The organism is Sphingomonas sp. CFBP 8760, assembly GCF_014841615.1.
Taxonomy (GTDB): Bacteria; Pseudomonadota; Alphaproteobacteria; order Sphingomonadales; family Sphingomonadaceae; genus Sphingomonas.
Window position 1 is genome coordinate 337,825 of sequence record NZ_JACYUG010000002.1, and the last position, 56,821, is coordinate 394,645.

Genomic DNA, 56,821 nt, shown 5'->3' on the forward strand with positions numbered 1-56,821 from the left:
CTTCGGTGGTGGTCGGCTGGCCCTGCTGCGCCGCCTGCTGGAGGTAAAGCTGGCCGAAGTCGATCGGCTCCAGCAACAGCGGCGGGAAGCCGCCGTCGCGAACCGCATCGGCCAGCACGCGGCGGGCGAACGGGAACAGCAGGCGCGGTGCCTCGCCCAGCATGAACGGCTGGATCTGGTCGACGGGGACGTTGCGGAAGCCGAACAGGCCGGCGAACGACAGGTCGACGATGAACGCGGTCTGGCCGTCGACATCGGCGCGCACGTCGATCTTCAGGACCACCTCGTGCACCTCGTCGGCCACCTGGGTGGCGCCGATGTTGAACTGCACGTCGATCGCCGGCGGCGTCTGCGACTGGAAGATCGCGGGTGCGTTCGGGTTCTCGAACGACAGGTCCTTCACATATTGCGAGATCATGCCGGCAGCGGGTGCCGTGTCGGTGCCGTTGGCAATCGGCTGGCCGGACGCGCCGTTGTCCTGATCGTCCATGTCGTTTTCCTTATGCGGTGAGCGTGGCGGTGGAGCGAAGCGGGCAGGCCGCGCGTTCGATCCGGTGTTCGTCGCGTAGCAGCGCCAACCCCCCGTTTCAACGGCGGGGTTGCCTGCTTCTCCCCGATGCAGGCCACGGATTTGAATCACCGGCGGATAACGCCTATGTCATTGTCGAAGATCGGAGGCCCGGTGCTCTACGTAATTGTGTTCGCGATGATAGCCGCTTTCCTGGCGCTGCGTCTGTATGGCGTCTTGGGCAAGCGGACGGGGCATGAACAACAGCCCCTGCCGCGCGCCGCCGAGGAACGGGGCGCGCTGCCCGCCGCCCCACGCGCGGTCGACGTCGCGGCCGAACCGCGCGAGATCGCCAACCGTCATATCGAACCGAAGGCGGAGGCGGGCCTGCGGGCGATCGTCGCTGGCGAGCCAGGCTTCGATGTCGGCCAGTTCCTGCAAGGGGCGAAGGGCGCGTACCGCATGGTACTGGAAGCGTTCTGGCAGGGTGACGAGGCGGCGCTGGCCGATCTGGCCGGACCCGATGTCCGTGCCGCGTTCGTCGACGCGATCGCGCAGCGCCGCGAAGCGGGCGAAACGCTCGACAACCGGCTGGTCACGATCGAGCGCGGGGTGATCGCCGATGCGCAGCTGGCCGGGCGCGAGGCGCGGATCACGGTGCGCTTCGATGCTGATATCGCCGCCATCACCCGGAATGCCGAGGGTCAGGTGATCGCCGGATCGCTGACCGACGCGGTCGAGACGCATGACGTGTGGACGTTCATGCGCACGCTGAAAAGCGGCGACCCGAACTGGAAGCTTGTCGATACCGATGAAGCATAAGGCTGCGGCGTGAGCAGACGATTCGGTGCGGTCGCACTCACGCTGATGCTGGGGGCGTGCAGCGGCGCCATCGTGCCGCCCGCTCCGTCATCGATACCGGCAGCCCGTCCGCCCGGCGGGGCGGGGGGCAAAACCACCCATCATCCGGTTCGCGACACGGCACCGGTCAATATACGGCAGGCGGATGGCCGGATCGTCGCCGCCCTGCCGATCGCACCGCAGCCGGTGGTGGTCCCAGCGGGTGCCGCGACCGCGCAGCAGGCCGGCATCGTCGCCGGCCCCCCGGTCGCCGCGCTGCCGATCACCGATGCGCAGGCCGTGGCGGCACGGACCGCGTTCGCCTTGTCCTGCCCCGGCCTGATGCGTCGGACCGACGGCTCGGGATTGACGCGGGGGACGGACTGGCAGGGCGCCTGCGCCGCCGCGCGCCAGCCGGGGGATGCCCGCACTTTCTTCGCCACCTGGTTCGAAGCGGTGCAGATCGGCGACGGCAAGGCATTCGCCACCGGCTATTACGAACCTGAAATCCGCGGTTCGCTCGATCAGCGACCGGGCTATGCGGTGCCGGTCTACGGACGGCCGACCGATCTGGTCGATGTCGATCTCGGACAATTCTCGACCGACCTGAAGGGCAAGCGCGCCCGTGGCCGCGTGGAGGGCAAGGCACTCGTCCCCTATTTCGATCGGACCCAGATCGAACAGGGCGCGCTGGCCGGGCGGGCGCCAATCATCGCCTGGGCCGCCGATCCGGTCGAGATCTTCTTCCTCCAGATCCAGGGTTCGGGCCGGCTGAGGCTGCCCGACGGATCGGCGCTGCGCATCGGCTACGATACCCAGAACGGCCGTGACTATACCGGGATCGGCAGTTTGATGCGCCAGCGCAACCTGCTCCAGCCGGGACAGGCATCGATGCAGGGCATCGTCGCCTGGCTCCATGCCAATCCCGAACAGGGCGCGGCGTTGATGCGCGAGAACAAGAGCTTCGTCTTCTTCCGCGAACTCGATGGGCCGCCGCAGGGGGCGATGGGCTATGCCGTGACCGGCCAGGTCAGCGCGGCCGCCGATCCGAAATTCGTGCCGCTGGGCGCGCCGCTGTTCCTGTCGGTCGATCGCGCCGACGCGACGGGGCTGTGGGTTGCGCAGGATACCGGCGGGGCGATCAAGGGCGCGAATCGGATCGACACCTTCTGGGGTGCGGGCGCGGGAGCGGAGGCGACGGCGGGGGGCATGGCGGCGCGGGGTACTGCGTTCCTGCTGTTGCCGATCGGCACGCTGGCGCGGCTGACACCCGTGGCGCCTGTGGCAGCACCGCCGGTATCGATCGCGGGGGCGGCAGGTGCGTCACCTCGACCCTGAGGAGGCGGCGGCGTGGCACCGGGTGATGGCAACGGTGAAGCCGTTGCGCGTCGCCGCCCCGGTGCCGCGACCCTCGACAGCGGTCGTGACCGGCAAGCCATCGGCGGCCCTGGCCAAATCGCTGGCGGCACGACGCGCCGTGCCGGTCGCGCCTGCTGTGCCGCCGCGTCCGGTACCCAAACCCGCCGTCCGCACCGCACAGAATACGCTGGATGCATCATGGGATCGAAAGCTGGGGCGGGGCGCGGTGATCCCGGACAGTTCGCTCGATCTGCACGGGCATACGCTGGCGTCCGCCCATGCGCTGCTCGATCAGGGGCTGGACCGGGCCATCCGGCGCGGCGACCGGGTCTTGCTGCTCGTCACCGGCAAACCACCCCGACCCGAAAGCGAGCGGCCCCATGCCCGCGGCGCGATCCGGGCGGCGGTGTCCGACTGGCTGGCCGGTTCGCGCCATGCCGATGCGATCGCGGCGGTACGCGGCGCGCATCCGCGCCATGGCGGGCAGGGGGCGCTCTATCTGGTGTTTAGGCGGCCGCGCGTCGGATGATGCCCGCATAGATATCGGTCAGCCGGTACAGGTCGTCGACCGCCACCGCTTCGTCCACCTTGTGCATCGTCGCGTTGAGCAGCCCGAACTCCACGGTCGGGCACAGTCGCGACAGGAAACGCGCGTCGGACGTGCCACCGGTGGTGGACAGTTCCGGCGCGATCCCCGTCACGTCGCCGATCGCCGCCGCCACCATATCCGACAGCGGGCCGGGCGGGGTCAGGAACGCCTCGCCGGAGATGCGGGCGGTGGCGGTGCCGCCATGCCGCGCCGCGATGGCGGTGATCCGGTCGGCCAGTTCCCCGCCGCTGTGCAGGTCGTTGAACCGGATCGACAGGCGGGCGGTGGCCAGCGCCGGGATCACGTTGGTCGCGCCGTTGCCGACGTGCAGATCGGTGATCTCGATGTTGGACGGCTGGAACCAGCGATTGCCATCGTCCAGCCGAACCGCCTCGATCTCCGCCAGCATCGCGACCAGCCGGGGGATCGGATTGTCGGCGAGATGGGGATAGGCGACATGCCCCTGCCGCCCGGCGACCTCGATCCAGATGTTCACCGATCCGCGCCGCCCGACCTTGATCGTATCGCCCAGCCGCGCGGCGGAGGTGGGTTCGCCGACGAGGCACCAGTCGGGGCGCATCCCCCGCGCGGCCATCCGCTCGATCAACGCGACGGTGCCGTAGGTGGCCGGCCCTTCCTCGTCGCCGGTCACGATCAGGCTCACCGTGTCGCCCGCCTCGCGCGCGGCCGCCGCGACGAACGCCGCCACCGCCCCCTTCATGTCCACCGCGCCGCGCCCGTACAGCATGCCGCCGCGCACCGTGCCCGACCAGGGCGAGCCGCTCCAGCCGTTGCCCGGCGGCACGACATCGACATGCCCGGCAAAGGCGAGGTGCCGGCCCCGGTCGCCGCGTACCGCGAGCAGGTTCTCGACCGGGCCGTCCGGGGCGTCGCCGACGACGAAGCGGTCGACCTCGAACCCGGTCGCCGCCAACGCCGCCGCCAGTATGTCGAACACCGCGCCGCGCGCGGGCGTGACGCTGTCGGCCCGGATCAGCTCCGCCGCCAGTTCGACCGGATCGATCGTCACCGGCAAGGGCTCACCGGGCGCCGGCCGCGGGCTGTTCATATTGCTGGAGGACCCAGTCCTCCTCCTGCGCGCCGGCGATCCAGTCCTGCATCCAGCGGTGGTTCAGCACCGCCTCCATATAGCCGGTGGCGAACCGCGCGACGGGCAGCTGATAGGTCACGATCCGCGTCACCACGGGTGCGAACATGATGTCGACCGCACCGAACGCCCCGAACAGGAACGCGCCGTCCGATCCGAACCGGGCGCGTGCCTGCGCCCACAACTCCATGATCCGCGCCAGTTCGAGGATGACGTCGTCGTCGGGCCGTTGCGCGGGGAATATCTGCCGGATGTTCATGGGGTGTTTGCGGCGCAGATGCTGGAACGAGGAATGCATCTCCGCCGCCATCGACCGCGCCATCGCCCGCGCGGTATCGTCGACCGGCCAGAACCGGTCGCGGCCGACCTTGTCCGCCAGATATTCGATGATCGCCAGGCTGTCCCACACCACCGCCTCGCCGTCCCACAGGATCGGCACCTTGCCCGACGAGGGCGCGAACTCGTCGCCCTGCCGCCGCCGGTCCCATTCCGCGTCGTAGAGGGGCACGACGACCTCCTCGAACGCCAGCCCCGCCTGCTTGGCGGCGAGCCAGCCGCGCAGCGACCACGAGGAATAGGCCTTGTTGCCGATGATGAGTTTCATACCGACCGACTAGGCGAGGTCCCCGGCGGGGGCAACCACCGGTGTCGGGGGTTTACGATCGATCGCCGGCGGCCCTAGCATCGCCGGCGAAGGAAAGCGGCGCATGGCGGTGGTGATCGGATATGGAGGCGACGGCGTGACGCGACGGCGCGGTGGCGCGGTGGTCGCGACCTTGTCCGTCCACGTCCTGCTGTTGCTCCTGATCCTGTCGGGGCGGGGTCCATCGCCTGATCCGGTATCCCCGTCCGCCGGCCTCCGTGTCTTCGACGTCGTGCCGCCACCGATACCGCCCGACGTCGCGCCGACCCCGCCGCCGCCGATGCCGCCCCGGCCGGTGCGATCCACCCCGCGTGACGGTGGATCACCCGATCGGGCGCGGCCGGCTCCCGCGGTCTCGTTCGACGCACCGGCCCGTATCGCCGCCCTGATGGCGGAGCCTTTGCCGGCACAGGCCCCGCAGGGACAGATTCCTTTGCCGGGACTGGCGGCGGCGGCACCGTCATCGACGGGTGCGGGTACCGGATCGGGGGACGGCGAGGGCGGTCGTGGTCGCGGCGATGGCACCGGATCGGGGGACGGTCGCGCCGGGCTGGCGAAGGCATTGTGGATCAGCATACCGTCGCCACGGCAGTTCGAGGCCCATTGGCCGGAGCGCGCATGGCGGAACCGGGTGTCGGGTCGGGTGATGTTGTCGTGCATCGTCCCGCGCCCCGGCCCGCCACGCCGCTGCCGGGTGGTGTCCGAATATCCCAGGAACCTCGGCTTCGGCGCCGCAGCGATGCGATTGTCCAGATTGTTCAGGATTCAGCCGGTGACCCGTGGGGCGGAGGTCCAGAACCTGCCGGTGATCGTCCCCATCACCTTCGACGTGCCGATCGATATCAGGCTGCCCACGCCCGCGAACTGACCGGCGATCAGCCGGTCACCGCCTCCATCACCGCGGCGCGCAGTTCGGCGATGCCCATGCCGCCCTCGCTGGAGGTGGCGATGATCTCCGGATGCGCGGCGGGGCGCTTGCGGGCCTCCTCCACCGTCTGCTCGGTCACCGCGGCGAGGTCGGTCGCCTTCACCTTGTCCGCCTTGGTCAGGACGATGCGATAGCTGACCGCCGCCTTGTCGAGCATGCCCAGGATGTCGCGGTCGACCTCCTTGATGCCGTGGCGCGAATCGATCAGCACCAGCGCGCGCTTCAGCACGTCGCGGCCGCGCAGGAAGTCGTTGACCAGATACCGCCACTGGCGAACCATGTCCTTCGGCGCCTTGGCGAAGCCATATCCCGGCATGTCGACCAGCCGGAACGACAGCGGGTCGCCCACGTCGAAGAAGTTCAGTTCCTGCGTCCGCCCCGGCGTGTTCGACGTGCGGGCCAGCGCGTTGCGATTGGCCAGCGCGTTGAGCAGCGACGACTTGCCGACATTGGAACGGCCCGCGAACGCCACCTCCGGCACCACCGGTGCCGGCAGATGCTCCAGCTTGGGCGCCGATTTCAGGAAGGCGATCGGCCCGGCGAAGGTGCGCCGGGCGATCTCGATATCCTCGTCGGTGAAGCTCACTTGACGGGCGCCTGCTTGAGGCCGGGATGGCGGGCATAGAGCAGCTTCTGCTGCAGGATCGATACGCAGTTGGTCGTGATCCAGTACACCTGCAACCCGACCGCGAACGGCGCCATCACGAACATCAGGACCCAGGGCAGGAAGGCGAAGACCTGCTTCTGCGTCTCGTCCATCGCCTGCGGGTTCAGCTTGAACTGGAAGTACATCGAGATGCCGAGCAGGATCGGCACCACGCCGATGCCCAGCCAGTGCGGCGGCGTAAAGGCGAGCAGGCCGAACAGGTTGACCGGGGTCAGCGGATCGGGCGCGGACAGATCCTTGATCCACAGCACGAACGGCTGGTGACGCATCTCGATCGTCAGCAGCAGCACCTTGTACAGCGCATAGAAGATCGGAATCTGGATCAGCGTCGGCAGGCAACCCGCCAGCGGATTAACCTTCTCCTGCTTGTAGAGGGCCATCACCTCCTGTTGCAGGCGCTGCTTGTCGTCCTTGTGGCGTTCCTGCAGCGCCTTCATCTTGGGCTGGATCGCCCGCACCGCCGCCATCGACGCAAACTGGCGTTGTGCGATCGGGAACAGGACCAGACGGATCGTCAGCGTCAGCAGGATGATCGCGACGCCGAAATTGCCGACCATCCGGAACAGCCAGTCCAGATAATAGAAGATCGGCTTCTCGACGAGGCGGAACCAGCCCCAGTCGATCGCATAGTCCAGCTTCGGAACGATGCCATCGTCGGTGTAGCGGTCGAGCAGACGGACTTCCTTCGCACCGGCGAAGAAACGGGCGCTGCCGGTCATCGACTGGCCGGGGGCCAGCATCCGGGGCTGGACGCTGTAATCGGCCTGATAGGCCCCATTGGTTCCGACGTTCGCACCGGCGCGGAACTGGCCGTCGAAGGTCTGCGACGCATCCGGCACCAGGGCGGTCAGCCAGTATTTGTCGGTGAAGCCCAGCCAGCCGCCCTGGGTGGTGAAACGCTGCGGGGCTTCGTCCACGTCGCTGAAATTGGGGGCATAATGCGCGGCGCCGTTGTTGACCGACATCGGACCGGTGTGAATCGTCCAGCTGTCGGGGTCCTTCGACACGCCGACGCGGTTGACGAAGCCATAGGATGCCACCGGCACCGCGGCGGTGCCGCCGTTCAGCACCGTCTGACGGATGGTGAACAGGTAATCCTTGTCGATCGCGATCTGGATGCGGAACCGCTGGCCGGTGGCGTTCGCCGCCTCCAGCGTCACCGGGGTGGCCGGGGTCAGGACGGGGGCGGAGGCGGTCCACACCGCATCGGCGGCGGGCGGGTTCAACCCTTCCGCGCGCCAGCCGAAGCCGGCGAAATAGGCGTCGGGCGCACCGGCGGGCGACAGCAGGCGGATCGGCGCGGAATCCTTGGCGACCGTCTCGTTGTAGCGGAGCAGCACCAGATCGTCGATGCGCGGACCACGCAGGTTGATCGATCCGCGCAGGCCCGGCGTCTCGATCCGCACGCGCGGCGTCTCGGTCAGCACCTGCCGGCGATCGCGCACTGCGGCGGGGCTGTCGGCGGTGGGATCGGCGGCGGGATTGGGCACCGCCACCTGCTTGCCGCCCTCGATCTTCGTCGCGGGCGGATTGGCGGTGGGGAAGAACCGGTTCTGGATCAGCGGCCAGCCGAACAGGATCAGCGCCGCGAACACCGCGAACAGCACGAAATTCTGGCGATCGTCTTTCACGGCGTCATGCTTCCCATCTTGGGTATTCGAACGGGGACGTTCACGGGTGCGTCGTCAGGGCACCGGGTCCGGCCCATACCCGCCCCAGGGATGGCAACGGGCGATGCGCTTCACCGCCAGCCAGCCCCCCTTCAGCGCGCCATAGCGGGCAAGCGCGGTGATTGCATAGGCCGAACAGCTGGGATCGTACCGGCAGGTGGGCGGCAGGATCGCCGAAGGGCCGATCTGCCATCCGCGCACGAGCAGGACAAGCAGCCTGGCGATCATCGCCCCGACGGCTTTCGACCGGGTTTGCGTGGCGGGCGGGGCGGGGGCGCACGGTAATCGGGGCTGGCGATCTTGCGCAGCGCCTTGTCGAGTTCCGCCCGCAACAGGGCGTAGTCGCGCTCGATGCCGCCATCGCGCCCGATCAGCACATGATCGGCACCGGCGACACCGCCGGTCGGCAACAGCTCACGCGCCAGCATCCGCAGCCGGCGTTTCATCCGGTTGCGGACCACCGCGTTGCCGATCTTCTTGGTGACGGTGAAACCGACCCGCTTGGTCGGATCGCCATCGGCACGGTCGCGCACCAGCAGGACGAATCCCGGCATCGGCGCGCGCCGACCCGCGTTCGCCGCCAGGAAATCCTGGCGGCGCTGCATCATGATTATGCCGACAGCTTCTTGCGGCCGCGTGACCGGCGCGCCCGGATCACCGCACGGCCGCCCACGGTCGCCATCCGCGAGCGGAAGCCGTGCCGACGTGCCCGCACCAGGTTGCTCGGCTGGAAGGTGCGCTTCATCGTTCATTCCTCAAACAAATTCATCGTAACGAAAAACGGCCGCCCGAAGGACGGCCTTGCTGGGGGGCGCATACTGACACACCCGCGCCAAGTCAATCTGCCGCCGCCCGCCGGGGCGATACGGCCGATGTCGCCATATCCCGTGTCCCGCCCGCGCAAAACCGTTATGGAACCCGCCACGGGGCGGGGCGGGGCGGGGAATGACGATGGCGACGATCGTGTCGACGGTGGCGTATCTGGGGCTGGAGGCGCGCGCCGTCGAGGTGCAGGTGCAACTGATCCCGGGCCTGCCCGCCTTCAACGTCGTCGGTCTCGGCGACAAGGCGGTGGGGGAAAGCCGCGAACGGGTGCGCGGCGCGATCGCCGCGATGGGCCTCGCGCTGCCGCCCAAGCGCATCGCGGTCAATCTCAGCCCCGCCGACCTGCCCAAGGAGGGATCGCATTTCGACCTGCCGATCGCGCTGGCGCTGCTCGGCGCGATGGGCGTCGTCGATGTCGAGACGCTGGCAGAATACGTGGTCGTCGGCGAATTGGGGCTCGACGCGCGGATCGCGCCGTCGCCGGGCGTGCTGTTGGCCGCGCTCCACGCCAGTACCGAGGGCAAGGGCCTCGTCTGCCCCGCCGCGCAGGGGCCGGAGGCGGCATGGGCGGGATCGGTCGAGGTGATCGCCGCGCCCGACCTCCTGGCGCTCATCAATCATTTCAAGGGCCACGGCCTGCTCGCGATGCCGCAACCGGGCGAGGTGGAGGCGGCGTTCACCGGTCCCGACCTGCGTCAGGTGAAGGGGCAGGAAACCGCCAAGCGCGCGCTGGAGATCGCGGCGGCGGGTGGTCACAACCTCTTGATGGTAAGTTAGGCTACACGGGATTATGCGACGGCATGGACGTCGTCATTTACGTGCGCTGGTCGTCGATCGAGCAGGGCAAGGGCAGCTCGCTTCAGCGTCAGGAAGGCGATTGTCGCAGGTTCGCTGCCGCTCGAGGCTGGAACGTGGTCGACATGATCGTGGACGACGGGGTCAGCGCATTCCGTGGACAGAACTCGCTGGAAGGCAGTCTGTCCAGATTCGTCGTCGACGTTGAAGCGGGCCGGCATCCGCCCGGCATCGTCCTTCTGGTCGAGAAGCTGGACCGTCTGTCCCGCCAGAACGTGCGTGCGGTGGTCTCCTGGGTGCTGCGGATCACCGAGCTCGGCGTCGTGATCTGCACGGTCGAGGACGGTCGCCAATACGATGCCCACAACATGGACATGGTGGCCATGATCGAGGTCGCGGTGAAGGCCGGGCTCGGCAATCTCGAGTCGGAAAGAAAGAGCGACCGGGTGGGTGCCGCATGGGCCGCGAAGCGTGAACGTCTTCAGCAGGGCGATCGCACGGTCATGACCCGCCGCGCCCCCGGCTGGCTGGCGGTGGAGGGGTCGCCTCCGACGTTCGTCGTGATAAAGGACAGGGCCGAGACCGTTCGGCGCATCTTCGAATGGACTGCTGCGGGCTTGGGAAAGCATCTGATCGCGCGCAACCTGAACCTGGAGGGCGTGGCCCCCTTCGGTCGAGCGGACGGATGGCACGCCAGCTACATTCAGAAGATACTGTCGTCACTCGCGGTCCTCGGCGAGTTTCAGCCTGGCACCAAGCCGAAGGGCGGCACGCGGACGACGGTCGGCGAGCCGATCGCCGGCTACTATCCCCCGATCGTCGACGCCGACCTCCGCGCGCGCGCGTTGGCCAGCATGGCGGATCGATCGCGGATCGGCATGGGTCGCGGTCGACGGCTTTCGAACCTGTTCGGCGGACTCGCGAAGTGCGAGTGCGGAGCCCGGATGACCTTCAGGGCGAAGGGCGCTAGGGTCCGGGCGAACGGCGACGTGGTGCGCGAGGACTATCTGGTGTGCGACGCCTACCAGCGGGGCAGGGGCTGCCGGAACGCGAACCACTACAACTACGAGATCGTCGAGCGGTGCGTCCTCGACGCCGTGCTGGCGCAGGCGGTCGAGGACCGGCACTTTGAGGCGCCGGCGGAGGCGCGGCGGATCGAGATCGAAATCGCGGATCGGACGCGGAGCCTCGCCCGAATCCGCGAGCGGGCGGACAACGCGATGGAGTTGGCGATCGAATCGAAGCGGCCCGAGCCCCGGGCGCTGTATCTGAGGCTGGTGGCCGAGGCCGACGCGGAGGAGTCGGCGATCGACCTGTCCCGGAATCAGCTCGTGGTGGCGCGGGGCGCGGTTTCGCCGGCTGAGCATGCCCGCCGGATCGAGGTGTTGCGTGGAGGCATGACGTCCGACGACGAGAGCGAGCGGCTCGCGGCGCGGATGAAGATCATGGGAGCGCTGCACGATCTGGTGACGTCCATGATGTTCAGCAGGCGGAGCCGGCTGGTCGGACTGGAACTGGCGAACGACGCGTACGTCGTCGTCCATCCATACGGCGAAGGGATCACCGCGGGCTATGTAGCTGATAGGCCATGAAGAGGGGAATAGGGCTGATCGCTTCATAATTCGCTGACATTCCTTGAGCAATATGGAAGCAGGGGCGGGTTCGGTGTTATCATCTGTGAGTCGTGGGAGAATGAATTGCCGATCATCGATCATAGGGTGGCGCTTCTCCTTGATGCTTTGCGCGAAGGCGGTGCCGTTGCGATCGCGAACGCGGCTGTGGAGCGGCTGGTCGACATGGAGCCCGATGACGATCCTCCCGAGGACGGCATCGACGATGATGGTCTGGCGGATGGGGGCGATGACGATCCCACAGCCGACAAGGATTCGTCGGACGATGGCTTCTCCCGCCGCGATCCTGCCATTGCGCTGAGACAGCTCGCGGTTGCGGACGAGATTGTCCTCGGCCGGTTGCGTCTCGAAGCCTCGTTGATGAAGGCGATACCGGACGAATTGGGACGACTACGCGAGGCGCAAGCCGATCGTGGAGAAGAATCCGGTTTCCTCGTCGATGAAGTGACCATCCTGCAGGGGGATGATGCGACCGACCCTGGAGAGCCGGGGCGTGCAGTCGGCTTCGAAAGCGGACTTGCCGATGAAGCACGATCGCGCGTCATCGTATCGCTTGAGCAGGCGTGGTCCACGGCAAGCGATCTGACGAGGGAGTCGATCCGTGACGGAAGCTGAGGCCCGTAGGGCGCTACGGAAGGCGGGCAAGGCATTCGCGACGGTGATGCCGGACGTCGCGAAGGGGAAGGGCAGGGCGTACGAGGCATGGGTCATGCTCGCCCTGGCGAACAGACTGGTCGCCAAGGGCTTCACCGTCGACGCGGTCGACAGCGCCGGAAGGCCGGTGCGGAAGCTGCGGCTCAGGAAGAATCCCGCGCCCATGCCTTCCGACTCCGCGCCTAGGTCGTCGCCTGGGCATCTCGTGATCTGGCGGGGGCCCTACTGGAAGCACGAACTTCACCTCGGCATGCAGCATCAGGGGGAAAGCGGTTCCCTCCACGAGGTCGACCTGTCCATCATACCGGCGCATCCGGCGGAGAGATTTCGTTCAAAGGGCGGCGGCCCATGGGCAGGCTCTACTTGCTTCGCCTTCGAGCTGAAGGCGTATGACGAAGCCACGAAGCTCAATCTGGGGATCGGGCGGGGGCTAGTCGGCGTCGCGCACGACCTGGATCCGGGTCGTGTCGAGGTGGAGGTGAGAGTCAGGAGGGGAGGCAGGGATATGGGAACGGCGACGTTCGGCCATCATGCGGCCCGGTTGTACCTCGTCACGACTGCGGGATTGTATCCGGACACGACGAAGCTGCTGAAGTGGCATGGCGGCGCGACGTATTCTTCTGTGGTGCCGAAAAGCAACGAGGCACCGCTCGACGATCTCGTGGAGGACATGCGCGATCATCACCGGTGTCGCTGGTACGGTTGGTGACTTCCGTCTTCTGATCGACTTGGACTCAGCGCACTTCGATCCGATGCGATTGCAGGAACCCGTCGCGGCCGAAGCGGCACCTCAGCAGTAGGCGTTCGCCGAGCATGATCGGACCGAACGGCACATGGCTACGCCCGAAGTCAATGGCGATACAGCGGTCCCTTTCACGATGTCGGGCGATCCGGCGATCCGTCGGCAACTCGAGGGTTCCGATGGCGAGAACCCAGATGCGGGTCGTCACGCCATCGGGATCCTGTCGGCAGTGGTCGGACGCGCCCATCGTCCGCGTGACGTCGCGCTCGGTCGCCACGCCACGCCTGAGGGCGGCGGGGATGAGGATCGTGTCGTTGCGGGTTTCGCCCAACGGCGTCCTTGCGATCAGCAGGCGCAGGTCGATGGCGCGTCTGATGACGTCGTGGGCGGCGGGAGCCCGAAGACCGTGCTCTGCCAAGAACCGGACCGCGTTTTCGAACGAGACGGCATTTCGTCCTTCGGTCCATGTAATTAGGTGTTCCATGATGGATGCACATCCGCCCGTGTCGTTTGATTGTCCCTGCACTCCCGGTTTCCTTCAATCGTCTTCCTAAGTCGTTCCTCCAGTCGCCCTTCTCCGCTTTTCCAAGCAAGCGCCGGTTCGCTTCCGTTTCCACCATGGCGGGCGGTGTCGCCATACGGGTGGACATCGTGGTGCCCGGAAGCGATCCATGGGGGCGGCATAGAAGAAGAGGATCGATCTTGGCTTGGGACCCATCGAACATCCAGCCGTCGGCTGGATCGCGCGGAGGGATCGTCGGTCGATGTCGAATGTCGGCGGCGCATGGTGGTGGCGTCAACCGATCGGGCTTGATTCCTCGTCCTGGACCGGCAGGATGACGGCGCGATCGATGAGAGTGCACATGAGGGGAATGTCGATGACCGGATCGTACCCGACGCCGACCGGCTTCGTGGCGGATGCGGCGTGGAGTCGCCGATGCCGCGATGACGATGTCGGACCCGGAAGTGTCACCATGCGCGCGACCGCGCCGACCCATGGTTGACGGCGCTCCCATGGGCAACGCGAAGGCAGCCCCCCCTGGCGACCTTCGCCGGGCCTATCATTCGGTTCTTCTCGATCGAGGGGCGTGCCGCCGTGCCGCGCTGCATCGTCTGGTTGGCCATCGGTGCAGCGGCCGCGACGATCTGGTTCCTGATCCTGCGAGAGGTCAGGGGGCTTCACATACGTCGCGGCCTGGGCCGCTATGGGATTCGTCTTCGCCAAGCTGGTGACCGAGTCGGTCCGCCGGCTCCACGACCGTGAATGGTCCGGTGGTCGGTTCGCCGCCATCGCCGCGATCGTCGTGGGCCTTCTTCTCGGGTCGCTGTTCCGGCGCATGTCTCATGGCGCCGACGTCGTCGCGCTGCTGGTCGAAGGGGCTGCCGCGATCGTGATCGCGGCAGCTTTCCTGTGGCCGGGTTCGCGGGGCAGGAACCGCTACGGTCCTCCCCCCGCCGCGCTGGCGCCGTCCGGGGGGACCGGCAGAGGAGGGGCCATCCTCGCCGGCTTCGTCCTCGCGACGTTCGTCGGCGGCCTGGCGTTCTCGACGTGGCTCGATGCGCGCGAGCGCGCGAGGGTGGTGCAGTGGCGGATCGGGGAGGCGGTGCATCGCGATCTCGACCGCAGGGAACGGCAGGGAAGGCCGCTGCGGGACGACGTCCGACCGGATGGCGGGGACGATTCCACGTCGAACAGGATCGATGATCTCCTGGGTAACGAGGCCGCACTGTGATCACCAGGAAAGCTGTCAGGCTCGAAGCGGCCCGCAAGCTGCTGCTGCGCTTCGTCGAGATCGGTCGCGTGACCGACCTGAAGAAGCGCGAGGCGCTTTAGCGCAGTCCGGCGGGATGCCGGTTTCCCGTGACGACCTTGCACGCCAGATCAGGAGCCGGCTCGACGGTCGTCAGCTCGACACCTCGTACTGCGGACCGGCCGCATTCCTGTGCTGCATGATCCACGACAGGCCCGACGCCTACGTCATGTATGCTGTGTCGCTATGGGAGCGAGGCGTGTTCAGGTTCGCCAGTGGCGCTGCCACCGTGCAGGTCGATAGCGCGGATGGGGAGGTGCCCACCGCCAGACGGCTCGTGATGATGCGTGCCGACAACCCGCAGCACGCATACGTCAACGACCTCGACTGGATGACAATGTCGTGTCTGAGCGCCTCCCCGTACCCCGTTGGTCTGGGGGGGGCGTCGGTCCGACCGATCAGGCCGGCTCGGTCACCTATCCCAAGGTGCTGCGCCACTGGTTCGTCGCGGCGGGATCGAGCGTCCGCGCCGACACGATGGGACTGGGCCCGCAATGGCCTCAGGTGCCGGATCGCATCCCGTTCATGGCGTCACTGAAGATTCGCAGCGGCTATCCGGGGATTGACCTTGAGGCCGTATTTCTCACCTGCGATACGAGCGGCGGCATTACCTGCAATCAGCTCGCGCTCGATCGAGTCGAGCTCGGAGGCGGTGTAGTAGCGGCTGTCCGCCTGGAGGCAGGGGAGTTCCTCCCCATTCGAGGAGAAACCGACCTTCTGCATCAGATAGCCGAGCAGGCTCATGTCCGATTTCCTCTTTCCATAGGGGCTCTAATTCGGGCCCGTACATATCACGCAACGAAACGCCGGTTTCCGCCGACATGGCGAACGGCATGTTTCGTCCAAGGCTATGACTCAACGCCATTGCACCAAGGACCGTTCCGCCGTTCCTTACTATATAGGAGCGCATCACCGCAAGGGTCCCCCCGAGCGTAAATGTATCGTCGACCAGGATGTAGGGTCTGGTAGGATCAACGTCGCCGGTGAAGCTCGGCTGGAACACGAAGCGCGGGAACCGGGAAAGCTTCGTCCGTCCGACCCTCGCCGCCTGCTTGATCGTGATGTTCTCGAAGCCATCGACCGCTGCCCTGAGCTGGTTGGCGACGGCGAACGGAATGGCATTTCTGCTTCCGACCCGGTTTCCGGCATCGGCGTCGATGCCATCCTCGTCGTCGAAGCCCGGGTGGGGGGAGGCCACGATCGGTCGCACGCCGCATCGGACGACCATGTCGACCATCTGCTCCTCCACCTCGCCCTTCCATGCGGCGTCGACGAGATGGACGGCTGCATCCCGATCGGCATGGTGCTTGGCTCGCTCGTACAGATCCGCCATCCATTCGCGGCGATGGCGCACACCTTCTTCGACGCCTTTCAGGATGGACAGCTTGGTGTGCACTGCCAGCGTCTCGCAGCGAGGGGGATCCCATGGCTCCCTGACGTGCGGCGGGCGAAACGGAGCGAGAGGCTGCTTCACTCCTGTGCTGAAAATCATCTCTTCTCGTCGGATCGTTGATGCCGGGCTTATCGACCGGTGCAGGGCCTCTCGCCGAGGAGGGGGATAGCGACATCGATGGGAACGTCAACGATGTCCTGCCGGGGCTACCGCAGCGCCGTCATGTCGGCCGACGCCCGAGTCGTCGTACTCGGGATGTCTCATCTCCGTTCGACATCGAGATCGGATCGCGCCTTGCGAACGTAACCGGATGGTACCCGAGCTTCCCCAGCCGAATGGAGCGCGCACCGGTGTCTGATCGAAGATGCGGCGGGTTCGATACCGTTGGCGTCGTGGCCCTCGAAGGTGTGGTTCGTTGGGTTGCGGCGCGATGCGCGCACCGTCGACGAAATCACGACTGCGGCGTCGGGCTTCCCTCTGACCGAGGGGACGCGGTTCCCGGCGTCGTGGATGTCCGATCGAACCGGTGCCGCATTCACGAATGACGCCGCCCGTGGGACTTGGTGACGGGACAAGCCACCCATGTTGGTCGGATGGGCGCGTCATCGCATCGCATGCGTCGCAGACACTGGCCATACGGACCGCACGGTCGATGCCGGTTTCGGTCAGTCCGAACGGATTGGGGAGACGGTTGGGCGATGGTATGTCCGCAGGCTACCCGTCCAGGAGGGTCGACAGGGACGATGGTTCCGGTTCCCCGTGATGAGATGGGAGCAGGCTATGGCCGAAGAACGTCGGCACGTCCCGCCCGGAGCACCCGCTCGAGCCTCCGCCACTTCGGCCCTGCGACGCGCCGGACGTCGCGGCAGAAGCGTACGTGGTTACGGGCGGCGGCCGACGCATCTGCGAGGCCGCGCTGATACTCCCGATCCGTTGTCCCGTCCATGCTCAGCATGCCGGACGCGGGGTCGGATCGCGGGAGGATGCCACGCTCCGCCAGCACCTCCTGTCTCTCGACCTCCCATCCGGGACATGATCGTGCGACCTCGACCGCGTAGCCGATCGCCCAGAGGTCCCCGCCGCGCGCGTGCCCGCCTCCGTCCTCGGCACGACCCTTCGCCGTGCAGAGGACGATTGCCACGACAAGAATGGCTGCTGTTCGTGGCATGGACCGTCCCGTCATCGCGGCCTGCTCACGAGATCCCCGGTCGCGGCGCTGGCGACGGGATCGACGAAGTCGAGACCGGTCGCGCCGATCGCCATCACGCGGGCCGCCAGCGCGTCGGTGGCGGCCCGCCAGGACGTCCCGGCGACCAGGAACAGGTCGGCCGGCGGCCGCAGGTCGCGTCGCCAGCGCGCGCGGGGGGTGGGACGGTTCGGCTGCGGCGCGGTCAGCATCCATTCGCTTCTGGCCACGCCGTCCCCGTCCACCCATTCGACGATGCTCCCCTCACTCTCGTCGCGGTCGAGCGCATCGACGCGCATCGTGAGCGAGAGCGTGCGATAGTTCATGCCGCGGACCTCCGGCGGGCACGCCGCCGCATCGACCTCGCCCACGTCCGCGCAGCCTGCGGGCAGCGCCATCGCCTCGAGCAGTCGGGATGAGACGAAGGTCAGGCCGTCCTCGAAGAGGTCGAGGCGGAAGGAGACGTCCGGGATCGCCAGCCGCGGAACGACCGCCGTGCGCGACCCGGTGTCGGCCGCGGCATCGAGTGCCTCCATCTGGTTTAGGATGAGCGTGTGCCCTCCCGTCCGTTCGGCGAGGCCGAAGTAGGTCTCCATGCCGTCGAGCGACTGCTGCAGAAGCCAGGGACCGGCCACCTCAGTTCAGCCTGGGCTTGTAGAGGACATTGGTCCTGAGCGCCGTGCGGAAGCGCCGGTCGATGTCCTCCATGGCGGCGTTGAGCGCCGCGGGCGCCATCGTGGCCGCGCCCGCGGCGACGGGCTGCAGCGCCGTCGAAACGTCCCTGTCGTAACGCGAGTGGGAACCGCTGTGGTAGGGGTATGCGCCAAGGTTGGGCGGCATGAGGTACGCCACGTAGTTCGCGGGCAGCGGTATCAGGTTGACGGTGGAGTCCATCTGCCAGCCCGAGGCGGCGATGGCATGCTGCACGGCCGTGGGGAGACGCGCCACCGTCGCGAAGGGGATGATGTGGTGGGCCTGCCAGCGCTGGTTGCCGAGGATGCCGGCGAGGCTTCTCGCCCGTGCGCTGTGCGCGCTGAGCGTCGGCGACACGGCCGAGGTCCGCTCGGTGATCATGGCCTCCTGGGGCCATTGGCCCGCGACGACCGCATCCAGCGCGCGCAGCGTCGTCTCGTCGCTCCGCATGGCGAGCACCACCGTCCCGGGATGCGCCTGCTCGTATCGCATCACTGCGACGGCAACCCGCGTGTTGGCCGGCCCGCTGAACGGCACGTCCCAGTAGCGGCCGTTGAGCGGCATCCTTACCGAAGCCCAGACGTAGGCCGCAGCTGCGAGCATGTCGGCCGCGCTGCCGCGGTCGAGGCCGTGTCGTCTCAGGGCTGCGTCGATGTGCGATCGCTCGGCCCACGCATCGATCCAGCGCCCGATCTCGAGCAGGGTCCAGATGCCGCCGCGGATCCTCACAACGCCCCGCGGCATCGCGGCACCCGCCGCCACGGGACGGGATGCAGCCGGTGCCGTCGCCGCGATCCGTGTCAGGCCGGCCTCGGCGGAGGCGGCGAGCGGGTCCCGGCCGGCCAGGAACGACATCGTCGCTCCCCGTGACCCCGTCATGCCGTCGATGGCGCAGAGGGAGTCGTCGGGGCATTCGGGCAGCCTGGTCTGGGACGCTCTGCCGCCTGTCGTTTCCGTCATGGATTTGCTCCGCTCTGGATCGGTCGTAGACGAAGATAACATCTGTGCAGCGGTCCGTCACCCGCTCGGGGCGGCTTTCCCGGAACGGGCGTCGGGATGCGGTGGCATGCAGTCCGCCCGTCTCGGTTCCGGCCGCATCGGTCGCGACTTCGGGGCCCGTCCGGAGGCGACCGGAGAAGGCATCATCATGTTCCTGCTTCGCCTCCGACGGGGCGATGCTGCTTCCCTTCACCGCCCGGACCCGTTCGTCGGAGGTCGCGAAGAGAACGGGCATGCGAAGATTCTAGGATGCGAGAACGTGCAGCTCAGTCGGGACCGCACTGGGAAGGTTGTTGAACATGGAACCCGACGGGCTTCGCTCCGCCCCATGGTCTCGGATGCAGTCCAAGAACGTCCTTGTCGGTCAGTCCGTGACGGCCTCTGATTTACATCCGAAGGCATATGGAAGGATCAGATGGCGTGGCACGTATTCTTCGGGAACTGCCCGAGTGGAAGGCCGCCGGCGATCAGAAGGAGGACGGGTGCCCCTTCGCGGCATCCGCTTCCACGTGATGCCTCAATACGGCATCTCGAGCCCGGGCGGCGGCGGTGCCCTCCTCGATCCGGAAGATGATCCGCTCGCCATCCTCCATGACCACGAGAGCTGGCTGCTGCGGATTGCTCGCCGAGTCTCCGGGGCTGATCCATCTGACGTGGAGGGGATTCAGGGCCGCATCCCTTGGGACGCCGTACCTACCGGTCAGGGCGGCACTCAGCGACTGGCGGGTATAGCCGGTCCAAGACATCCGGTAATCGATGCGATTCACGCGAGGCCCCTGCGGGGTCTGCGCGAAACCGACTTCCGCCACCGAGCCCTGATCGAGCCTCATCCGCGTGAACGCGATCGCGCGCCGCTGCCGTGGTTCGGCTGCGCCGCGAGCCCTTGCCGAACGCGCCGCGACGTCGCTCTGGTAGCTTGTGACGAACGAGGGATCGTAGAAGCGTGCCTTGTGGGAGCGAGCCACGCCTTCGACGTCGTGCGGCGACATTCCCAGACGGACGCCAGCCACCTCGAACGAGCCGGGCCGGTTCTTCGACGGCTGCCTGTCCGAGACGCCGCTCGGCGCGGAGGCTCTCGCCTGGTCCCGGAACTCGCCCAGCGCTTCGGTCTGATCCCGCCCCTTGGTCCCGTCCGAGGCGAACGGATCGCCCGGGTCCGTTTCGCCATCAACGGCCTGCGAAGACGCAGGCGAGGCACCAGCCGACGAGGCAGGCCTTCCGATCTGCCCGAGCTGGCGAGCGGTGCTGCGCAACCCTCTCAGCGTCGCTGAGATCCCACCACCCGTCTGTGCCACAGCCGACGTGCCCATCATGCCGATGGACAGGACCACGACGAATCTATTCATATTTGGCATGAGAAATCCCCCGAAGCCGCTCATCTAGGGCAGCGAATGTTGATGGAATCACCACGGGGATGGTAAATGCTCGCCGCTGGGACGTCGCCCACCATAGCCTGTGCAGACCGCTTCGTCGCAAGATGGGCCGCCGCCTTACGCCGCGGCCGTTTACACTCGCCAATCCTCGAGGCCGTCACTAAGCTGCCTCTAATATCCCATCGTCAGACCGGATCGATGCTTTCCATGTGGCATGCCCTGGCCTTCGTCCTCAAAGTCCTCACGCTTCCCGTCTCGCTGGCCGCACAGCTGGCGATGGGAGTAGGGGCCCTTCTCTGCATGGTATCCGCAGGCATGCTGTTCTTCGTTCCTTGGCCGCGTGCTGCGGGAATGGCTCTCCTTGGCGGCGGAGTGTGTGCAGCCGGGGGCGTGGTCTACCTCATCGTGTACATCATCATTGAAAGGATTGAGGACAAGGCCGTCGAGCAGAGTGGACGCGGGATTTGGGGCTGATGTTCTCCTCTTCCGCATGGGCTCGCTGCGCTGGCTTGAATCCGCGTCAAAGCGGTGCCGATTCGACCCTCCATGTCAAATCGTCCGACTGCCCATCGGTCACCTGGATCGCTCGATTGCATCCATAAGACAGGACCAGCCGCGGGCAGCCGACAGCCAGCGCAAGTCCTATGCGAGTTCGGTGTGGTCGCATTCGCGGTTCGTTCGTCCTCATCGGGGGAGGTATAGCCGAACGCCATCGGCCGATCTTCATGTCAGTCCATGTCTTTTGAGCTTCCGACGATACGGTGGCTTTGACATGCGCTCGCGTGATAGGCGGATGCACTTACGGAAGTAGAGGGAAAGGCGAAGCGAGCCGATCGCCAAGGCGGCCGCGATGATTGAGAACACTGCTTCTTCGGATCGGATCGCATCCTTGTAAGCGTACGCGCTCGACCGTCGCAAGGATGCCGATTTGCCTGGTTGCTTTGACGGGGGACAGGCCATGCCATCCGTCCTGATGGTTTCGAGGCGCCTTGGCGTCGTTGACCCAGAAGAGCGTTCCGATGAAGCGCCGCGCTCCGACGGGGCGGGTTCGCGAGGCCGACGGCAATGGGTTCGGCGCCATGCCCATCGCGTGACGTCGCATGGGCATGGCGACGAACAGGGTGCGGACGGCGTGAGGCCGAAGCGTTCGGGCTGGGGGAGGGGCTCGAGCGGCTGTCCGAGCCGGGTGGCGGCGTCTGCCGTCATCTTCGGATTGACCAGCACGCGACGGACGACCCTGCTGCTCAACGGGTTCACGGCGTCAGTCAGAACGACGAGGTGGAAATTGGCCGGGACCCCAGCGGGTCGGGCGGGTGCGGGGAGCACGGGACGGGATGGTTCTCGCCGCGGCCGGCAGTCGCAGGAGCGGTGCCACCAGCAGGCGATCCGGCGTTGTGAAGCCGTTGATGCGCGCGATCTCCGCCCGACGGGCTTCGTCGTCGAGCGCCTGCGTGGCGATCGACGACAGCGAGCTTGGTGCCTGGATCCGGTAGCCCATGACGGCTCCGGTCCACCACGCGACGCCTCCTCCACGCCGCCACGTCTACAGCACGTCGTTCGAAAAGATGCCGCCGATCGTCTCATCCGGATTGATCGTGTTAACACTCTCCGGGTAGAACGATCCCGTTCGCCAGCAGGCGGACCGGGGCGTGAGAACCTCGCTATAAGTAGCCGAACGCCCGGCCCGAACCTGTTTCGGCCGGGAGGCGGACGCGTATGTCCAGGGCCTTCGGGCCTAAAGGCGTCCGCGCTCGTCTTATAGCGAGTTCTCAACTTCCGGCTTACGGGCCGGCACCGCCTCGTTTCAACAGGGGCGGTGCCGCCGGCTGGGGTCAGCCTGCCGGCACCGACGCGAACGGGGACTCGCGCGTGGGTGCATACGACGAACGCCGCAGCAGGCGGCGTGCCATCATCAGGAATTCGACCGCGGCGTCCGTCGCGATCCTGCTCGCCGCATGCGGTGGCGGTGGCGTAAGTACGCCCGGCGGGAACGCCCCGCCGACCGGCACGCCCACGCCGACCCCGCCTGCGACACCGGCACCGACGCCGCCCGTCACGCCCGCACCGACGCAATCGGCCGCCGACACCGCCGAGTACAGGGCGTCCGCCGCCGCCGTCAGTGCGAAGGCCGCCTACGCCCATGATCGCGGCATCACCGGCAGGGGCGTCACGATCGCGGTCATCGACAGCGGCATCGCGCGCTCGTCGCCGGAGTTCGCCGGCCGCGTCTCCCCGGACGGCACCGGCTTCGAGCAGCGCATCGCCCGCTGCGCCACCTGTCCGTCCGAGACGGTGCAGCCCTTCGCCATCGACGACCTCGACGGCCACGGCACAAGGGTCGCCTCGATCGCCGCGGCGGCGCGCAACGGCGTCGGCATGCAGGGGCTGGCGCCGGACGCCACCGTCCTCGCCCTCAAGGTGACCGGGCCGGACCTGGAAGGCGTGACGGCGGGAAGCACCACGCCGATCCGCGAAAGCAGCCAGCCGAACGCCGGCCTCATCGCACCGGCGCTGCGAGAAGCTGTCGCCAAGGGGGCGTTCGTCACCGTGATGTCGCTGAACGGCTTCGCCGGCGGACAGGTCGCGACCGAGCAGCGTGCGGCGATGGACGCGGTGCGCGCCGCCGACCGGCTGCTGGTCGAGTCCGTCTCGAACGAGACCGGCAGGGACAGCTTCGCCGGCCAGTTCGCCGAGAACCTGATCGGCGGCGACCGCGCGAACGCCGACTGGTTCCTGTTCGCGATCGGGGTGGACGCGAACGGCAATGCGCGACCCGCCAACGGCAACGTAGGCGTGCTCGCCGACCGCATGATCGCCGCGGTGGGGGTGAACCTGCAGGTGGTCGACAAGGACGGCGGCGTCGCCGTCGTCACCGGCAACAGCTTCGCGGCCCCTGCGGTCGGCGGCGCGGCGGCGCTCCTCAAGCAGCACTGGCCACAGCTCGGCGGCAGGGCGATCGCACGCATCCTGCTCGACACCGCCACCGACATGGGCACGCCCGGCGTCGATCCGATCTACGGCGCGGGGCTGCTGAACGTCGAGAAGGCGATGCAGGCCCAGGCACCGGCATCCTCGTTCGCCGCCGCACAGGCAGTGCTCGCCCGCTACTCGGCGCTCGACGTCTCCGCACCGTTCGGCGGCACCGCCACGGTCTCAGCGATCGCCACGGCGGCCGGCGGCATGACGGTCCTCGACCTCTACGGCCGCGACTTCGCCATGACGGGGGCGACCGGCATCCGCGTCCGCTCGTCGGGGCTGCTGGCGGGCGGCATGGCCGGATCGGGCGATCCGCTGCCCCTGCGCCGCTGGTCGGCGACCGAGGCGCGGCTGGGCTTCGTCGGTCAGGACGTGGTGGGTCCCTGGCAGGGCGCGACGGCGAACCGCCCGGCGGTGGCGAGCTTCTCGCCGACGGCGGGGCAGACGGTGACGATCGGCGCGAGCACGGCGGTGGGCAGTGGCGGTTCCTCCCTTGCCGGTTCGCCGCTGCGCGGCGTGGTCGGCCAGCCGGTCGGCCTGTGGTCGTCGTGGAGCGGCAGCGGCTGGTCGGCGTCGTTCTCGTCGGGGGCGTCGCGCGACCGCCGGGCGGACCTGCGCGGCATCTCCTTCTCCACCCCGCTCGGCATCGGTCTGGAGCTGACCGACCTCGCCGAGCATGGCCGCGTGCTGGGGTTCGGCGGCGGCTTGGCCTCGTCGGGGCTGCGCGGCGGCCGGACGACGCTCGCCACCGTCGTCGCACGCCGCGCGGTCGCGGGCGTTTCGCTGACCGCACGGGTGACGACCGGCAGCACCAGTGTCGACGGCGGCACCGCAGGCGCGATCCGCTTCGACGGTCGCATCGTCAGCACCGCCTTCGCAGTCGAGGGCGTGCGGTCGCTGCTCGGTGGGCTAGCCACGCTCGGCCTGTCGTCGCCGCTGCGCGTCGAACGGGCGCGAGCGTCGCTGCTGGTGCCGATCGCCTACGACCTGATGTCGAGTGCGCTGGTGGAGGAGCGGCGCAGCTTCGACCTGTCACCGGCCGCCCGCGAGCTCGATCTCGAACTTGGCTGGTCCACCAAGCTGGCGTCATCCTCGACGCTGCGCGTGGGCGTCGCCCGCGCCTTCGACGCCGGCCACGTGCGCAGCGCCTCCGACGTCGCCGCCTTCCTCAACCTCGTCGTCCGCTGAACCCCAAGGGAACCGTCCATGTCCACACCTACATCCATGTCCGCCGCCGTCCTGTTCCTTGCCGCCGCCAGTGGGCTGAGCGGGTGCGGTGATTCCAAGGCTCCTAGCAAGGATGCGTTCGCGACCGCACTCGATCCCGTCGTCCGCGACGTCTTCTGCCATCCCATCGACGTGATGCGGTACGAGGTCGAAGGCGAGACCGCCGGAACGGGGTTCCCAATCGTCACCTCGCTGAAGCGGACGGTCGCCGGGCCGGGCTCCGACGGGAAGTCGGTCGCGATGCTGGACGGCCTCGCCGGCATCGGGCTCGTCACGCGCACGACGTTCGAGAAGCCGGCGCGGTGGAGCGGCTCGAACGACGCGTTCGTGCGCCAGCCGCTGATCTCGTACGCGCCGACGCCGAAGGGTGCGCCGTACCTCCACACGGTGGAGCGCAGGGCGACGAACGCAATGGTCTCCGTGCCGTCGTTCTGCCTGGCGAAAGGCCAGGTGGTCGACGTGATCCGCTGGAGCGAGCCGTCGGATTTCGGCGGCCGCAGGGTGAGCCAGGTGACCTACACCTACCGCGGCGTCGACCCGATCCCGTTGATGCCGCCAGCGGAACAGGCCCGCATGGCCGAGCCGCAGGAGCGGACAAAGGCGTTCGAACTGCAGAGCGACGGCTGGCTACCAATGGCGCGCTGAGGCCACCGTGCGCGGCGATCCGCCGGAGTCGCCCCTCCCATCCCGAACGCCTTCATCATCCGTCCAACCAACCGAGGAGGTCACGACCATGAACATCACATCGCGCTTCGTATTGCTGGGCATCGCATCGTTAGCGGCCGCCGTGTCGCTGCCAGCCGGAGCGCAGGTCTACGTCGGCTCGCCGGGGGCCAAGCTGCTCGACAGCGTGCTCGGCGGGCCGCGCTGGGCGCCGGTCTCGACCCTGGACGTGGCGGGCGTGACCCTGGGGATGACGCCGGACGAGGCTAGGGCGGCGCTGCGGAAGTCCGGCTTCGCGCCGAATGCGAAGGATCCGCAGCAGGACGGATGGAGCGCGATCGTGTCGCAGCGCGCCGCGGAGCGGATTGGCGGGAACGTCGACCGCTCCAAGGTGCCGATGTTCACCAAGGTGAAGGGGACGCAGGGGGAGACCGTCGAGGTCTGGTACGCCGCAACGCGCGAAGGGCCACGGGCGTCGTCGATCAAGTATCGGATGCCGACGGTGCGGATGGAGAGGGCGGCGTTTCTGAAGGGAGTGGCGGACAAGTACGGCAATCCGACGTTCCAGGAAGGCGCGAGGGGCCTATGGTGCACGAAGCCGGAGAAGGTCTGCGCGAGCTACGCGAGTCAGCAGCTGCCGACCCTGGTGATCGAATCCAGCCATGCTTTCCACGAAGTCGATCTGACGACGGGACAACGATACAGGGACGAGCAGAAGGCGCTGACGGCGGCCGCGGTGGAAGCGTCCGCGCCGAAGGACGCCAAGGCTTCGTTCTGATGGTCTCGATCGAGGTCCGCAAGACATCGCGTCTGTCCCGCCTCGCGGCAGCAATGCGGAGGCATTGGCTGGTGGGAGCCAGGCGGTCCGTTGCGACTTCACCGCCTTCCAAGCCGGTTCGCTCCCGGGGCTGGCTCGTGGCGATGGCTTTGGTCGGGGTCATGTCTGATGTCGCCGACGCGCGCCGTTCCGAGACTGCGCCATCGGCACTGTCGTTCCTGCTGGAGGAGATGTCGTTCAAGGATGCCGAGCAGGTCGGGGCGATCGGCACCGGCTGCACTTGGCGGGGCGGGCCCGGAATGGCGCAGCGGATGTCGATCGCCGACGACCGCGGCGGGATCAGGCGGAACGGTGAGGTCGCCGCGTTGAGGCCTGCCGCAGATGCGAGACCCCTCTTCTTCACGTACGACCGCTGGACGGACGGGGCGACGACGATCCGGATACGCGACACGGGAAAGGTGGTGCGGCAAGGCCGTGAGTTTTCCGAAACCGTCGCCTGGCTCGATTTCGAGGATGTTCGGACGCGGTCGTTCGCAGGGCGATTGAACTGTGGATCCTGAACGCGTCTCGCCGCGTGCGCTGCGGTGCGCCGACCCGGCTATCCTATCCGTGCTGTCGCATCTGCCCGAAACCTAATGGTAGTCTACTGTCAGCAACTTTGCGCACGTCGACCAGGACGCCTTCTATGCTTGGATTCTGGTTAGGGTTGAAAACCGCGTGAAATAGCAATGATTTGCGCCTTGGCCGCAGCGATCCGGGTCGGCGGCCTTCACCCGGGCAATCATCAGGCAATCTTGGTGTGGCATCGTCGCCGAAAGCTCTGCCCGTCACATCAGCACGTCGAACTGACTCATGACTTGAGGGATAAGAGCGGCATGATCGAGTAGACCCTGGTAGTATCCATCATGGCTGTAGATGTTAGGATACACTCCCGTCACTTCGTCGGCCCATAGGGAGAATTGGGTCTGTGAAAGCCAGCCGAACGACAGCCCTAATGACGGGCCTGTGGGTTTGTTCAGGACCAGGTGCGTCGTCGTGGAGCCGTTCTCGAACGTGATCATACCCTTGTCGCCGGACCAGACGAAGCTGTCGGATTTCCCGGGATCCATGTCGTCGTAGACCGTGAACGGGCTGTTGAACGTCTCCTTGATGCTGCCATCGGCATTTATCTTCCAAACGTCCCTATTTTCGATGAGATGGTCGAAGGAGCTGATCTTCTCCATCACCTGGACTGTTCTGATGGAGCCATCGCTCATCGTCTCGCGATACCAGCTGCCGTCGAGCCGTATGCCGGTATAGGCCACGCCGTCCACGAAGAGCTGATCACTTGATCTGAAGTCCAGGATCGCGATGTTTCCGCCCTGGCTCGTGTCGATGTAGAACTTGTCGGCACCTTCGCCGCCCGACGCGATGTCGCCATCCTTGAGGTGGAACTCGTCTTTACCTGCCCCGCCGAAGTACATCATTCCGCCATCGCTTCGGAAGATGTCGTCTTGGCTTGATCCGACGATCGCTTCGATATCGGTGAAATGATCGATTCCGAACAGCGTCTCAACCGTCCCGGACTCCACGAGGATGGCTGAGATGGAATCGGTGTAGCTGGTGAGGTCGAATCCGTCTCCGCCGTTGATCGTCGCGCCATGTCCGAGGCCGACGAAGACGTCGTCGTCTCCCTCGCCGAAGAGGAAGTCCTTGCCCTGGTTCGCGACCATCACGTCGTCGCCTGCCCCGCCCCAAGCCATGTTGGCGCCCGAGCCGGTACCGACCGCGATTACGTCGCTCCCGCTGCCGCCATGGATCCTGTCGCTCCCGTCGGACAGATCGATTCCGAAACGTTCGTAGCCTGAGCCGCCGAGCAGATATGCACCTCTGGTCGACGCTACGTCGCTGAGGTGGAAGACGTCGAGCGGCGTTCCGCTCGAACTGACGGGACCGTTCCAATCGATGCCGCCTGCATTCTCGAATCGTTCAGCCGCGATGGTCACCGTGCGATTCTGAGCGTACTCGAGGCCTGCGAACTTCTGCGTCAGTGTGAAGGAGCCGCCGAAACCTGCGAGGGCTGTGTTCAATCCGCTCCGACCATCCGTGAGGGCGAAGTGCATGTTTCTCGCAAAGTCGTAGGCGCGCTGCGCGGATGCGATCCCGCCGTCCACGATGGAGCCGTCGATGATCGCTGCGGTCTTTGGGTCGACGTAGAAACCGAATCCATTGGATCGCTGTTCGAACATCGCATTGCTACCGTTCAGCGTCCTCTCTGACGTGATGTAGTTGGAAACCTGATCGCCATCGAGCGCCGCACCTCTCCAATAGGTGCGTACGGTTGAACCCCGGCTGTCGACAGTGGTGAACTCTGCGCTGTATTGATTTCGCATGGACCAAGCGAAGCTGATCTGCTCGTTTCCATCGACGTAGGATGTCTGAAATGCTGAAGCAGAGTTAGTGTATTGGCTGACTGACCCAATACCGTTAGCGCTAATGTGTCCTTGTATTTCGAAAGGTCGTACTGAACCAAAGACAGCGTTGCCAGCGAATACAGCGATCTGTTCGAAGAACGATTTTTCTGTAATCAGATCTGCACCAGGTAAGCCGATAACACTTGGGATAGCCAGCGCATGCATAAGCTCGTGTACCAGCGTTTGTTCAGAAGGCACCAAGTGGCGATATCCGCTGATTCCGAACGCATAGTTTTCCGAGTCAGCGCTCAGGTTTAGGATCCTATATTTATTCGGATTGCTGACGAGATCGGCGATTTGTTCACTGGCAATCTGATTGTCCAAGATATCCTGGGCGCTCGCGACCGTCGTAAAAACGCTTCGATCATTAACCAAAGCGCCCTTCGTGATGTAGACCGTATGCGCACCAGGCGAGGTGAGATTGGAAAAGAAGGCTGCAGTCCTGGAACTGGAGAAAACCGTTTCAAGCAGGGTCGTCAGTGATGTAGAATCACCGGCGTCACGATCCGCTGGGACGAGATTGACGGGGTACGACATGACTTATTTCCTTCGAGGGACTGCTATCCTTCTCGGCCTCGCCACTCTGACCATTTCTCAATCGGCTTCGGCCGACATGACCTGGGGGCATGTCGAACCGTTGAAGGGTCCGGTGTCGCTCGTCAGAATGCGCGACGTCGTCGTCGGAACGAGGTACGCCATCGACGTGATGGCCGGACTTCCGGTTCCGTCGGGTCTGATCCACCGCGTGAAGGTTGCGCTGGGACTGGCAGATCAGAGGGTTCTGATCGCCGTCGGATATTCTGGAGCCGCGTTGAAATACATGGCTTCGAAGAAATGCAGTTTTGCGGGAAGCTACACCGACTTCTACGCCACGATCAGACCGGCTCAGATGACGTACAAGGGACAGCGAGTAGTGGATGAGGAAGGCGACCTTCCGCTTTACTACATCGACGATCTCCGTCTTGTGGACCCTCAGGCCTGCGTGAAGGGGCGGATCGCCTCGGCGTAGATAGAGTGCACGTCCGATATGTCGGGCTACTGCCCAGCTGACGCCTTCAGAAGGGCGGTGGACGGCTCCCGATGGTAGCAGTCGTTCTGCAGGTCGGATAGCGCTGTCGATATCTCGCGGCCCATGTGGCCGAGCAGCAACCATATGGAAGACGTTTCTACGTCGTCACATCATATTGTATCGTCCCGAGGAGCTTAGGGAGGATACGTCGGATAATGACGGCTATTTCAATGCCGAGTTGATCCCGGCGATCAGTTTTTGCCACGACGCACGCTCATCCTCCGTAAGGTCGGATGCCGTGTGGTCCCGGGACCACCGCATGAACGCCTTTGCGAGCTTGTACTTGCTGAAGGATGCATCTGCTTTGATCAGCATGTCGATGATCGGTTGCTGCCGACGATCGGCAGCTAGGTCCACGATGTCGATGTTGAACTCGTCCTTCGCGATGATCGAGAGCGTTGAGCGAAGTAGGTCTTCGATCTCAGGCTTCGATACGCCATCGACGTAGTCCTTCGTCCGCAGGATGCCCTTCGCCCCAAGGGAATGCACCAGAGTGTCCTGACTGGCGGCGTTGTCACCGGCGGCATCGGAATCCAATAGCGCAGCGACCTTGAGCTTGTGCGCGGTGAGAATGGTCGCGAAGTAGACGACCTTTCCGGCGGAACTCGCCGTTACGAGCGAGATTTTGTCGTTCAAGGTCGCAAGGCCGGCCTCCTTCAGTAGCGCTGCGGTCGCCTCCAGGTACCATGCGTCCGTCAGTCCCTCGAGCACGAGGTTGCGTTGAGTCGCGAACAGGCTCTGCGCAAGGTCGTAGCCCAGAGCCTCCTGAAGCGGCAGCAGCGCGGCCGGATCGCTGGACGTGATAGTGGTATGAACCTTCGTTCCCTCGGATCGATCGTTGAGTTCGACGACGCGGACGAGATCGAGTTCGTCGGTACCTACAAGGAATGGTGAGTGGGTGGTGTAAATCGTCTGGTTCTTCTTGGACAGGCGTGAGAGCGTGTCGCGGAAATCGCGCTGCTTCAGAGCATGCAGGCTCATCCCCGGCTCGTCGAGCAGCAGGATGGCGTTCTCATGGGTGTCCATGGCCTCGGCGAAGAAAACGACGAAGAAGGACACCAGCCACTGGAACCCTTCAGATCGCTGGTCGAGTTCGACCTCGACACCCAGATCGTCCTCGACGACCACCTTGAGGTACTGGCCGTCCGCCACGACCCGCAGTCGATCCGCTTCCGGTCGCGTGCTGCTGGGCTGCCAGACCTCCCTGATCTCCTTGGTCAACCGGACACTTGCGGCGTTCAGCTGATAAGAACGCTTGTCGAGCTGGTCTCGGTTGTTCTGAAGCTGCTCGATCTTGTTGGCTGCGGGTTCAGAGACGCTTCCCAGATCGGACAGTTCCTGTGCAGTGAAGCCGAGGAGCTTGAGAAGGCAGGAATTGCCGTAATCGTATTGGGCATCGTCGAGGATATCGGACGACAGTCGCTGGGCGAGGTGCGACAGATGGATGAGTGGGCGTACCCGGAAGTAGTTGCTGAACAGCACGAAGACGGGAAGGCGCTTGCTCAGGTAGGCGAGTGCCTCGTCACGTTCGATGTCTTTTCCGACCGCTTCGTTCAGTCGATCAAGACGCGCCTCTTCGGCCTCATTCGCGTCGTCGATCAGCGTCACGGCGGCCTGGAGCCAGACCCGCAGCTCCTTCGTCCTGAAGGACGTAAGGGGGTAGAAGTCCCGCCATCCTCTTACGAGTTCAGCAACGTTCTCGGCTTCGGCGGTTGACGCTGTTCCATCATTGGCGATGGTCGCCTGCTTGTCGATATGGGCAGCCAGACGAGATAGATCCTTGGAGATCGAACCGAAGGTGGGGATCGGCGGCGCACCGACCAGCGTGTGGACGCCTCGGTTGTTCATGTAGCGCGTGAATTCGTAACTGGCCTGTCGGAGATCTTCGGGCAGTTCGGCACGTTCTGCGTCGTCCAGATCGAACACGACCGTTGCGACTGGCACATCTTCCACTTTTACGGCGCCGGTGGTGATGTCGTTGTAGAGGGCCCGGGGATAATCCCGCAGTGCATCGAACCCCTTGATATCCCTAGGAGCGTTGATGCGCTGCAGTGCCTGGAGGACCGCAGTCTTGCCGGCTTCGTTGGGACCCACCATGATGGTCTTGTCGTGTTCGACGTCGAACAAGCCGGTGTCCCGGACGCTCCGATAGTTTTGGACGCGGGCGGATCGGAGGCGCATCAGTTGCCTTTCGGGTCATTGGCTGATCATGACGCGAACATAGCGCGAACGGGTTCGAAGGGAAATACCCCGCCCCGATGATGCGCCATAATCCTCCAGCGCCTCTAGGTCGTCGATCTGAGTCGGTGACGGAATGTCCTCGTTATGGTACCCATTTCTGCAGTACGGAGATGTCGATGGCTAGCTGTCGTTCCTCTTCCGCCCCGCCCTTGTGGATCACGCCGATGACCTGACCGATCGAGTTCAGCAGTGGACCGCCGGACATCCCCGGGGTCAATGTCTGCTGGACCTCGATCTTCTGAATGCCGCTTTTGGTGGGCAGCGACGTTACGTTTCCCGACCTCACGTTGACCTTGTCGCCCGGCCCGAAGCCGGGATATCCGATCGCTACGGTCGCATCCCCGGTCACAGAGCCGACGTTCGATGCATCGAGTTCGTAGAACTCGTTCGGGGGTATCGCGTGATCCAGTACGGCTAGGTCCCGGTCGGAAGAACGGTGTTTCGCCATTGCCGCAAATCTGTTGGATGGTTTCGACGGATGATACATCTCCACCGCCCCTGAGGGGGAAACGCAATGGTCGGCCGTGACCAGCCCTACGCCTGTCAGGAAGAAGGCGGTGCCTTGGGCGCCGGTTCCTTCCCAGTGTTCGATCAGCCACACCGTCCGCTCACGGATCTCCAACTGAGTGGGTAGGATCTTCAACGCGAGCGATGGAAACGCCGCGTTGAAACGGGAAGCGATGCTACGGAACACCGGGTCTGCCGGCCCTTTGATGTGTCCTAGCCATGCCAGTTTACCTTGGAGATGCCTCCCGATCGGGGCTCTGCCGCCGTGGTCTGCGTGGAACTTGGTTTCGGCCGGTTTCTCGCCGAGTTTTTCGACCGAGTAGAGGGCAGCGCGCAGGTTCCTGACGAACCTGCGATCGACGTTGAGGTTCTCGTTCACCCTCAGGCCGGTCACGGTCCGTCTCGAATTCCGATCGGCGTAGTGAGCCTTGTCCGGATGGATCGTGAACCCGTTCGAACCGAATATGCCGAGCAGTTCCGACGAAAGGAGTTCGGGTGGAAAACTGCCGGATGGCGGTGGTACGCTTTCGAAGAGTCCGGTCAGCGGTCTATAGCTAGAGAAGGTGATGTCGTCTGCGTAACGGGTGTAGATGCACCGCGCGGACTTCGCGAATGCCATCAGCTGCTTGTCCATTCTGAAGCATATCATGTTCGAAAGGATGGGACTGCTGGGCGCACCCTGTGGCAGGCCGTTGTCGACGCAGCAGATCGATGAAAGACGCTCTGCGACATCCCGCTTCAAGCCCAGCGCCATGAGAACGCCGACGATGCGCCTCTCCGAAATCGAAGGGAAGAAATCCTTCAGGTCGAGATTCACTATGAATTTGCCACCGAGATGCGACTGGGCGTTCGTCTTGACGGATCGGTCGGCTACGAACCCGTGGACGGGATTCCGACGACGATAGAGAGGGGTGATCAGATCGCAGATCTTGCGCTGAAGGATTTTGAGCCTCCGATCCGGCGCGTTGATGACGCGCGCCTTGCCCGACTTCTTCCGGATGTCGAAGGTCCGGTACATCTTGGATCGGTAGTAGCGGATCTTCTTTGCCTCGGCCGCCCCGAGACCGAGATGCTTCATGAGGCTGGCTTCGTCGGCCAGTTCCGGTGGCAGCCTTACGGGTCTTGGTGGACCAAAAGCGTGGGCGGCGCTTAGCACGGGGTCTCCCTTCCAATCACGCCAGGGCCCACAAGGAGCATACGGCGCGCACGATGTGTGCTGACTTTTACTCTTACGCCGCAGTTGCTACAGCGCGTATGCGAGGGGAGACCCCGTGATTTTCTTTTAGGGAATGTTCTTGTGATTTGAAATATGGATGTCGCATTTTCCTCCAGAGACTAATTCTGCGGGGCATGGCCATCTCATTTCAAATGTCTGATCATCGAAATGTCTGATGACGATCAGGCCAGGCTCATCGCTCATTTTGGCAGATGATCAGCGCGTCACGCGATACGACTCGTCAGGCACCTGCTTGCGATGGCCCCAGTCGAGGAAGCGTATGCGCCCTTCGTCCTTCAGTTCGGCCGCCATGCGACCCAGCCGCGTCTTCCGGACGCCGTACCGTGCGAGGATCGGCGGCCAGAGAGCGCCATATGTGATCGACTGCGGATCAGGAGGAACGTCGGCCGTCAGTGCCGTGCGCGCGAGTCTCTCCTGCTCCGCCATCCACCGCCCCGCGAACTCGTTGCCCGTAACCGGGCTGCCGAACATGTCCTGCGAGCCGAACAGGTCGTCCCGCCTGGTGGTCTGCAGATCGGCGCGCATCTGGTCCTGCGCCTTCAGCGTCGCATGCTGGCAGTCGCGGAACACCTCGATGCCCTTGGTGCTGCGCGTGGCGTAGATCAGCGAGTAGAAGGTGCGATCCTTCGTGGGGAACAGGACCGGCGTCTCCATGACGTAAGGGTAGCCGCCCAGCCCCTTCACCGCGTCGCTGATCGCGGTCACGAGCACCCGCTTTCGAGCCTCTGCCACCGTCTCGCCCGTCATGATGTCGAGGTCGTCGAGCCTGCACCTCCAATCCGTCGCAGGCATCAACGCTTCGAGCGCGGCCTGGATGGCGGCGTTCGGCATCGACGCGGACCAGTTGATCATCGTGAACATGAAGTTGAACACGACTTCGCAGTTCGGTCGCCTCAGCAAGGGAGCCACCGATCGCATGTCGATCTTCCAGCCCTTGGGATCCATCAGCACGAACGAGAAGGCGTCGTCCGGGATCGCGGCGATCAGATCGGGAACGACCTTCCCGAAGTCGTCGTTGAAGGTCTGGATCGTGATGTCCGGATACCGGGGAATGATCTCCTGCAGCCGCGCGTGGGCGTTCGGGTCCTTCTCGACGAGGAGGGCTGTCATCTTCCGATCTCCGCGTCCCAGTCGGGCCCAGGCCTGCTTCGCGCCACGGAGCGCCTCCAGGGCGATGCCGAAGGACGTGTCCTCGAAGTTCTCGCCCTGGTCCTTCCAAGGACCCGAGAACCCGTCGACGTACACTACGTCCCTGTGGCTCGCGACCTTGAACACCAGCTTCTTGACGTAGTCCGCAAGGAAATGGTGCTTCACGTACGCCTGCTCCCGGCCGCCGTAGTTGGCGAGATCGGGGCGCATCAGGCAGCCCTCGAAGCCACCGCGACGGGCAGCTCGTTCCATTCGCGACCGTCCAGATCCCGCCCGCCTGTCTTCGGTCGGATGCCTCCCCACTGCTTGAAGAAGAACGCCACGTCCTGCTCGGCGCACTGGTCCCGGATCTCTCGTGCCCAGTCGATCATCATGGGCCGCGCGCCGGGTCCGCTCTCGCCGCCGGCGATCACCCAGTGGATGCCGGTCAGATCGACCGTGCCGACCGATCCGATTAGCGGTTCGACCGACAGGAACCGCACGGCGGCTGGAGCCTGCCGGAGGTGGGAAATGCGCGCTGCGGACCGGGTGTCCTCCACCGAGACGCCGAGCCAGATGTGTGCCGGCGGAGCGACCGTACGGTAGCGGCGCTTCAGGTAGTCGCGCATGAGCGAGCTGCGCTTGGTCAGTACTTGGAACACGTGCCAGTCAGCCTGCTCCATGGTGTCGAAGACACTGTCGATGAAGGTACGTGGTACCTCCTTGTGGAACAGATCGCTCATCGAGTTGACGAAGATCATGCGCGACCGCTTCCAGGCCAGCGGCTGCCCCAGACGTTCCGGACGCAGGGTCAGATCGAAGCCGTTCTCGAAGGGGTGACCCGGAATGCCCCGCCAGCGCTCGGAGAAGCGGGCGGCGTAGCAGTTGTCGCAGCCGGCCGTGATCTTCGTGCAGCCCGTCACCGGGTTCCACGTCGCGTCCGTCCATTCGATTGCACTGCCGTCGGCCATGGGTCACCCGTCTTAGGAACGAACCGTGAATCTGCCATATCGCGATTCGCGGCGCAACCAGTTTGGACGACGATCGTCGTCCAGGCGAGGAAGGACAGCGGAGGGTACTGGACAGCGCGTGCGGGCTCGACCCATATTGTCGCCAGCGGTGACAGGGTGCCGCGGAGGCAGCACTCGATGGCGCAAGGCAAGGGATACGATTGGATAGTCGGCGGTGATCTGCCGGAACTCGGCAGACACAGTGCGGTCAAGCACGAGATCTTCGACGCCTATATCGGCGCGTACATCCGTACGTTGACGAAGAGCCATCTGGTTCGTGAGCTCAACCTCACCATCGTCGACGGCTTCTGTGGCGGCGGACGATACATGATGGACGGCGCAGAGGTCGATGGATCGCCGCTTCGGATGCTGGCGTCCGTTGAGCGGGCACAGGTAGAGGTGGTCGCGGCCCGTGCGCGAGGCGTCGAGATCAAGGCGGAATTCGTGTTCGTCGATGCGAACCGCAACCACATCGACTTCCTGCGGGATCTGTTGGAGCGCCAGGGACATGGCGGACGCATCGGCCGTGACATCCACATCGTCACCTCGAAATTCGAGGACGCCGCCGATGGAGTGATCTCCCGCATCCAGGCCAAGGGACGAGCTCATCGATCGCTCTTCTTCCTGGACCAGTACGGCTGGAGCGCGGTGACGTTCGCCACGATCAGGCGGATCATGGGTTCGCTGCAGAACCCGGAGGTCGTGCTCACGTTCATGGTGGATCATCTGGTCAACCTGCTGAATGCCCGCATGATCGACACGGCGGGCTTCGCCGCGGTCGATCTCGACCGCGAGGACGTGCAGGACATGCTGCGGATGAAGCAGATGCGCGGCTGGAAGCGGTACATCCAGAACACGTTGTACGAACACATCCGACGCAACACCGGGGCCGACTACTACACGCCGTTCTTCATCCACCCGGATGGCGGATCGAACCGGGACTACTGGCTGCTGCATCTGTCCAAGCACCATCAGGCGCGGGAGGAGATGGGCAAGATCCACTGGTTGATGGAGAACACGTTCGAGCACTTCGGCCGAGCCGGCTTCGACTCCCTCGGCTTCAAACCCGGCGAGGACGTCAGGGAGGACATGCTCGACTACGGCTTCAACGACAACGCGCGCACGCGTTCCGAGGCGACCGTCGTCGATCAGCTTGCCCGCATGCTCCACGCCCGGGCGATCGCCGGGGCGGGTCCGCTGACGAAGAAGGCGCTGTTCGCGTCGCACTGCAACGACGCGCCGGTGATCGGCGACATCGTCGATGCGGCCCTCCTCGAACTCAGGGGCGCGAAGGACGTGATCGTCACTTCTCCGGACGGCGCGCTGCGCCGATCGGTGAAGAAGTTCGGCTGGGACGACGAGATCAGGTTGTCTCGCGAGCCGGGGCTGTTCTCGATATTCGACCAGCGGGCGGCCTGATGGACAACCGGCATCCCCGTGACGAAAGCGTTATTTGCGGATGATCTGGTCTGCTGCCGTGTCGTATCGGTAGAGATGAAGCGCCTTTGTCGCGATGAGGCGCATGGCTTCTTCGACCGAACTCCGAGACACCATGAACCACTCGCGGGGATCGACGGAACGACCGAAACGATCGGGTAGCTGGACGTCTACGCATGCGGCGCCGAAGAAGCGATGGAGCAGACCCTCGATCTTCTTCGGCGGGACACCCCGCGTCTCGTACTCATCCATTATCTTGGCTTCCGCGAGCAGGAACGTCGGATCCGCCGATGCTCCGGCGACGCGGCTGGCCGCGCTTTCCGTCGTCGACCCGATCTTGAGGATGTGTTCTGCCAGTTCGACCAGCGCGGGGTTCGTCGACAGGGTCTTCGCGACGTAGACGCGCCCCGTGACGGACGGCTTGCCGCCTTCGAACAGGGGACCGGCATCGGGCTTGAACACCCGCCGACTGTTCTCGGCGCGATAAAGGGCCTTTCCGAACGAGCGCAGCAGATGGTCGCTCTCGCTGCCGTTGTCGTAGATGATTCGTAGACGGGCGTCTCCGCGGTCGTTGCGCGTATGTCGGTCGACGTCGGCGATGTACGCCAGGGCGCCTCCGATGACGAACATGTCGCCGACTTCGATCTGGTAGGTGGAGCTGGTCGGTACGGTGTTGCGTGCGCCGTTGGCGATGTCGGCGACGCAGGCGTCGAAAATCGGCTGGAAGAGATCGAAGTCCTTGCAGCGGATCCGTTCGGCAATTGAGTCCGTCTCCGACTTCGGCGGGGGCGCCGGTGTCGCCCGGAACTCGAAGATGTGGTCCTCGGGCGTGCTGAGCAGATCGTCGCCGGCCGCGATCAGGTCGTCGATGCTGGCAGGAACCACTTCGCTGAACGATTGGGTGCGCGGTGCCTCCAGCAGGCCGTACTGGTCGATGTGCTTGAGCCTTTCGACCTTCTGGGCATCGCGACGAAAGCTGTCGAGACGGACTCCGAGCCGCATTTCGTCGGGCGCACGGGCCTTTCCGTCCGGTGATCGCCCAGTGCGTTCCCGGAAGGCGACGATGTCGAGGAATAGACGGGTGACGTCGTCACCCGCCGTCCGCGCCGGCTTGACCACAGGGACGAACAGGTCGTCCTTGTTCGCGATCAGCTCGTCGAGCGTGTCGTAGAAGAGATCGATGGATCGTCCCATGGTCAGGCCGAACGTTCCTGCGATGTCTCCTTCTGGCGACGGATCGCCGCAGCTCGGATCCAGGCAAGCGCCTCGGCCATCCGCTTCTCGACCGGGTTCATGGCGGTGATGCTCGGCTCTCGTCCGTGCTGTTCCTTGAAGGCGCGGATGCGGGGGACCTGGGCAAGCGCCTCGGCTTCGGTGATCTCGATGCGCGTCTCGGCGATCGACTGGTGGATGCGCCGGAGGACCGACTCCCCCAATGCCTTCGACAGAATCTCATACGACTGCTGGAAGGGGTTCACCTGGTCGATCAGGTCGATGCTCAGTTCTGGCATCGTGATGAACTTCGACGTCAATTTGAGTAGCTGCGAATGAGCCTTCTGCCCTTCGCTTTCCTCGTCGGCGTTTTTGGTGCTGCTGACGATCTCCGCCCCCGGCTGACTAATTTTGGCCAAGACCGCCCGTCGAGCGACGATGTTCTGCCGGATGGCCTCGATGTCGTCCTCGCTCTCCGCGATGTCGGGGTAGCGTTTCGCGATGATGTTGGGGATCAGATGCTGATTGATGGTCTCGGCCGGGAATTCATCCGGGATCAGGCTTGCGCGTAGAACCTGGCCGTCCTGCAGAACCGCCGCCATCAGATCGGTCATGTCCGTCTCGATGATCTCCTTGGCACGGTTGCTCGTCGGCTCCTTGAGACCGCTTACGTAGATTGTCGGCTCTTCCTGAAGGAGATCGATGCGAGTGGATGGTCGTTCCGCCCCGTCGAAACGATCGTCCGACGGTCTCGTCTTGAAGTTGAAGTTCGGCACCAGCACCTGCTCCATGAGGAGAGATGCGGCGATCGCCTTCAGCATGTCGTTGACTGCGGTGCGTACGACTTCGTCGCTCGTGTCCGGTTCAGCGAGCAGGTTGGTGAACTGGGCGTGGGTTTTCCCCGGGGCGTCCCGGGTCGCACGGCCGACGATCTGCACGACCTCCGTCAGCGAACCTCGATAGCCGACCGTCAGTGCGTGCTCGCACCAGATCCAGTCGAAGCCCTCCTTTGCCATGCCTAGAGCGATGACGATGTCGAGATCCTCGCGGTTCTCGACGCTGCGCAGCCCGGCCAGGACGGTCTGTTGCGTTCCCGGCGTCACCAGATCGGCGATCTTGAGAACGCGGCCATCCGGCATGCGCAGGAGCTGGAACCCCGTTAGCGGATCTATCGAGAAGACGTCGCCTAGGACGTCGAGAATGCCGTTCATCTCGCGGATCTTGTCGCCCATGGCGGCCTGCGAGTTGACGTTGGGAATGTGGATGATCGTCTTCTTTGTCGGATCGAGCACCTCGCCGATCGCGGACAGGTAGTTGCCATGATAGAAGTGATAGCCGATTCCCAGCGTCTTGAGATGTTCGTAGCCCGAAAGCTGCTCGTAATAGGTGTAGACGACGTCGGTGAATTTCGCCTCGTCCTCAGCTCGCAGGACCGGGATCTGGTCGCCCCGGAAGTACGATCCGGTCATCGCGATGAGATGGGTCGAGCCGTCGTCCATCACGTTGCGGATCAGTTCGCCCAGTCGATTGTCCGCGTCCGCCGAAACGTGATGGAATTCGTCGATTGCGAGAACGCGGTCGTGAAAGGTCTCGATCCCCTTGCCGTCCCGCATGATCCTGTCGAACGCGTGACGCAAGGTTGAATGAGTGCAGACAATGATGTCGTCATCCGATTCCATGAAGCGGATGAAGGCATTGATCTTGCCGCTGTCGCCGCCGATCATGTCGCAGAGGTTGTTCCTGGGCGGGACCGTCCAGTCGGCGAAGAACCCGTGCTTCGTAAGATCGGTCGATCGGAAGGAGTTGCCGATCGAGCGTTCGGGCACGGCGACGATGACCTTGCGCATGCCTTGGTTGCGGAGCTTGTCGAGGGCCAGAAACATCAGCGCGCGCGACTTTCCAGACGCTGGCGGGCTCTTGATGAGCAGGTATTGCGCGTTACGAGCGTCGAAGGCCCGCGACTGCATGACACGCATGCCGTAATCGTTCGTGGCCTTGCTGGCGCCGGTGGAACCGTATTCAACGGTAATGAAATCGGGCATTCCAAATCCTTCAGGCGGTCGCACGCGTCACGAGCTTAGTCATCCGAGCATAGAGCTTGAAGAGGTGTTCGAGCCGTTCCGTATCGTCCCGAAACGGGCGTCCAATATAGATCGCCTCAAGATGTTCATCGAGTTCGCGATGAGCTTGCGAAAGTTCAGCTGGCATCGTGTCAGGATTGTAAAGCCAGCCAAGGCTCCGTCCATCGGTGATATGCGGCTCTCTGATGCGCAATATCTCAAGAGCATGATCTTCTAGGGGTCTTTTCTGCTCGTCCGAAAGCGTCGGTAGCGGAAAAGTGTTGTAAACCAACGTATTGGAGTAGCGATAGTCAGTTTTCAGGCGCCCCGCAACGGATGCCGTCCAAACAAGGTGAAGCCGGGATGATATCACCGAGAATATCCACGTAGGCGCATCGTAAATGACAAATGCCTGATCAGTCGCGATTGTCCCTTCCGCCAGGAAGCCGCAGGGAAGATACGATCTACGCTCGGAGCAGATGCGTGGGATTAGGAGAAAAGGTGCATCGCGATGCCTGATTTCGTTAAACCGATGAGGCCATTTCGCCGACGCCGCGGTGGATGCTTTCGAACTTTTCGAACGAGCATCGGCAACAAGCTGGAGGCGAGCGGCTATGGGCGGAATAGATCGCGCTAAGTCGAGCTGATTATCTTTGATCCAGAGGCAATACCTTCGGTCGCCTTGGAGATATTCCTGTGCGCCGTATATCGGTCGGATAAGGTCCTGGGTTTGAGGATACAGGCCTAGCAGTTCGTCCATCTGCTCGAATGACATGCTGAGATGGCTTGCGTCCTTGGCGGCGCTGCCCAGTTCGATCTGCGGCAAACTACTAATAGGGCTCGACCGGCGTTCGACAAAGATGTCCGGCGCATCGACAAGATACGGGTTGACGTTGGTAACTCTCGCCTTGTGCTCGGTCGTAAATATCGATTTGGGCTGGTTGGAAATTGGCCTCAGGCCGACTATTACACATATTACACCCGCATTCTTTGCGGCGCTATTGCTCCATCTGAATGGCTCGTAGCAGAAGCCGTACTCTGCGCCCTTCGAGTGGATAAGTGGCCAGAGCAAAGGCACCTGCTCGCCTTGGAACAAGGAATTTGTTGTGACGAACGCTGCCGTCGCGCCGGTCAAACGCCCGAAATCAGCGGCACGTGCGAACCACGCCGCGACATAGTCGAGATTACCAAAAACTCCGGTCTCAGCTGAGAAAACCACGTCCATATCATCTTGCTGCTCCGCAGTCCTTTTCGGACGGCCGAGATAAGGGGGATTTCCTACAATGAATATTTCAGCGCCATTCGCCGGCGGGCAGATTTCTGTCCAAGGAACGCGTAGCGCGTTTCCGACTCTGATACTCCCGGCATCCGTAAGAGGCAAAGCCGGCGCCGGACTGGCGCAGATCTCACCCAGCTTCTGGTTCATCTGGTATTGAGAAATCCACAGAGAAAGTTTCGCCGTCTCGCACGCGAAGTCGATAGGGTCGATGCCATGGAAACTGCTGATCTTGATGCCGGTGTGGTAGTCCGGAAGCGCTAGTTGCCCCTTCCGCTTCATGTCTCGAATGCGGCGAAAGGCTTCGGTCTCGATCCTGCGTAGTTCGCGATATGCGATGATGAGGAAATTGCCGGACCCGCATGCGGGGTCAAAGACCTGGATCCTGCTTATGCGATCCACCAGCTTACCCAGAGCGCCCAAGCTGTCGCCAGCCGTGGTGAGCTGCTCACGCAGAGAACTGAGGAACAGCGGTTCCAACACCTTCATGATATTTGGTACTGAGGTGTAGTGCATGCCGAAGTCTGCGCGCATGTCGGTGTGAACTACGGCCTGAATCATTGAGCCGAAAATGTCTGCATGGATCTGATCCCATTGGAGATCGGCAGCCTCCAGTAGCAGTCGACGGGCACGCCGATTGAATTCGGGGACGATGGTTCGGTCTTTGAACAGTCCGCCGTTCACATACTCGAAGTCAGTAGCGATTCGACGCGAGCGGACAGCGGATCGATCGCCTTCTTTTGGTATGTTGAGAGCGATGAATATGTCTTCAATGACACGCCGCGTGTCTGTGCCGTCGACGTTTTGGGCTTCGCGCCGCAGCGCTTCAACAAATAGCTTCTTCTTAAAAATCCCAGTGTCTTCGGCAAACATGCAGAAGAGGATTCTGGTCATGAAGACGTTGAGGTCGTGGGCGTGTTCCACGCCGAAGCCGAGGTTCGCATCAAGGATCGCGTCGAAGAACTTCGCCATGTGCCGGGCTGCGCGGACGTCCGCCGTGGTCTCGGCCGCGGGCTTGTATCGTTCGACGCCGAACATCGGCAGCAGATAGTCGTAGTTAACTGGCAGGTCGGCCAATCGGTCGAACCCGGGACTTTCGGTCGTTTTCGTGTCGAACGCCAGAAACTCGTCGCCGTCCGTGCTGACGACAAAGCGCGGCGCGTTTTTGGCCGCCGTGCCCTTCTTTCCGATCAGCGAGGCCTTCAGGTTGTCGACGGTCGCTTGCACCTGACCGACCGCGGCCGGTCGATAAAGCATCTTCTTCGGCCAGACGATATCGGAGGCAATCAGGCCTGCAGGATGCTTCATTCGGAGCTTCGCCACCTCGTTCCGCGACGAGTCGTAGGCTTCCATCAAACGAAACGGGAAATCGTGGAGCGTGCAGGATCCAGATGCGACGTCCTGGACTAGCCGCTCAAGCAGTTCCTCAATCTGAATGGTATTCATGCCGCATTTCCACGGCAAAACGCGAGCAGAGGTGCCCGATGCATCTGCGAGGTGCATTCATCGTGGATAGCGAGCGTCACTTTTCATTCCCCGTGGATCGTCCGAGCCGGACGATCATGGCATCTACGTCCTGGCCGCGTTCTCGCAGGAGAGCGATCAGGCGCATACGAAGATCAGGTGGACATCCGTGTGTACCCGCCACCCAATAGCGCATCATCCGCGAACTGGTGCCCAATGCTCGAGCCAGATCGCTCTGCCATCGTTCTCCGAAAAGGAGCTTGCCGACCTCTGCAAGGTCTTCCTGATCATCGGTGGCCACATTTCCTAGATAGAGGAAACATAGGGTATCGACAACGGTTGTTTGATGCTCGCACGGCGGCGGCGATACTGCTGGCAAGGCTGCCTGCGATCGTTAGGTTCGTATCGATAGATGGCCAGGAGCAACCATGCGTCTCAATCCCCAGCACTTCACCGTCGCCAAGCTCATGCAGAGCAGGCTTTTCCGCATCCCCGACTACCAGCGGGCGTATTCCTGGCAGAAGCGGCAGCGCGCTGATCTTTTCGAGGACATCAGGGAGGTGCATCGCACCGGGCGCGATCACTTCATGGCTACCGTCGTCGGGCTGGCACGGGACACGCGGATGATAGACGCCGACGAGTTCGGCGTCGTCGAACTCGTCGATGGGCAGCAGCGCATCACGACGCTCGTCATTCTCATCAAGGCGATCGAGAAGGCACTGGATGAGGCCGATCAGAGCGAGGGCAAGGTAAGGGAAGATCTGCGCCGACTGCTGGTGAAGGGAGACGATCACAATCTCGTGCTGCTCCAGACCAACCATGACAGCAGCGACGTGTTCGCGAGCTACGTCAGGGACGGCCACATCAGACAGGACGCGATCGTGACGGCGGCCGACGAGAACGTCGTCGATGCAGCGGTGGAGTGCGAGGCGTTCGTCGCCAGGTGGACCGGGATCGGCACGCTGGTCGAACTGGTCGCGACGATCCGCCACAAGCTGTCGATGATCTACCACGAGCTGGACGACGAAGGCACCGTGTACAGGGTCTTCGAGGTCCTCAACAGTCGCGGCCTCGACGTCCGGTGGATCGACAAGACGAAGAGTCAGCTGATGGCTTCGATCTACGAGCATGTGGAAAAGGGATCGAGAGCGGATGGTCTGCACGAGATGCAGACCATCTGGAAGGACGTGTATCGCCGGCTCGGCCTCGAAGATGATCTTGGAGACGAGGCGCTTCGATTCGCTGGAACGTGGTCGGACGAGGCTCGTCCCAACCGCGTCCTCAGCGAACAGGATGCGTCGGCAGCTCTTCTGAAGGCGGCCGGAACAAAGCTGGCGACGATCGTGAAGGCGGCGGCTTGGCTGAAGCTGGTGGTCGCGAAGGTTGTGGACCTGCACAACGATCAGCGTCGAGCCGCCGTGACCCGCATCGGGCAGGCTCGGTTCCTTGCGATCGCCATCATGCTTCGGGGCTTCGACGGACAGACAGAAGCGATGCTTCTTGGTGCGTGGGAACGGGTCACGTTCAGGATCTTCACGCTGGCCGGCAAGGACAGCCGGACCAAGGTCGGCGAGTACATCCGCCTGGGCTACGACGTGTTGAAGAGCGAGATGAGCGCCGACGAGATACTGGAGGCGCTCGGCGAGCTGGCTGAAGGCTTCGACATCGATGACATCATCGACGAGGGGACCTGGGACGAGTGGTACGGGGGCTACAACGAGGAGGTCCGGTACCTGCTGTTCCGTTACGAGGAACATCTGGCGTCCATCAGCGGCACCAAGATCAACGAGTCTCAGTGGGCGAAGGTCTGGGCGGCCGACCCGGCTAAGTCGATCGAGCACATTATGCCGCAGAGTTCCGGGAAGGGTTATGTGCACGGACTCGGCAATCTGACGATGCTTACGCCAGGCGTGAATTCGTCGCTGAAGGACAAGCCCCCCGAGGACAAGGCCTCACGCTACGTCGAATGCGGGATGAACGCGACGATGGCCGTGGGTCGCGACATCGAGGGCGGCCTGAAGTGGAACAAGGATTCGGTTCGAGAGCGAGCCGCCAAGATCGAAGCATTCGTTCGGGCTGAGTGGGGAGACTGATCAGCGGCACCTTCAGCGATGACCGGATGAAATAAGCCCACCCCATGCGACGTCGAGCATGGGGTGGGCTGGGTAGGACGGATTGGGCTCTAGCAGAAGGCTACGGCGGTACCCCGATCGTTGAGTCAGGTGTCGCAGGCAATTCCCGGAATTTGATTGCCGACCTCGCCGTCCGCCAGCGTCGCGACCACCGCTTCGAGCAGGTGGTGAGTCAGTCTCTCGGAACCGTAGCTGGTCGCCATCTCCCCCCAGTCCGGCCACCGATCCATGCGGATGCACATCCATTCGTAGAAGCGGTCGCGCTGTTCCTCGGAGCCCAATCCGAGGGTCCAGACCGTCTCGAAGATCGGCACGACGCCGTCGCCGCGCTTCGACAGGATGATCGACGGCCGCCCGGCCTCGTGACGGCGGAGGAAGGCGACGTCCCAGCGGGCCGCAGCCTTCTCGACGCGCGCCAGCCTGTCCTCCCGCCCCTCCGGTCCGAGGCCGAGCTCGCACAGCTGGGCGATGGTCGCGGCGGACGGCCGCTGCTGCCGCACGTCGTAGGGACGGGTCGCGAGCAGCATGTGGATCACCGCCATCCCCTCCGCCGTCAGGGCCTTGGCACCGTGCCCGTTCTCCTCGAGTTCGACCAAGCCTTCCCGGGCCAGCCACAGGTGGAACAGGCGCAGGTACAGCTTGCTGCGTTCGAACAGATCGCCCTGCTGTTCGTGAAGCGTCGGCTTCCGCCTGATCGTCGCCACCAGAACTGCGTGCATCGTCTCGAGCAGCTCGGTCGGCGGCCTGCCGTCGACGTTCGGCATGCGCAGACGACCGGTCCAGAACGCGACCCGCAGCGAGGGCCAGCGTTCGCCGGTCTCGTCGTCGACGAAGACCGTCGTGCCGTTGACGTGCTCGCCCCTCAGCCAGTTGCCCCAGGGCAGCTCTGGATCGATTACGCGGGGGGTCAACGCCTGTACTCCACGACGGAGGGCATGATGACGGTGGGACCAGGGTCGGCGAGGCGCGGATCGCGGTTCTGCTCGATCGCCTTCATCTGCGCTGCCAGACGGACGCATTCGCCGTACACGAACGCTTCGGTCTTGTAGGTCGGCTCGTCGATGCCGAACGCCGGTGTCCTGACGTCTCTCGGGCGGCGTGCGTCCTCCGGCAACAGGTCGGTCCGCTTGTTGCAGCTGAAGCCGAACCACCAGGCGTCGTCGTCCGCTGCTTCGTTCCGATGGACGCCCTGCTGGAACCCCGGGGGAACGCCCTGGGGGTGACAGACACTGCGATCCTCGTCTTCCCAATCCTCGCATGCGGCGGAGTAGTCGAGGCCGCCGTGGACGCCGATCATGATGCCGGTCATCGTGCCGTATTCGCGGCCGAAGAGCGGGTGGCCCGGCGGTACGGACACGTATCCGCAGAGGTGTCCACCGTCCGGGGCCCTGCGGATGATGCAGCCGTATCCCGACACCGGATCGACACAAGCGACCTTGTCGGCTTCCGTTGCCCACGGACCATCGCTCGAGGGGTGGATCTCCGGCACGTGATATACCGCATCGACCCGGACGAGTCCGCCATCGTCCTTCCACGGACGACGCAGTTCGGCAGCGGGGTTGACGACGACGGGCAGCGTGATGGTGGGGGGCTTCTTCTTGGGCATTCTCGTTCTCCTTGGATGCGGTCCGCCGACGCGGCGGACCGGTGGTGATGGTCGAAGATGTTCGATGTCCGCTGCTCAGGCGTGGAGGAGCAGCCACTCCTCGTTGAAGTCCTTGCCCGCGCGGGGGACGAGGTCCTCCACAGCGAGACCGGCCTTGGCGTACGCCGCCATCGCCGCGGCGGCGGCGGTCCGGCCGGGTGCGTCGGCATCGCCGCAGACGATCACGCGCCGGACCTCTGCGGGCAGGCGGACGTGCGGCAGGTTGCCGTCGCCGACCGCGGCCCACACGCTGGCGCCGGGGAACATGAGCCGCACCGCCAGCCCGTCCTCGACGCCCGCCGCCAGCATCACCGTGTCGGCGACGGGACCGAAGCGGACGGCGCACCCACGCACCCGGCCGAGCGAGAGGCGGGCGGTGCCGCGGGTGGACTTGCGCCCGTCGCGGTCGAGGAAGGTGCGCTGGATGCCGGCGACCCGACCTTCGCGGTCCTGCAGCGCCGCGATCATCGCCGGCTCGCGGCGACCCTCGCGACCGTCCTCGTCCCACCAGCGCGCGACGTGGGTGTGGCGGATCGACCCGGGCACGGCGTGGCCGATGCCGCGGGTGGTCAGGTACGTCTCGGTCAGCGACCAGCCGATCGGCGTCGCCTTCTGCCAGATGGCACGCGCCCGCTTCACCGACTCCGCCCGGCGCATGGCGACGAGGACCGGGTTCGCCAGTGCCAGCGGCACCGCTGGTTCGGATCCCACCAGGTCGAGGCACGCCTGCCTGAAGTCCACGCTGTGCAGACGCCGATGGAGTTCGATGACGTCGCCACCGGCATCGCAGGCGTGGCAGTGGAATACCTTCTTGCCTTCGTTCACGAAAAAGCTGGCGGTGTTCTCCGCGTGGAAGGGGCACAGCCCCTTCATCTCGTCGCCGCTCCTCCTCAGGTCGGTCGCGTTCGCGGCGACCTTGGCGATCGAGGTCTCCGCCTTCAGGCGGGCGACGTCGATCCGTCCGTCCCGGCCCACGTATCTGGCCGGCAGGCCGATTCTGTCCATGTGCATGCTCCTTCGCTCGTCAATCGCCACGTTCGCGGTGGTCTGGGGCCTCTTTCCTCCGGCCCCTGCCTCCACCGCCCGGCACCAGCCGGCCGGCGCCTTCGCGCCGCTGTCACTTTCATCCGGGCATCCGCCGGCGCCGCTCGGCGCGGGCGGGATCACCTCGCGGTCCGGCGTCCGCGAGGATCGCGTTCCATTTCCCCACCGTCGCTGCGGCGCGGTCGGCATCGTCGGCGTCGGTGCGGATGCGGCCGATCGGCACGGTGTCCGATCCAGGAACCTTCAGCCCGAGGGCGTGGGCGACGTCCTGATGCCTGCAGCCGCGTTCGAGCAGCTCGCGCGCCGCCGCGGCGCGCAGACCGTGGAAGTTCCACGGCTGCAGCACGATCGTCTCCGGTGCCGCGACCGCCAGCCGGGCCTGCATCCTGTCGAGCCGAACGTCCCTGTTCCCGATTGGGTCGCCCCTTCCAGCGGTCACCGCCTGTCCGCGCCCCGCGACCGTGCCGGCTACGCGGGCCAGCGTCCGCATCGCCTGGGGCGGGAGATGCAGCAGCCTGCGGCTGCCGCCCCGCGCGGGCACGGGCACGCATCCACGGCCCCAGTCGATGTCCGCGAGCTCGATCGCCACCGCCTCCCAGGGCAGGCACATGGTCAGGATGCACAGCTCCAGCACCGCGCCGTGCGCGCCGCCGATGGTGCGCGCGCCCTTCAACAGCACGCGCATGGACGGGAGGTCCGGCAGGTGGGGGCTCGCGCCGGTCATGCGGCACCCCCGTCGTCATGCGGGGATCGGTCCGGATCGTCGCGCCATCTCAGCTGACGCAGCCCGTCCCGGATGACGTCGATGGTGGCGGGGACCGGTACGCCGAGCTGCGCCGCCCACCAGTCCGATGCCGCACGCTCATGCACGCGGAAGAACGTCTCGGGACGATGCCCATCGGTCAGGTGGCGGAGGCCGGCCTGCGCCTCGGCGACCTGCTGCGGCACGCCGCCGTCCGCCATTCCGGCGAACACCCCCTCCCGCACGCTGCGGAAGGTGAAGGCGAACGGCATCGGTCCTTCGCCGTCCTCCGCGATCAGCTCCTCGAGGTAGGCCACGGCATCGGCGTCGGGTGCGATCGGCAAGTCGTGGGCGCCGCCGAACAGCAGGCCCGAGGTGCGTCCCGCGATCGCTTCCTGCACGGCCGCCGTCGCCGCCATGCCGAGAGCGGCGCGGGTGTGGCCGCGACGCGGCGAGGCGATCGTCAGGACCTCGTTGCGCCTGTCGAAGTCTCGAACACCGCATCCCGCCAGTGCGGCAGCGGGGCAGGGGATCAGCGTCGCCAACGTCATCAGGCGTGCGAGCGGATGGTCGCAGCTCGATGCCCTGCGATTGAGCAGAGCGATCTGCGGCGTGGCGAGGACGAACGGATCCCGTCCATCCTCCTTGCGGAGCATGTCCATGTCTTCTTCCTGTCGTTGAGGCCCTGCCTGCTGGCGGGCAGATCCGTTCAGCGTGCGGCCCAGTGCTCGCTGGTGCTTGCGACGCGGTTCAAAGCCTTGTACCGTTCGATGTCGCGGAGGCTGTAGCGCACCGTGCGCGACAGCTTGTGGAAGTGGCAGCCGCCACCGTACACGCGCTGTTTGCGGAGAGTGCCCTCCTTCAGGCCCAGGAGGCGGGCGGCTTCGTGGGTGTCGACGAGGCGATCCTCGTCCTCCGGCATGATGCCCTTCGGCATGTTGAACTCCGTCGCTGACCGACCGGAAGTGATCGGCGACGATCCAGATATCGCCCTTCGAACGACAATCCTAAGTACTCGAACGACGCAAATGCCCTGCGACGTGGCGGAAGCGTGGAGGTTCGGTGGAGCTTTCGACGACCTGACACTAAGCGAACCATCCGACACGTGGCGGTTGACGCGAGGAATGCCGCCCATGTTGCGGATGACGTCGCGATGCGACAGATTGACGATCATGGACGAAGACGATCGTGAACCCATCCGCGCCATGGTCGAGACGCTGTTCGACGACATGCGCGCCGACGTGCGTAGCAGACCGAAGAGAAGGTTCTTGCGGGACGTGCAGGGTCAGATCTGCGAGGACGACGGGACGCTCGCCAGGATTCGCGGTCGTCGGCCGTCGCCGCGAACCGTGATGGTCAGCTTCGATCGACGCCGCCGCGACCACGCCTTCTCCTACGCACGGATGGATCTGGTGCTTGAATCCTTAGACAGCCTCTGCGGGGGATCGGGACTGGGCCGTCCGGTCAGTCAGCTGCGCGTGCTGCAGTGGAGCGGATCGCAGCGCGATCTTCGAGGAGTGATGGTAAGCGCGGCGTGGAGACCGCCTATCATGGTCAGGCGAGCAGGAACGTAATTAATCCGTCGGCACCGTCCGCGCGGCGTGCGACGAACTCAAGTACACGGGGGCAGGACGCGTCAGAAGGGACGATCGACGCGACCGCCGCTATGGTCGGTTGCATGAGAGCGCGTCAGCAATTGGTATGCAGATCGGTCCAATGACCGTCCTCACATTTCCAACCCTTGTTGCCGTAGCAGAGGCGGGTGCCCTCTAGAAACGATTCACCGCCGAGCGGACACGAACCCGCGGCGAGCGCCTTGAAGTGACTGTCGTTCACGCGCGGCACCAGATTAGGGTCGGTGATGCCGTCAATCAATTCGAGCTTCGCTGTAAACGTCCGTTCATCGCCCATTGTTGTTCTCCGTCCGGGGGTAGTCGCGTCGATGTTTAGGAAATGACGCGCACGGCTTGGGTCACCGCCTTATCGGTGGAGGATTTGTGCAGATTGATGAGCCGCTCGATCAGCGACAACGTCCTAAGGCTTATCAACCCACCGGGGGTGTCCTTAGCGATATGATAGCGCCTTCCGTTGAGCGTCGCAGAAACGTCGCCCTCTGCTCCAGCGCCCGCATGCAACTCGAACACGGTGCTGCCGCCGACCGCGCAGGTGGTGACCGTTCCCGGTACGCTCTTGCGGAGGCATTCGCCGACAAAGCGAACGACCGCGTCCGGCGATCGTATCGTCATCAAAATATCGACATCGACAAGCGTCAGTACTGCCTGGCCCTTGGGCGAGTCTGACGCCGCGACCAGCATCTTGCCGTCACCTGCAAAGACACGGCCCGGGGGTGGAGTCGCCGGCAGGCGTACCGTCATTGATCGCCCATGATCGTCAAAGCGTTGAGCGACCAGCGGGCAGGACAGCGATTTATCCGGGTCGACCGGTGTGAACCGACCCACCGTCGAGGATGCGCCTGGGCGTACGATCGTGACCTTCACGTCGTCTTCAGGATCGGCACCGAGCGCGCCCTTTAGATCGAGTTTGGCCCCATCGAGAAGCGCTAGATCCTGCATCGATAGCCGGCGGCCACCCCGATCGTCCTGTGTCACGCGTGATACCGGTGCGAGGATGGTGCCCTCTGTTTTTTGCTTTTCCGTCGAAAAGGCATAGCAATTGAACAACGTGTTGAGGCTCGTGTCATCACGCGTGCCGTCGTTGTTGATCGTTTCGACCAGCGAGCCGGCCTTACCGGCATAATGTGGCGAGGCGGATTTCAATCTGAAATCGACGCGCGCGATCGCGACGGACAAGACCTCTCGTGGCTCGAATGCCTGCTCGATCAGCATCCCAAGCGTTTCGGGACTGATGCTCGATGAAATCCCCTGGTAGAATTCCTTCCCGTCGTTCACGATGACGTCGAAGCTGGGACTGGTGCTCACCTCTCCGCCTACACTCGGTGTATAGACATTCCCGCCTTCTGCTACTGCCTGCGCCGCAGTTAGGACGGTTGTGGTTCCTGCCGGGGCGTTCGTGGTGCTGGCTGAATCTGTGCTGCTGATCCCATCCTGTTTGAGTTGTGCGTTGAAACCGCCATTCACTCGCATCGTAAGATTACCAGTCAGCCTGCTGACGGATGTATAATGGAGCGGATAGCCTTCCTTGGCGCGGACGACGTTCAACAGCGTCACTTCATTGGTGAGATTCGCAACCGCAGTATTGTAGCCGACCCCGATCCGCTGCACCGTCTTTGGAACAGCACATCCAGCTAGCGCAACTAACGATGAAATAACAATGAGTTGTCGCATATGATGCCCCCCGGCTAGCTACTCGCTATGCACCACGTCGGCCGCTTGACTTACGCCATGGACGCCAAACCTTAGGCTTGACCCAACGACTTCACAAGCAGGCAGTCGCGACTCGGTATCAACGATACACTAAGTCTGCTCGTTGACTAATGTCGATGTCAAGCGACCTTTCATAAGTGCACTGGTTGAGCATACGCGACCGCGGCGTTTCGGACCTGATATCTAGCGCGAATACCGTGAGCGTGGCGTGGCGCGGTGCGGTGTGGTGGCCGCAGATTATGCGGCTTGCACAATTGGGTGATCTGCCGGGGACATCCAGTACCACGGCATGAGTTGGTCCCACTCGCTGGCGGGCCAGTCGCCGGCGATCTTGCCGATGACGTCGGTGATATAGGCCTGCGGGTCGGCAATGGCACCGGGCTCACCGCAGTACCGACAGCACCCGTGCCAGTGCGCCTGCATCCACCGCGGCATCCACGCTCACCCGCACGCCGCCCGGCAGTTCGATGTGGATGAACCCCGGTGGACATGGTGCCGGCTGCGGTGTCGGCGCGACCGGGTCGACAATCTGCACCTCGGCAAATACCGGCAACGAAGCCACGACGCCCGCCAGCTTGCCTTCACGCAATTGCTTGCGCCACGTCTAGATCAGGCTGCTCGACACCTCACGCCGGGCGATGACGTCGCAAACCCGCACCCCCGGCCGGAACGCCTCCGCTAGAATCTCCAGCTTCTCCGCGTCCGACTATCGCCGTCGACCCGACACCCGGCCGACAACCTCCATCCGACCAGTCATACGAGTGCTCGTATGACTGGTCGTAGAACCGGTAACTTCCTGCACCGCCAGCACCGTCATCAAAGGCGACAAGCATCCCTGATCCTAGCGTTACAGCAAGGCGGCCTGTCGACCACGCTTACGATTGATGCGCTTCCTCGCCCGCGACAACCGGCAGCTTCGGTTCGCTCGCCTCATCGTGATGAACTACGCCACGCCGCCGGTGGGATGCCGCCTGAAGTAGGACCGATCGCCCGTTCCGTTGGGCGTCAGGCCTGCCTGCGCCTCTTTCCGAAGCGCGCCCTGCTCTCGTCGGCGATGGCAGCGGCCTTCGCCCGTTCGAAGCACCGCCCCAGACCTCGTTTGCCGAACTCCTTCTCCACCTCGTACTCGAAGTCCTCGTTGATCGCGGTCTCGAAAGCGCCGGAATCCATCAACCCGATGAGGAACCCGGTGACCTCCGCCACCTGTACCGCATAGTGGTCCGCTCGGCGGCGGATCACCCATTTGCCGAACTCGACGAAGGCGATGGCGACGTATTCCGTGCGCTGCGCCTCGGCGATGGCGTTCTGCAGCCCGTCTCGTGTCACGAAGACGTGATGGTCGGGGATGGCGTCGGGATCGAAGGGAGACGCGAGGTTCAGCCCACCGCTTGCGATGCGTCGTATTGCCTGCTCGGGGTCGAGGTCCCACCATTTGCGACCTGTTATTTCCGTGATCCTGCCGCTGTCGTTACGATCGCGGGCATGGCAGCGGATCTTCTTCTCGGCTGCCAGGCGGGCGATGATGGGTGCGAGGCCATCGACGGCGCGTCGCGCGCCCTGTCCCAGAGCCCAGTCGTCCTGACCAGCATCCATCACTGTGGTCCATTCATCTCGGCTGATCGTGTCGGCGCGCGCGATCGCTACTTCCAGTTCGTCCGCATGCGATCGCATCAGAGCGTCCAGGCGCCGATGGACCGAGAATAGCGGAACGCCGTCCGCCGTGAAGGCGTCCTCCGCGGGGACGACGCGGCCTGGTGGGGTGTTCCCGGCGTTGGCCAGGAAGAAGTCTATCTCATCGGGGTAGGGGGCGCAGACCTGTCGAGCGAACATCTCGACGACGCCGGGCAGGAAGAAGCCTTCGCCCACGTAGTCCGCATGTGGACGACGATACTTCGACCAGTCCAGTCCTGCGATCCAGTCCCTGTCGCCATCGATGTCGTGCAACGCGATCTTCCTCCTTGCAGCAGCATAGCCGGCCCGTCGCGGCATGTGCAACGGGCCGTCAGGTCGGGTCAGGCGGCCTTCCGCACGCCCACGTACGTCACGTCGGGATGCTCCGGATCGATGGCGCGCCAGGCGGCGTCGATCAGCCGGCGGGGCAGGGGGATGCCGGCGATGCGTTCGCAGGCCTCGCGCACGTCGTCGGGCCAGGGATTGCGCAGGATCGTGCCGGCCTCTGCCGGCTGCACCGGACCGAGCAGCTTCCATTCGTCGCGTACGCCGGAAACCGGCTGGCCTCGGTAGGTGCGGGGCGGGCGCAGCGAACCGTTTGCAGCCAGCAGTCCGGCGGCCGGATCGGGCAGGCCGGGCACCGCGGGTTCGTCGAAGTCGGCCAGGACCATCGGTTCGCCCGGCGCGATCTCGACGAGGTCGCGGTCGATGCGTCGCACGCAGAGGTACGACCATTCGGCGCCGGTGGGCAGTGCGATCGTCCAGCACCACTCCACGCGCGCATCGTGGTCACGTCCGCTCCAGGGATCCGCCACGTCCCCCAGCGGCGGATCGAAACCGTCGCGATGACGTCCGTCCCGCTCGAACCAGGTGCACGACGTCGGCGACCAGACGACGCAGAACGAAGCCTTCGTCGTCTTCGCCAGGCGCGACATGCGCGAGACGATCGTGCGGGTCGCGAGCGGAGTGATCCCTCCCGCACCGTCGAGGAGGCCGGGGCCGACGAAGACGAGGTCCTTCAGCGAGGAGGACGGCGGCGCCGGTTCGTTCGACACCACCATGTGCGACCGGCGGTTCCTCCTGACGCCCTGCGAGATCAGGTGCGGATGCTCGCGCGGGGTCGCGGGCGTGGGCGTCGATTTCATTCCGGTTCTCCTCTTCGCCGTGGATCAGACCACGAGCTGTCCGGCCTTCGCCCTCCTCCACCTCCTCTGCCTTGCGGCCGCAGCTCCACCCGCGCCGATCGTTGCGGGGTCCGCCGCTGCTGCAGCTGCGGCGCGCTGCTGGTCGGCCCGCTCGGGCCAGCCTGCGCGCAGGCCGGCGATGCGGCGCGCCTGCTCGGCGGGCTTCATGCGAAGTAGGCGAAGTCCGCCGGGCCATGCGTCGGGTCGGCTTATCAGCAGGTCCATGTGGTCGTTCCATTTCTGGAGCGCCTCACCCGTCTCCTCGACGAGCTGAGTGAGCATGTACGTGTCGTCGAGGTCGTCGCCGACCTTGTGCACCAGCATCGCGTTCACGACGTCCCTCGAGTAGCGGTAGGGGGGCTCGCGCAGGGTAGTCGACGGCACCTTGCGGGTATCGTGCAGAGTCCAGTGCTTGAACGCTGCCGGCATCCCATCCGGTGCGGCCGCTTCGAGGCGACGGTGCAGGTTTGCGTGGATGAGATCCCTGACCTGGGATCCCATCTCGACCGGGTTGACGCCATCGAGCGTGAAGACCGGACCGCGACGTTTGGCGGGGTCGGGCTGCACGCGTTCGAGGATCTCGACCACCTGACGAGGGAGGAGGATCAGGATGTTCCGCTTGGCCTTGTTCCGTTCGGCCGGCAGCTTCCACTGTCGCTTGACGAGATCGATCTCCTCCCAAGGTAGTTCCACCACCTCCTCCTTCCGCTTGGCGGTCCGAAGGATCATCTCTAACGCCTCCGACCGGACGTCGCAGATGTCGCGTGCGGCCTCGTAGATCCTCGCGAACTCGAATTCGTCGAGCAGTCGCGATCTCTTGTTGATGGCCGGCAGCGTGAAGTCGTGGGCGACGCACCTCTCGATGGTGCCCCGCCGAACCGCATCGTTGATGATGGTCTTGAGGCAGCCGTAGCCGATGCGCACGACGGAAGGGCCGCGCTTGACGAGTTCCTTGCCGAAGTCTTCGATGATGGTCGAGGTGAGTCGATCGAGGCGGACCTCGCCGATGTATGCGACCATGTCACGACGATAGGTGCGCTCGGACTTCGGGCGCATCGGCTTGCCCTTCACGACCTGACGGGCGAGATAGTCGTCGAGATAGGTGCTGATCGTCAGCCGCTTGAGCGCTTCCGCTTCCATCTCGCTCCGCCGGCGCTTGGCGAAGGGATCGATGCCCTGTCTCCGGTCGCGGGCGTAGTCTGCGGCGATGTCCCTGGCCATCTCCACGGTCATCTCGCCTGCTTCGCCGATCTTGCTGCTCGTCGTGCGACCTTCGGCGGTCTTGTACTGGTAGACGAAGACGATGCGGCCGGCCGCCGTCTTGTAGGCGCCGAAGCCTCGGATCAGGAGATCCCAGAGGTACTGTTTCGTACCGCCGGAAGGCGACTTCGGGATCTTCTGGATGTTCGAGTTGGTGAGGCGGACGTTCTTCATGGAGTGCTCTTCCAAGTAAGCGGTGAGCAATCTTCATGCGGTCATCAGGAGGGCTTCACGACCTCAACGGTCTACAAGCGAGGGACGAATGGACCAATAAATTCGGGATGATTCTACTTCGGTGAGCAATGGTCCACGGTTGAACGTACTATCCCGATGAGGACGTTGGGCACTTGCTTTAAACCTTTTCCGGGATGGTTGATGATAAAATTCCGACGCAAGTTCAAAGAGTTAGGTGTATCCGTGTGTTCTAGAAGACTCGCATTGGGATCGAAGGGTCAAGACGAGCAAGCCACGAGCAATAACTCAGTCATGCCTTCCGCCACGCCTTGATGCCTCGAGCACGGCTGGTTCGCAAGGGGCACCATTCCCCCGGGTCCGAAGGATGACGACGGGACCGGCTGCGCTTGCCTCCGGAACGGACCGGCACCATCATCGTCGGATAACCGGATGAGGATCAACGAATTGGCGAA

At 64.5% G+C, this 56,821-nt stretch carries 54 protein-coding genes and 2 pseudogenes (2 of these 56 running past the window's edge); 20 read left to right on the top strand and 36 right to left on the bottom strand.

Going from position 1 to position 56,821, the window contains the following annotated elements; translation table 11 throughout:
* A protein-coding gene (gene secB, locus IFT82_RS04485; protein ID WP_192124902.1) for a protein-export chaperone SecB crosses the window boundary here: on the bottom strand, positions 1-490 show its 5' portion. It extends 14 nt beyond the left edge of the window; only the first 490 of its 504 coding nucleotides appear in the window; the start codon lies at positions 488-490; its stop codon lies off the left edge, out of view.
* A gap of 192 nt (positions 491-682) precedes the next feature.
* On the opposite strand from secB, the gene IFT82_RS04490 reads away from it, so the two are divergent.
* The 3 genes from IFT82_RS04490 to IFT82_RS04500 are packed head-to-tail and all read left to right on the top strand — an operon-like array spanning position 683 to position 3,236.
* Entirely contained in the window at positions 683-1,330 is a 648-nt protein-coding gene (locus IFT82_RS04490) for a Tim44/TimA family putative adaptor protein (RefSeq protein WP_342355043.1), read from the top strand.
* Between the two features lie 45 nt (positions 1,331-1,375).
* Positions 1,376-2,686: a murein transglycosylase A gene (gene mltA / locus IFT82_RS04495; protein WP_192125117.1), complete on the top strand. Its 1,311-nt coding sequence runs from the start codon at positions 1,376-1,378 to the stop codon at positions 2,684-2,686.
* 25 nt (positions 2,687-2,711) lie between these two features.
* Positions 2,712-3,236 carry a Smr/MutS family protein gene (locus IFT82_RS04500; RefSeq protein ID WP_192125119.1) on the top strand — a complete coding sequence of 175 codons (525 nt, stop codon included), beginning with the start codon at positions 2,712-2,714 and terminating at the stop codon, positions 3,234-3,236.
* Here the strand turns inward: IFT82_RS04500 and dapE are convergent.
* Positions 3,214-4,365 (bottom strand): succinyl-diaminopimelate desuccinylase, encoded by a 1,152-nt coding sequence (gene dapE / locus IFT82_RS04505; RefSeq protein ID WP_192124906.1) that lies wholly within the window; start codon positions 4,363-4,365, stop codon positions 3,214-3,216. The genes IFT82_RS04500 and dapE overlap by 23 nt on opposite strands.
* Positions 4,337-5,008: a glutathione S-transferase family protein gene (locus IFT82_RS04510; RefSeq protein ID WP_192124908.1), complete on the bottom strand. Its 672-nt coding sequence runs from the start codon at positions 5,006-5,008 to the stop codon at positions 4,337-4,339. Before IFT82_RS04510 ends, dapE begins: the two co-directional genes overlap by 29 nt.
* A 103-nt stretch (positions 5,009-5,111) precedes the next feature.
* Between IFT82_RS04510 and IFT82_RS04515 the strand changes: the two genes are divergently transcribed.
* Entirely contained in the window at positions 5,112-5,915 is an 804-nt protein-coding gene (locus tag IFT82_RS04515; RefSeq protein ID WP_192124910.1) for a TonB family protein, read from the top strand.
* A 7-nt stretch (positions 5,916-5,922) separates the two neighbouring features.
* On the opposite strand, the gene yihA is transcribed toward IFT82_RS04515, so the two are convergent.
* Genes yihA through rpmH form a run of 5 tightly spaced genes read right to left on the bottom strand, consistent with a single transcriptional unit; the run spans position 5,923 to position 9,057 of the window.
* Positions 5,923-6,561 (bottom strand): ribosome biogenesis GTP-binding protein YihA/YsxC, encoded by a 639-nt coding sequence (gene yihA / locus IFT82_RS04520; protein ID WP_192124912.1) that lies wholly within the window; start codon positions 6,559-6,561, stop codon positions 5,923-5,925.
* Positions 6,558-8,273 (bottom strand): membrane protein insertase YidC, encoded by a 1,716-nt coding sequence (gene yidC, locus IFT82_RS04525; protein WP_192124914.1) that lies wholly within the window; start codon positions 8,271-8,273, stop codon positions 6,558-6,560. Before yidC ends, yihA begins: the two co-directional genes overlap by 4 nt.
* A gap of 54 nt (positions 8,274-8,327) precedes the next feature.
* Complete coding sequence (gene yidD, locus IFT82_RS04530) at positions 8,328-8,540, bottom strand: membrane protein insertion efficiency factor YidD (protein WP_192124916.1); 213 nt, start codon at positions 8,538-8,540, stop codon at positions 8,328-8,330.
* Positions 8,537-8,917 carry a ribonuclease P protein component gene (rnpA, locus tag IFT82_RS04535; RefSeq protein WP_192125121.1) on the bottom strand — a complete coding sequence of 127 codons (381 nt, stop codon included), beginning with the start codon at positions 8,915-8,917 and terminating at the stop codon, positions 8,537-8,539. The genes yidD and rnpA overlap by 4 nt, the downstream gene beginning before the upstream one ends.
* Positions 8,918-8,922: 5 nt before the next feature.
* Complete coding sequence (rpmH, locus tag IFT82_RS04540; RefSeq protein WP_192124918.1) at positions 8,923-9,057, bottom strand: 50S ribosomal protein L34; 135 nt, start codon at positions 9,055-9,057, stop codon at positions 8,923-8,925.
* Positions 9,058-9,263: 206 nt separating this feature from the next.
* On the opposite strand from rpmH, the pseudogene IFT82_RS04545 reads away from it, so the two are divergent.
* The 4 genes and pseudogenes from IFT82_RS04545 to IFT82_RS04560 all read left to right on the top strand — a co-directional run.
* Positions 9,264-9,908: pseudogene (locus IFT82_RS04545) on the top strand (magnesium chelatase domain-containing protein); the annotation flags it as partial.
* A gap of 29 nt (positions 9,909-9,937) precedes the next feature.
* Complete coding sequence (locus tag IFT82_RS04550) at positions 9,938-11,524, top strand: recombinase family protein (RefSeq protein WP_192124920.1); 1,587 nt, start codon at positions 9,938-9,940, stop codon at positions 11,522-11,524.
* A gap of 105 nt (positions 11,525-11,629) precedes the next feature.
* Positions 11,630-12,178 carry a hypothetical protein gene (locus IFT82_RS04555; RefSeq protein ID WP_192124922.1) on the top strand — a complete coding sequence of 183 codons (549 nt, stop codon included), beginning with the start codon at positions 11,630-11,632 and terminating at the stop codon, positions 12,176-12,178.
* The gene (locus tag IFT82_RS04560; RefSeq protein WP_192124924.1) at positions 12,165-12,926 is read left to right on the top strand and encodes a hypothetical protein; all 762 of its coding nucleotides are present in this window, start codon (positions 12,165-12,167) and stop codon (positions 12,924-12,926) included. The genes IFT82_RS04555 and IFT82_RS04560 overlap by 14 nt, the downstream gene beginning before the upstream one ends.
* A 25-nt stretch (positions 12,927-12,951) precedes the next feature.
* Here IFT82_RS04560 and IFT82_RS04565 read toward each other — a convergent pair whose 3' ends face one another.
* Positions 12,952-13,443 (bottom strand): hypothetical protein, encoded by a 492-nt coding sequence (locus tag IFT82_RS04565; RefSeq protein WP_192124926.1) that lies wholly within the window; start codon positions 13,441-13,443, stop codon positions 12,952-12,954.
* 712 nt (positions 13,444-14,155) lie between these two features.
* Here IFT82_RS04565 and IFT82_RS04570 point away from each other — a divergent pair.
* A pseudogene (locus IFT82_RS04570) lies at positions 14,156-14,692 on the top strand (DUF805 domain-containing protein); the annotation flags it as partial.
* A 609-nt stretch (positions 14,693-15,301) separates the two neighbouring features.
* Here the strand turns inward: IFT82_RS04570 and IFT82_RS04575 are convergent.
* Positions 15,302-15,514, bottom strand: a complete 213-nt coding sequence (locus IFT82_RS04575) for a hypothetical protein (protein WP_192124931.1) — start codon at positions 15,512-15,514, stop codon at positions 15,302-15,304.
* A 106-nt stretch (positions 15,515-15,620) separates the two neighbouring features.
* On the opposite strand from IFT82_RS04575, the gene IFT82_RS04580 reads away from it, so the two are divergent.
* Complete coding sequence (locus tag IFT82_RS04580; RefSeq protein ID WP_192124933.1) at positions 15,621-16,283, top strand: hypothetical protein; 663 nt, start codon at positions 15,621-15,623, stop codon at positions 16,281-16,283.
* 1,059 nt (positions 16,284-17,342) lie between these two features.
* Here IFT82_RS04580 and IFT82_RS04585 read toward each other — a convergent pair.
* The 3 genes from IFT82_RS04585 to IFT82_RS04595 all read right to left on the bottom strand — a co-directional run bounded on the left by IFT82_RS04585 (position 17,343) and on the right by IFT82_RS04595 (position 20,420).
* Positions 17,343-17,984, bottom strand: coding sequence for a hypothetical protein (locus IFT82_RS04585; RefSeq protein ID WP_192124935.1), 642 nt, complete (start codon positions 17,982-17,984; stop codon positions 17,343-17,345).
* A gap of 1 nt (position 17,985) precedes the next feature.
* Positions 17,986-18,897, bottom strand: coding sequence for an AHH domain-containing protein (locus tag IFT82_RS04590; RefSeq protein WP_192124937.1), 912 nt, complete (start codon positions 18,895-18,897; stop codon positions 17,986-17,988).
* A 611-nt stretch (positions 18,898-19,508) separates the two neighbouring features.
* A complete protein-coding gene (locus IFT82_RS04595; RefSeq protein WP_207105726.1) occupies positions 19,509-20,420 on the bottom strand; it encodes a hypothetical protein in 912 nt (303 codons plus the stop codon).
* Positions 20,421-20,612: 192 nt separating this feature from the next.
* Here IFT82_RS04595 and IFT82_RS04600 point away from each other — a divergent pair, with 192 nt between their 5' ends.
* The gene (locus IFT82_RS04600; protein ID WP_207105727.1) at positions 20,613-20,888 is read left to right on the top strand and encodes a hypothetical protein; all 276 of its coding nucleotides are present in this window, start codon (positions 20,613-20,615) and stop codon (positions 20,886-20,888) included.
* Between the two features lie 787 nt (positions 20,889-21,675).
* Here the strand turns inward: IFT82_RS04600 and IFT82_RS04605 are convergent.
* Positions 21,676-21,912, bottom strand: a complete 237-nt coding sequence (locus IFT82_RS04605) for a hypothetical protein (RefSeq protein ID WP_192124943.1) — start codon at positions 21,910-21,912, stop codon at positions 21,676-21,678.
* A gap of 371 nt (positions 21,913-22,283) precedes the next feature.
* Here IFT82_RS04605 and IFT82_RS04610 point away from each other — a divergent pair, with 371 nt between their 5' ends.
* From IFT82_RS04610 to IFT82_RS04625, 4 genes are all read left to right on the top strand, one after another.
* A complete protein-coding gene (locus IFT82_RS04610; RefSeq protein ID WP_342355046.1) occupies positions 22,284-24,578 on the top strand; it encodes a S8 family serine peptidase in 2,295 nt (764 codons plus the stop codon).
* A 36-nt stretch (positions 24,579-24,614) separates the two neighbouring features.
* Positions 24,615-25,262: a hypothetical protein gene (locus tag IFT82_RS04615; protein WP_192125123.1), complete on the top strand. Its 648-nt coding sequence runs from the start codon at positions 24,615-24,617 to the stop codon at positions 25,260-25,262.
* Positions 25,263-25,350: 88 nt separating this feature from the next.
* Positions 25,351-26,058 carry a hypothetical protein gene (locus tag IFT82_RS04620; protein WP_192124945.1) on the top strand — a complete coding sequence of 236 codons (708 nt, stop codon included), beginning with the start codon at positions 25,351-25,353 and terminating at the stop codon, positions 26,056-26,058.
* Positions 26,059-26,219: 161 nt separating this feature from the next.
* On the top strand, positions 26,220-26,618 hold the full coding sequence (locus IFT82_RS04625) for a hypothetical protein (protein ID WP_207105728.1): 399 nt from the start codon (positions 26,220-26,222) through the stop codon (positions 26,616-26,618).
* 267 nt (positions 26,619-26,885) lie between these two features.
* Here IFT82_RS04625 and IFT82_RS04630 read toward each other — a convergent pair whose 3' ends face one another.
* Positions 26,886-29,048 (bottom strand): calcium-binding protein, encoded by a 2,163-nt coding sequence (locus tag IFT82_RS04630; protein WP_192124949.1) that lies wholly within the window; start codon positions 29,046-29,048, stop codon positions 26,886-26,888.
* On the opposite strand from IFT82_RS04630, the gene IFT82_RS04635 reads away from it, so the two are divergent.
* Entirely contained in the window at positions 29,047-29,520 is a 474-nt protein-coding gene (locus tag IFT82_RS04635) for a hypothetical protein (RefSeq protein ID WP_192124951.1), read from the top strand. The genes IFT82_RS04630 and IFT82_RS04635 overlap by 2 nt on opposite strands.
* A gap of 222 nt (positions 29,521-29,742) precedes the next feature.
* On the opposite strand, the gene IFT82_RS04640 is transcribed toward IFT82_RS04635, so the two are convergent.
* The 4 genes from IFT82_RS04640 to IFT82_RS04655 form a co-directional block, all read right to left on the bottom strand.
* Complete coding sequence (locus tag IFT82_RS04640; RefSeq protein WP_199860320.1) at positions 29,743-31,707, bottom strand: AAA family ATPase; 1,965 nt, start codon at positions 31,705-31,707, stop codon at positions 29,743-29,745.
* Positions 31,708-31,903: 196 nt separating this feature from the next.
* The gene (locus IFT82_RS04645) at positions 31,904-33,406 is read right to left on the bottom strand and encodes a reverse transcriptase domain-containing protein (RefSeq protein WP_192124956.1); all 1,503 of its coding nucleotides are present in this window, start codon (positions 33,404-33,406) and stop codon (positions 31,904-31,906) included.
* A 354-nt stretch (positions 33,407-33,760) separates the two neighbouring features.
* Entirely contained in the window at positions 33,761-34,966 is a 1,206-nt protein-coding gene (tcmP, locus tag IFT82_RS04650; RefSeq protein ID WP_207105729.1) for a three-Cys-motif partner protein TcmP, read from the bottom strand.
* Positions 34,924-35,664, bottom strand: a complete 741-nt coding sequence (locus IFT82_RS04655; RefSeq protein WP_192124958.1) for a DUF5131 family protein — start codon at positions 35,662-35,664, stop codon at positions 34,924-34,926. The genes tcmP and IFT82_RS04655 overlap by 43 nt, the downstream gene beginning before the upstream one ends.
* Positions 35,665-35,841: 177 nt before the next feature.
* On the opposite strand from IFT82_RS04655, the gene IFT82_RS04660 reads away from it, so the two are divergent.
* Positions 35,842-37,122, top strand: a complete 1,281-nt coding sequence (locus IFT82_RS04660; protein ID WP_192124959.1) for a three-Cys-motif partner protein TcmP — start codon at positions 35,842-35,844, stop codon at positions 37,120-37,122.
* Between the two features lie 30 nt (positions 37,123-37,152).
* On the opposite strand, the gene IFT82_RS04665 is transcribed toward IFT82_RS04660, so the two are convergent.
* The 4 genes from IFT82_RS04665 to IFT82_RS20515 form a co-directional block, all read right to left on the bottom strand.
* Positions 37,153-38,334 carry a GIY-YIG nuclease family protein gene (locus tag IFT82_RS04665; RefSeq protein WP_192124960.1) on the bottom strand — a complete coding sequence of 394 codons (1,182 nt, stop codon included), beginning with the start codon at positions 38,332-38,334 and terminating at the stop codon, positions 37,153-37,155.
* Between the two features lie 2 nt (positions 38,335-38,336).
* Positions 38,337-40,394: a DEAD/DEAH box helicase gene (locus tag IFT82_RS04670; RefSeq protein WP_192124961.1), complete on the bottom strand. Its 2,058-nt coding sequence runs from the start codon at positions 40,392-40,394 to the stop codon at positions 38,337-38,339.
* A 10-nt stretch (positions 40,395-40,404) separates the two neighbouring features.
* On the bottom strand, positions 40,405-43,134 hold the full coding sequence (locus IFT82_RS04675) for a class I SAM-dependent DNA methyltransferase (RefSeq protein ID WP_192124962.1): 2,730 nt from the start codon (positions 43,132-43,134) through the stop codon (positions 40,405-40,407).
* Positions 43,135-43,210: 76 nt separating this feature from the next.
* Complete coding sequence (locus IFT82_RS20515) at positions 43,211-43,453, bottom strand: hypothetical protein (protein WP_207105730.1); 243 nt, start codon at positions 43,451-43,453, stop codon at positions 43,211-43,213.
* 127 nt (positions 43,454-43,580) lie between these two features.
* Here IFT82_RS20515 and IFT82_RS04680 point away from each other — a divergent pair, with 127 nt between their 5' ends.
* Positions 43,581-45,245, top strand: a complete 1,665-nt coding sequence (locus IFT82_RS04680) for a DUF262 domain-containing protein (protein ID WP_192124963.1) — start codon at positions 43,581-43,583, stop codon at positions 45,243-45,245.
* Between the two features lie 125 nt (positions 45,246-45,370).
* Here IFT82_RS04680 and IFT82_RS04685 read toward each other — a convergent pair whose 3' ends face one another.
* The 6 genes from IFT82_RS04685 to IFT82_RS04710 form a co-directional block, all read right to left on the bottom strand.
* Complete coding sequence (locus IFT82_RS04685) at positions 45,371-46,195, bottom strand: hypothetical protein (protein ID WP_192124964.1); 825 nt, start codon at positions 46,193-46,195, stop codon at positions 45,371-45,373.
* A complete protein-coding gene (locus tag IFT82_RS04690; RefSeq protein ID WP_192124965.1) occupies positions 46,192-46,890 on the bottom strand; it encodes a hypothetical protein in 699 nt (232 codons plus the stop codon). The genes IFT82_RS04685 and IFT82_RS04690 overlap by 4 nt, the downstream gene beginning before the upstream one ends.
* A gap of 75 nt (positions 46,891-46,965) precedes the next feature.
* Positions 46,966-47,934: a DUF7146 domain-containing protein gene (locus IFT82_RS04695; protein WP_192124966.1), complete on the bottom strand. Its 969-nt coding sequence runs from the start codon at positions 47,932-47,934 to the stop codon at positions 46,966-46,968.
* A gap of 118 nt (positions 47,935-48,052) precedes the next feature.
* Complete coding sequence (locus IFT82_RS04700) at positions 48,053-48,658, bottom strand: tyrosine-type recombinase/integrase (RefSeq protein WP_192124967.1); 606 nt, start codon at positions 48,656-48,658, stop codon at positions 48,053-48,055.
* A 35-nt stretch (positions 48,659-48,693) separates the two neighbouring features.
* Positions 48,694-49,377, bottom strand: coding sequence for a hypothetical protein (locus IFT82_RS04705; protein ID WP_192124968.1), 684 nt, complete (start codon positions 49,375-49,377; stop codon positions 48,694-48,696).
* 47 nt (positions 49,378-49,424) lie between these two features.
* Positions 49,425-49,652 (bottom strand): helix-turn-helix transcriptional regulator, encoded by a 228-nt coding sequence (locus IFT82_RS04710; RefSeq protein ID WP_192124969.1) that lies wholly within the window; start codon positions 49,650-49,652, stop codon positions 49,425-49,427.
* 235 nt (positions 49,653-49,887) lie between these two features.
* Here IFT82_RS04710 and IFT82_RS04715 point away from each other — a divergent pair, with 235 nt between their 5' ends.
* On the top strand, positions 49,888-50,289 hold the full coding sequence (locus IFT82_RS04715) for a hypothetical protein (protein WP_192124970.1): 402 nt from the start codon (positions 49,888-49,890) through the stop codon (positions 50,287-50,289).
* Between the two features lie 115 nt (positions 50,290-50,404).
* Here the strand turns inward: IFT82_RS04715 and IFT82_RS04720 are convergent, their stop codons facing one another.
* The 7 genes from IFT82_RS04720 to IFT82_RS04750 form a co-directional block, all read right to left on the bottom strand.
* Positions 50,405-50,626 carry a hypothetical protein gene (locus IFT82_RS04720; RefSeq protein WP_192124972.1) on the bottom strand — a complete coding sequence of 74 codons (222 nt, stop codon included), beginning with the start codon at positions 50,624-50,626 and terminating at the stop codon, positions 50,405-50,407.
* A gap of 35 nt (positions 50,627-50,661) precedes the next feature.
* The gene (locus IFT82_RS04725; RefSeq protein ID WP_207105731.1) at positions 50,662-51,957 is read right to left on the bottom strand and encodes a hypothetical protein; all 1,296 of its coding nucleotides are present in this window, start codon (positions 51,955-51,957) and stop codon (positions 50,662-50,664) included.
* A gap of 339 nt (positions 51,958-52,296) precedes the next feature.
* Positions 52,297-52,494, bottom strand: coding sequence for a transposase domain-containing protein (locus IFT82_RS04730; RefSeq protein ID WP_342355047.1), 198 nt, complete (start codon positions 52,492-52,494; stop codon positions 52,297-52,299).
* Positions 52,442-52,648, bottom strand: a complete 207-nt coding sequence (locus IFT82_RS20735; RefSeq protein ID WP_244646520.1) for a transposase — start codon at positions 52,646-52,648, stop codon at positions 52,442-52,444. Before IFT82_RS20735 ends, IFT82_RS04730 begins: the two co-directional genes overlap by 53 nt.
* A gap of 416 nt (positions 52,649-53,064) precedes the next feature.
* Positions 53,065-54,003 (bottom strand): hypothetical protein, encoded by a 939-nt coding sequence (locus IFT82_RS04740; protein WP_192124975.1) that lies wholly within the window; start codon positions 54,001-54,003, stop codon positions 53,065-53,067.
* Positions 54,004-54,071: 68 nt separating this feature from the next.
* A complete protein-coding gene (locus tag IFT82_RS04745; protein ID WP_192124977.1) occupies positions 54,072-54,875 on the bottom strand; it encodes a hypothetical protein in 804 nt (267 codons plus the stop codon).
* 24 nt (positions 54,876-54,899) lie between these two features.
* Positions 54,900-56,348 (bottom strand): tyrosine-type recombinase/integrase, encoded by a 1,449-nt coding sequence (locus IFT82_RS04750; protein WP_192124980.1) that lies wholly within the window; start codon positions 56,346-56,348, stop codon positions 54,900-54,902.
* 450 nt (positions 56,349-56,798) lie between these two features.
* On the opposite strand from IFT82_RS04750, the gene IFT82_RS04755 reads away from it, so the two are divergent.
* Positions 56,799-56,821 carry the 5' end (the start) of a toll/interleukin-1 receptor domain-containing protein gene (locus tag IFT82_RS04755; protein WP_244646492.1) on the top strand. 964 nt of this gene lie beyond the right edge of the window, so only the first 23 of its 987 coding nucleotides appear in the window; its start codon is at positions 56,799-56,801; its stop codon lies beyond the right edge, outside the window.

Excerpts from the sequence above, each read along its gene's own strand:
- mltA (WP_192125117.1), top strand. The coding sequence starts at position 1,376 with ATGCTGGGGGCGTGCAGCGGCGCCATCGTGCCGCCCGCTCCGTCATCG.
- IFT82_RS04500 (WP_192125119.1), top strand. The coding sequence starts at position 2,712 with ATGGCAACGGTGAAGCCGTTGCGCGTCGCCGCCCCGGTGCCGCGACCC.
- dapE (WP_192124906.1), bottom strand. The coding sequence starts at position 4,365 with ATGAACAGCCCGCGGCCGGCGCCCGGTGAGCCCTTGCCGGTGACGATC.
- IFT82_RS04510 (WP_192124908.1), bottom strand. The coding sequence starts at position 5,008 with ATGAAACTCATCATCGGCAACAAGGCCTATTCCTCGTGGTCGCTGCGC.
- IFT82_RS04515 (WP_192124910.1), top strand. The coding sequence starts at position 5,112 with ATGGCGGTGGTGATCGGATATGGAGGCGACGGCGTGACGCGACGGCGC.
- yidD (WP_192124916.1), bottom strand. The coding sequence starts at position 8,540 with ATGATCGCCAGGCTGCTTGTCCTGCTCGTGCGCGGATGGCAGATCGGC.
- rnpA (WP_192125121.1), bottom strand. The coding sequence starts at position 8,917 with ATGCAGCGCCGCCAGGATTTCCTGGCGGCGAACGCGGGTCGGCGCGCG.
- rpmH (WP_192124918.1), bottom strand. The coding sequence starts at position 9,057 with ATGAAGCGCACCTTCCAGCCGAGCAACCTGGTGCGGGCACGTCGGCAC.
- IFT82_RS04550 (WP_192124920.1), top strand. The coding sequence starts at position 9,938 with ATGGACGTCGTCATTTACGTGCGCTGGTCGTCGATCGAGCAGGGCAAG.
- IFT82_RS04565 (WP_192124926.1), bottom strand. The coding sequence starts at position 13,443 with ATGGAACACCTAATTACATGGACCGAAGGACGAAATGCCGTCTCGTTC.
- IFT82_RS04575 (WP_192124931.1), bottom strand. The coding sequence starts at position 15,514 with ATGAGCCTGCTCGGCTATCTGATGCAGAAGGTCGGTTTCTCCTCGAAT.
- IFT82_RS04580 (WP_192124933.1), top strand. The coding sequence starts at position 15,621 with ATGACTCAACGCCATTGCACCAAGGACCGTTCCGCCGTTCCTTACTAT.
- IFT82_RS04590 (WP_192124937.1), bottom strand. The coding sequence starts at position 18,897 with ATGTCGTTCCTGGCCGGCCGGGACCCGCTCGCCGCCTCCGCCGAGGCC.
- IFT82_RS04595 (WP_207105726.1), bottom strand. The coding sequence starts at position 20,420 with ATGAGCGGCTTCGGGGGATTTCTCATGCCAAATATGAATAGATTCGTC.
- IFT82_RS04600 (WP_207105727.1), top strand. The coding sequence starts at position 20,613 with ATGCTTTCCATGTGGCATGCCCTGGCCTTCGTCCTCAAAGTCCTCACG.
- IFT82_RS04605 (WP_192124943.1), bottom strand. The coding sequence starts at position 21,912 with ATGGGCTACCGGATCCAGGCACCAAGCTCGCTGTCGTCGATCGCCACG.
- IFT82_RS04615 (WP_192125123.1), top strand. The coding sequence starts at position 24,615 with ATGTCCGCCGCCGTCCTGTTCCTTGCCGCCGCCAGTGGGCTGAGCGGG.
- IFT82_RS04620 (WP_192124945.1), top strand. The coding sequence starts at position 25,351 with ATGAACATCACATCGCGCTTCGTATTGCTGGGCATCGCATCGTTAGCG.
- IFT82_RS04625 (WP_207105728.1), top strand. The coding sequence starts at position 26,220 with ATGTCTGATGTCGCCGACGCGCGCCGTTCCGAGACTGCGCCATCGGCA.
- IFT82_RS04635 (WP_192124951.1), top strand. The coding sequence starts at position 29,047 with ATGACTTATTTCCTTCGAGGGACTGCTATCCTTCTCGGCCTCGCCACT.
- IFT82_RS04630 (WP_192124949.1), bottom strand. The coding sequence starts at position 29,048 with ATGTCGTACCCCGTCAATCTCGTCCCAGCGGATCGTGACGCCGGTGAT.
- IFT82_RS04645 (WP_192124956.1), bottom strand. The coding sequence starts at position 33,406 with ATGAAGCATCTCGGTCTCGGGGCGGCCGAGGCAAAGAAGATCCGCTAC.
- tcmP (WP_207105729.1), bottom strand. The coding sequence starts at position 34,966 with ATGGAACGAGCTGCCCGTCGCGGTGGCTTCGAGGGCTGCCTGATGCGC.
- IFT82_RS04655 (WP_192124958.1), bottom strand. The coding sequence starts at position 35,664 with ATGGCCGACGGCAGTGCAATCGAATGGACGGACGCGACGTGGAACCCG.
- IFT82_RS04660 (WP_192124959.1), top strand. The coding sequence starts at position 35,842 with ATGGCGCAAGGCAAGGGATACGATTGGATAGTCGGCGGTGATCTGCCG.
- IFT82_RS04665 (WP_192124960.1), bottom strand. The coding sequence starts at position 38,334 with ATGGGACGATCCATCGATCTCTTCTACGACACGCTCGACGAGCTGATC.
- IFT82_RS04670 (WP_192124961.1), bottom strand. The coding sequence starts at position 40,394 with ATGCCCGATTTCATTACCGTTGAATACGGTTCCACCGGCGCCAGCAAG.
- IFT82_RS04675 (WP_192124962.1), bottom strand. The coding sequence starts at position 43,134 with ATGAATACCATTCAGATTGAGGAACTGCTTGAGCGGCTAGTCCAGGAC.
- IFT82_RS04680 (WP_192124963.1), top strand. The coding sequence starts at position 43,581 with ATGCGTCTCAATCCCCAGCACTTCACCGTCGCCAAGCTCATGCAGAGC.
- IFT82_RS04690 (WP_192124965.1), bottom strand. The coding sequence starts at position 46,890 with ATGCCCAAGAAGAAGCCCCCCACCATCACGCTGCCCGTCGTCGTCAAC.
- IFT82_RS04695 (WP_192124966.1), bottom strand. The coding sequence starts at position 47,934 with ATGGACAGAATCGGCCTGCCGGCCAGATACGTGGGCCGGGACGGACGG.
- IFT82_RS04700 (WP_192124967.1), bottom strand. The coding sequence starts at position 48,658 with ATGCGCGTGCTGTTGAAGGGCGCGCGCACCATCGGCGGCGCGCACGGC.
- IFT82_RS04705 (WP_192124968.1), bottom strand. The coding sequence starts at position 49,377 with ATGGACATGCTCCGCAAGGAGGATGGACGGGATCCGTTCGTCCTCGCC.
- IFT82_RS04710 (WP_192124969.1), bottom strand. The coding sequence starts at position 49,652 with ATGCCGAAGGGCATCATGCCGGAGGACGAGGATCGCCTCGTCGACACC.
- IFT82_RS04715 (WP_192124970.1), top strand. The coding sequence starts at position 49,888 with ATGGACGAAGACGATCGTGAACCCATCCGCGCCATGGTCGAGACGCTG.
- IFT82_RS04720 (WP_192124972.1), bottom strand. The coding sequence starts at position 50,626 with ATGGGCGATGAACGGACGTTTACAGCGAAGCTCGAATTGATTGACGGC.
- IFT82_RS04730 (WP_342355047.1), bottom strand. The coding sequence starts at position 52,494 with ATGCCGCGGTGGATGCAGGCGCACTGGCACGGGTGCTGTCGGTACTGC.
- IFT82_RS04745 (WP_192124977.1), bottom strand. The coding sequence starts at position 54,875 with ATGAAATCGACGCCCACGCCCGCGACCCCGCGCGAGCATCCGCACCTG.
- IFT82_RS04750 (WP_192124980.1), bottom strand. The coding sequence starts at position 56,348 with ATGAAGAACGTCCGCCTCACCAACTCGAACATCCAGAAGATCCCGAAG.